This is a genomic window from Kroppenstedtia sanguinis (assembly GCF_050433445.1).
Taxonomy (GTDB): domain Bacteria; phylum Bacillota; class Bacilli; order Thermoactinomycetales; family DSM-45169; genus Kroppenstedtia; species Kroppenstedtia sanguinis.
In genome coordinates, this window is record NZ_JBNPXF010000017.1 from 1 (window position 1) to 55183 (window position 55183).

Genomic DNA, 55183 nt, shown 5'->3' on the forward strand with positions numbered 1-55183 from the left:
GAGTTGATTGCTCATAATATGACAGGGTCGTTCATTCGCTCTTCAGTTTTCAAGGAACGCTCGATCTCGCTGTTTATAGCCGTTTCCGAGGCGCTTGCCTCTTTCGCGGCGACAAGATCTATCTTATCATGCTCAGTTGTTCTTGTCAACAGCTTTTCTTGATTTGTTTTGTTGAGCGGTTTACACCGCTATTCGTTGTCTCAAGGACAAATAGTATATTAGCATGCCTTCCGGAGTAGAGTCAACACCTTTTTATTTATAGAAGAAAAAAGCGTTCCTCCGAAGAGGAGCGCTTGTATATCAACCTATTTTCCCTCTGGCGAAACAGAACAAACACCTTGTGGAGACCTGGTTTCCCCATTCCTTGAAGGTTATCCAGAAGAGGGGAACCACTCGGGCCCTGGCTTCACAAACACCATGATCCCGGAGAGCAACATATAAATACATTGGGATACCACCAAAAATTGTTTTGATCCAGGGCTGTTGATTAACCAGAAAATGAGCGGAAGGAAGTCGTGTTCTGCCAAAGCGACCTTTGTACCATGGGCACTACAATCCAAAGGAGCTGAAGCTCTAGATGAAGGTAGCCATCCTACCCAGCGGAGAATCTGGAGAGAGGGCGTTTAGGGGCAACCTCTTCCCTGTGTTGCTTCCATAAGGCTTTGCCCCTGTCCGATCGGAAGATTTGGAGCGGCCAGTTTTCACTTCCTTGCCGGATGGCAACGGTCGCGTGGGTGAACACGATCTCCCCATCCAAAATATGGCTAATCAACACGCCTGGTTTTGATCCAGTCTCTTTTACCGTCCATCAACCGGACAGCCTTTCCTCCCATTCTACGCTTCTGCCACTCTTCCAGTTCAGTAGAGATGAATAGTATGGTGGTAAGTTAATTAAACTTCCTCATTCACCTTAACCTTGGAAGGCCAAAAGCTGATTTTCCCAAGTAACGTAATCACAGATGGCAAAAGCAATCCTCTGACCAGAAAAGTATCCATTAAGATCCCCAAACCCACAGCAAAACCAAACATAAATAGCTCCAGGATGGGCTGGGTCATGAGAACACCGAAGGTGGCCGCGAGAATCACACCGGCGGAGGAAATTACGCCCCCGGTCATAGACACTCCCCTGCTGATCGCCTCTTTCAGTTCAAGATGGTTGTTTTCTTCCCGAATCCGGGATACCAACATGATGTTATAGTCCACTCCGAGGGCGACCAAGAACACAAAGGTGTACAATGGAATGCGATAACTCATCTCAGGCAGCTCGAATATCTTGTCAAAGATGAACGTACTGAGTCCCATCGCCGCTCCATAGGAGAGGAGAATCGTGGCGATCATATACAGTGGTGCCACTAGGGAACGGGTTTGAACCCCCAGCAACAGGGTGATCAAGAGAGTGATAAACAGAATCACCCATTTCGTGTCGCTCTCGTTCAACTCCCGTACGTCCACTTGCTTTGCCGTTTCCCCTGCAAATTGGAGGGTGTGGTTTTCCGGGGACAAACCGCTTTTCCTCAAAATATCATCTGAATGCGTTTGGATCGACTCCAAATAATTCAAAGAAGATCGGTCGTAAGGATTGTCTTTGAAGGTCAATTGGATACGGGTAGCCTTCCCGTCTTCTGTCACGATCTCTTCGTTTTTCATGACGGCAGCTGTTCCTCCGTGAGCCGGCTCCAGATCGGTGGAGACCCTCTTTACACCCTCCTGATTTTCCAGACAATCCCGCAAAGCCAACAGTTCTTTATGACGGAGATTCTCCGATCCCGTCAATAATAGGGTGGTGGGAGCCAAATCACCTTTGGAATAGTGATCTTCCAACAGTTCAAAACCAACCCGTGAGTTCATATCTTCAGGGAATGATTTAATCAGGTTGAAGGAGTATTGAGTCTGCGTCATATTGAGAGCAAACAAGGCCAACACAGCCACCATCACAATGGAGATGATTCCCGGTTTACGGATCACAAATCTGCCCACCCGGGACCAGAACGAATCCTTTTTGATTTTCGGATCTCCCACCTTGGGGATCGAAGGCCAGAAAGCCTTACGGCCAAACAGGGCAAACAGAGATGGCACCAGAGTCAGTCCGGCAACCAGAATAATCGCCATCGTGATGGAGAAGACCGGTGCGAAGCTGTGGTACGGTTTGTAATCAGCGATAAACAGAACTAGCATGGCGGCCAAAACGGTACCACCGCTGAAAAATATAGGTTCCCACACCTGCTTCATTGCTTCACTCATGGCGTCATACTTATTTTCCCGTTTCTTCAACTCCTCACGGAACCGAGAAAAAACCAACAGCGAATAGTCGGTCAGAGCGGCAAACAGAAGAATGCTCGCAATGGACACCGATTGAGAATCCAGCTCGAACCAACCGCTCTTGGCCGCAAATCCGAGGAATCGGTCCATCACCTGATATACGATTCCCGACACCAACAAGGGGATGACAGCAAGCAACGGAGACCGATAGATCACGATCAAAAGGATTAAGATCAGCCCGATGGTGGAAAAAAGAAGTACCAAATCCGCATTGGAGAAAATGGCGATCGTATCGGATGCAATCCCTGCCGGCCCCGTTATTTTCAGCTCAGTGGAACCGAAAAGAAACGAATCCCCCTTTTCCTGGAGCTGAGTGATGGTTTCATTAATGTCCGACATCTCCAGCCCATCTTTGAGTATCACTGGCAAAATCAGTGTCGTTTTATCCTTTGACAAAAAAGATTGTTGGACAGGTTTTGGCAACTGGTGATAAGGAGGTGCCTCCTTGATCGTATCCGGAGCATCATCTGAATGTAGATACTTACTCATTTCGCCAACCTGTTTCAGGTCGTCGGATGTTAGCCCATCCTGATGATGAAAGACAAGAAGTGCCGGTGTCCCCCCTTCATCAGGAAAATAACGTTTCAATTCCTTCCCAGCAATGACAGACTTCGCTTGCTCCGGCAAATCACTGCCATTGACATTTACAGCATATTCATTAGCCCTAGCCGAGAGTCCGCTGATCAATATGGCCGCAACCAACCAGACAATGAGACTGACCTTGGCTCCCTTCCGACTGGAAACCGCCGAAGTCAACAATTGAATCCAGCGCTTCATCCTTTACACTCCTCTACCGTTTATCACAAAATGTGGGGCGGTAAAAAAAGATAATCTGACACACGTGTCAGATTCACGCAAAAAATCAAATGGTCTAACACACATCCATCTGGGAACATTCGAACCAGCTATACCCGTCATTTTTAATATATGCCCCTTTAATCGCTTCAAGGACGATCCGATGCCCATTCTTAACATTCCTTCATGATCTGGTTCATCAACCGCTCCATATAAACGAGGATCAGCTGTTCCTTACTGGAATAATATTCGTAGATCGTACTTCTTCCCACGCCCAGTCGATCGGAAAGTATTCCAAAAATGTTCCCGTTCGATCATGGACAGGGATCCTCCTGCTCTTTCCCCTACACATTTAACACCCCGGCAACCTAAACTAAAAAACCGCAAGCCCTCAGAGGGCTTGCGGTTTTTCATCAATCAAACCTTTTTCCATTGATTTCAAAACTAGTGGTCACATCCGCCCCGAGAGATTGGGAAACGGAACAATACTTGTCCCTGGAGAGATCCACCGCTCGTCTCACTTTTTCCTCCGGCAGATCCCCCTCCAGACGATAATGGATGTGGACTTGGGTGAACCGGCGAGGATGCTCCTCTGCTCGTACTCCCGAGACTTCCATATCAAAGGATTTCACCTGAAGGCGCATCTTGTCCAGGATACTGACAATATCGATACCCGAACAGCCTCCCACTGCCGTGAGCAGCAGTTCCGTCGGCCGGGGCCCTCGGTCTTCTCCACCCACTTCAGGAGAAGCATCAAGGGTAACCCCATGGCCGGACGGTGTCCGGGCTTCAAACTGCATTTTCCCTTTCCAGTGAAGGTCTGTTTTCATGATGTTTCCTCCCTGTTTCACTCTATTTGGCATAGGCGACGATCAGCCCCGATTCGATGACGGCGGCTACTGCTAACATCACCATAATCCCGATGATCATCGGTGTAATCCGCCTCAGATAATCGGACCAGGCTCTCCGGTTTTCTTTTCTGAGGCGAGGAGAGCCCCATCCAATCATGCTACGGAATACCAGGATCCCCAGCCGGATTCCATAAGCTACAGCTAGGATCACCGCCGGCAATTCCAAGATTCCGTGAGGGAGAATTTGTGTAATGAACAGAGTTAATGGATGGATTCCCGACTGTTCAGATGCGGTTCCCAGGATCACCCCCACCAGCATCCCGTTAAAAACCAATCCCATCAGCGGATAAATCCCGAAAAAGAGACCGGTTCCGATCATCGTCATCGAAGCGAACATGTTGTTCGCAAATATAAGCCCAAAGGCTGCCCACCAGCTAGGATTTTTCTCAATCGTTTTCGCTTTTTCCATGAATTGATCCCACACCCCGGACTGCTTCAACCATTCACTCGCGGGACCGCTTGCCAGGTATCCTGCCACAATGGACAGGATAAACAGCAGAGAAGCGATGGTAATCAATTTTTTCTCTGCGCGGATCGCATCTAAAAAACGGCGCATACCAACCCTCCTTCGAATTCATTCATAACCCTCGTCCACCGGAATACATTTAGTATGGGACAGGTACCAAAGCCCATACGAAGGGGTTGGAGGTGAGGCGATGAGATTTTTTTGGGTTTTATCCGGGAAACGGATCAGAAGGGCCCTGATGGCCGTGGTGGCGATCTTTTTCGCATTGGGTATCTTCTATGCCGAACAACAGAACATCCAAGTATTTATGCCTCTGAATTCAGGTCCGGCCGCAATCTATAGTGTGGACACAGATAAAAAACAGTTGGCATTAACCTTTGACATCAGTTGGGGGGAAGAACGGACAGGCCCAATCCTAGATGCATTGGAACAAAAAGGAGTTAAAAAAGCAACCTTCTTCCTCTCTTCTCCCTGGGCGGAAACCCACCCAGACGTGGTGAAACGGATTGCAGACCTCGGCTTTGAAATTGGGAGTCATGGCCACCGTCACGTTAATTACAGTACCTTGAGCGAAGAACAGATCCGAACACAGATCCGCAAGTCTCACCAGATTTTGACGAAGTTAACCAAACAAGAGCCCAACTTGATCCGTTATCCCAACGGGGACTTTGACAAACGCGTATTGAAAATCTCCGACCAGTTGGGGTATACCTCCATTCAGTGGGACACCGACTCTCTGGATTGGATGAATCCCGGCAAGGAGAAAATCATCAACCGCGTGATCAGCCGGGCCCACGCCGGAGACATCATCCTGATGCATGCCAGCGATTCCAGCAAACAACTGCACGAAGCCTTGCCAGTAATCATCGATAAACTTAAGAAAAAAGGATATCAATTCGTCACCGTCTCTGAATTGATCGCCGGTTCCCAAGTGGAACTGAATCCTGTCGATTAACAGCCGGATTCAAGAGGTCCGGCTCTTTTGTTTGTTATCTGCCCCGTGATCCAGCAACCGATGGAGTTGCATCAATTGCCACATGTTACAGACCAGCAACACCAATACCATCATCAGAATCATCGGGAAAGAATTTTGCTCCAGGGAAGGGATAGCCTCGAGGACTGTAGCAGCCACCATAAAAAATATGGCCGGAATCCAGGAAGCTCGCGAAGTCGCTTTCACCTTAAACCAGGCGGCCACTAGCCCTACCCCCAAAATCACCAAGGGTAAAAGCCAAGGTCCGGGGGTCCCGGTTTTTGCAGCAGAGGTCTGATAGAGCCAAACCAACACCCCTACCAACGCAAGCAATTGCAACGTTTGGTAAACGTAAGGATTGCGGATAAACCCCTTGGCTACCATGTTAAACACCAGATAGGCAAAGAAGCCCATCTGGGCTACCACCCCGTACAGCACCCCGGCCCACAACATTGAGATGAAGCTCACTCCTGGGGAGCCGAAGAGCCAGTTGACGAGCAAGCTCGCCACAGGTGCGGTCACAATACCCAGTACTACAGTGGTCCAAAAAAGGAAAAACATCTTTCGGATTGTCATGTATTTGGCCTCTCCTTTGAAAATACCCATTGCCATTCTTTCATTTCATTATAACTGGGATCACTCAGAATGGAAAACGGAGCGTTTCGTGACAAAGTGTACGAGAACAGGGATCGCCGCCAAGAGGAACTACCTTGTATCCCAACGATCTCGTAGTAGACGCAATCTGTTACCCAAAATATGGCGAGCTCACCCCTTGTCTCCATGGTTATAAATCCGCCCAGGTTGCTCATATTAATGGTAAGATTCTCAAGGGAAGGGCGGACCTTTCATGGACAGAACCCTACGACGGGCACTCCTATTGATCTTATCCATATTCCTGGTCATCCTCACCTCCTGTAGCCCCAACCCCAAGCCCGAGGGCAAACAACAGGGGTATCAGGAATCCAAACAGTTGGTAATGGATGTCCTCCATACTCAAGAAGGAAAAAAAGCCTTAAAAGAAGTCATGCAGGAACCTGAATTTAAAAGAGAAATCATCATTTCGGATCAGGATCTTGAAAAAACGATCCATCAGTCGATAACCGACCCACAAATGCAAAAACAGCTGGAAAGGCTATTCAAAAAGCCACAGGTAGCCGCCAGTTTTGCCAAAGCGACCCAAAAAGAGCAGAAAAATCTTTTAAAACAGCTGATGAAGGATCCTGAATATCAGAAGATGATGCTGGATATACTTAAAGACCCAGAATTCTCCAAGCAATTGCATCAAGTGATGAAAAGCCAAGAAAACCGGAAGCAGATGCAAAAAGTGATGGAGGAAACCTTGGAAAGCCCCATTTTCAAAGAGAAGTTTCTCAAATTGCTCAGTGAATCCATGAAAGAGTCACCTTCGAAAAAAGGCGGCCAACAAGGAGGGAGCCAGGAAGAGGGAGGAAAAAAACAGAGTGAAACCGGGTTATAAAGCTCAGATCAGTGCTGTTGATTAACCAGAAAATAGGTGACGGAAGGGAGTCGTAATGTTGCCAAAGCAACCTTTGTGCCACGGGCACTACAATTTAAAAGAGCTGAAGCTCTAGAGTTTAAGGGCAACCTTTTCCCTGTGTTGCTTCCGTAAGGTTTTGCTCCTGCCCGATGGTCAGATTTGGAGCGGCCAGATTTCACTTCCTTGTGCCGGATGGCAACCCGAGCGTGGTAGACCAAAATAGGGGGCGAATCAATCAACAAACCTGAGCTCAGATCTTCCCCCCAAGGGCACCATCACTTGTCTCCCTCCGTCTGTTGCCAGCCAACAAACTGGTGGGCGGAATTAAACAGTGTCGGATACACCATCAATCCCAACAAAATGCTGACCAGCGCACTGGATGCGGTAAAGGAGAACATCACCAACAACTGATAGCGAACCGCTTCCACCGGGCTCGTCCCGGCGAGGATCAAACCCGTCATCATTCCAGGGAGTTGAACCAATCCCACTGTCTTCATCGAATCGATCATCGGGATCATCCCGGCCCGAATCGCCCGATGGGTAGCCCTGCGACTGGCTTGCGCTCCAGTTGCGCCCAGCGAGAGTGCCACCCAGATCTCTTCTTTCATCGTCTCCGCATTTTCTTTTATCCGGTTCAACAGGAGAGAGGAGACCACCATCGAATTGCCCACCAGCATGCCACTGAGGGGAATCAAAGTCTGGGGGCGAGGTTCAATCATATCCAACAAAAGCATCATCCCCAATGTAAAACCGCATACAGTTGCGATGGTGACAAAAACCCGGGTAAAAATCCAAGGTATACCGGCTCCCCGGGATGCTGAGTTCCGGGCTGCCACTGTGATAGACAAAAGGATCATCCCCAGAATGTAATACCACTGATCCGCAGCAAAGATCAATTGCAGTACGTAACCGATCGCCATCAATTGAATCCCCGCCCGAATGGTGGCGATCAAAATATCCCGCTCCAACTTCAATTTCAACCAGAGGGATAGAACCATGGCAATCAGTATAAACCCTAATGTGGAGAGGGTTGCGGTGGCGCTCATTTCTTCACCTCTTCCAAGATCAACTGTCCCTCCTCCAGTTTCCATAACAGATCAGCCATTCTTTCCGCTTGCTCCCGCTGGTGGCTGATCAACAGAACGGTGCGACCCAAATCCCGTACACGGATCATCATTTTTTCCACCGTTTCAGTACTTTGGGGATCGAGGGAGGATGTCGGTTCATCCAACATCAGGACAGGGGAATTCAGCATCAAAGAGCGGGCCAGATTGACTCGTTGTTTCTCTCCTCCCGACAAGCTATCCACAGGCCTCTTCAGAAAGGACTCTGACAATCCCACCTGTTTCAGCACCCCTCTCATCTGATCCGCTGATGCCTTTTCTCCTTGAAGAGACAAAGGGTAAGACAGGTTTTCCTCGACAGTGTCCAAAAACAAAATCGGAGTTTGATGAACATAATGTATCTCCCGCCGCAGATGAACCGGGTCCCATTGGGTCAGGGGAATCCCCAGGTAAGTGATCTCCCCTTCATCGGGATTTTCCAGGCGATTCAGGAGACGAAATAACGTGCTCTTCCCTGTTCCTGAGGAACCCATAAAGACGGACAATCTCCCCTTGGGAATCTCAGCAGATATCTTATTCAGAGGGGTTACAGTCCCATGGGCGCTCGGGTACCCTTTGCTCACCTCATCGATTCGGATCAACTCTCCCATATGCCCATCTCCTTTCTTTCCAAAATAAAGACACCGGCGAGGGCCGGTGTCGGTGGCTTCATCGCTCCTTCCGATTCGCCATCAGGATCCTTGGTATCTGCTGATTTCCTTCTCTGTGACCGACGGGATCGCGTTCAGACCCGGTTCGATACTTTTCGTGCCAGTTCGCGGTAAAGTTGACCTGTTGGACTCCCCTCTGCATATATAGATGGGGAAAACTCAGGGTCCTCAGGATCACCGTTGTCGGGAGCCCCGAGGGGAATCTGGATGAGCAGTTCCGTATTCAATTCTTCAGCCAGTTTTCTACCCCCGTCCCGGCCGAATATGTAGTCGCGGTTTCCACAGGAAGAGCACTGATAATAGGCCATATTTTCGACCACACCGAGAATCTCATGTTTTGTATGGATGGCCATCGCTCCTGCCCGGGCGGCCACAAAAGCGGCGGTGGCATGAGGGGTGGTAACTAATAGTTCTTTGCTTTGGGGTAACATCTGTTGGATATCGAGGGCGACATCTCCAGTTCCCGGCGGCAAATCCAGGATCATATAATCCAGCTCTTCCCAAGCCACCTCCTGGAAGAAGTTGCGCAACATTTTGCCCAACATGGGCCCCCGCCAGATGACAGGCGCATTTTCCTCCACGAAAAAGCCCATGGAGATCACTTTAACGCCAAAGCGTTCCACAGGATAGATGGTCTTATCCACTACCGCAGGGCGCTCTTCAATCCCCATCATATCCGGAACACTAAATCCGTAGATATCCGCATCAATCACTCCGACCCTTTTTCCTTCCCGGGCCAGTGCTACAGCCAGGTTGACGGCAACCGTGGACTTTCCAACGCCACCTTTCCCGCTGGCAACCGAGATAAATTGGGTGGGAGAGTCTTTAGACAAGATGGAAGGAATCTGATTTTCCTGCTGCAAGGCAGGGCGGCCAGCCGCCCGGCGTGTACGAACCTTTTCTTGATGTTCCCGACGAATCCTCTCTGCCAAAGCATCCTGTTCTTTAGCAGAGAGTGTGTCAAATTCAATCTCCACTTGGTCAACGCCAGCTTGGCGAAGAGTGGCAACCACCTTTTCCCGAAGGAGTTCCCGATGTGAAGAATCTTCGGAGAAAAGCATAACGGTCAAGGCCACCCGATCCCCAAAGATCCGAAGGTTGCGGACCAGGTTCAGTGCCACCAGATTGTGCTTCAGCTCTGGCTCTTCCACTTTCCGGAGTGCTTCCAATATCTCTTCAACGGTCAGCATGGGCTCACACCTCGATGACTGTGACATTTTCATTTTCAACCTGATTATAACACACTTATTTATCCCCCATCTTTTGTGAATCCTCCACCGAGTAATAACGAAGAAGACCATTGTAGATCGCGGAGGCTACTTTCTTCTGATAAGCTCCCTCCCCCAGCATCCTCGCCTCGGCAGGATTGGATAGGAATCCGACCTCCACCAAGGCTGCAGGTACAGGGGATGTCTTCAGTATGTAGACCTCGCCGCTATATCGGGCCTTCCGATCTGTGTTATCCAGGTTGCGAATCAGTTCGGACTGGATACTTTCCGCCAATTTTTTATTGGCCTCCATTGTGGGGTAGTAGAAAGTTTGGGCACCGGACCAACGGGGAGAAGGGATCGCATTGAGATGAATGCTGATAAAGACATCTGCACCGCTGGTCTTGACTATACGGGCCCGCTCCATCAAATCAGTCGCCTTCCGCCTTCGTTGACTGGCACCCGCCAAATCCTTGTCAACTTCGCGGGTCATAAACACCAGTGCACCTGATTCCTGTAGATAATCTCGAAGTAGAAGGGAAATCTTCAGGGTTACCTCTTTTTCCTGAAGCCCCTCCCGACTGACCGCCCCACCATCATAGCCCCCATGTCCCGGATCCAATACAATCACCTTGCCAGACAAGGGCATACTCCATACATTTAAATTGCCTGGAATGCCATAAGTGGCCGCCACCCACAGGAAGATAGCCGCCAATGCCGCCCCTATCCCTAAGCTTATCTTCCGCTTTCGCGACCACTCCCCCCGTTTCTCCATCAGAGCCGACTCCCCCCGCAGATTCATTTGATTCATATATATGGGACGAGTCGGGTCCTTATGTCAGAGGATCCCCCGCTTCCGCAGTCGGATTCCGTAATCGACGCCCTGGATAAACCAACGGGATGTGACTTCTTCAAAAAAATACATGACCGACTGGACGGTCCATTCGTCCAGCTGCCGAAAGACATCCATTTCCTCGGCGATTTGACCGATCAGTCGACCGCCCTCGTATCCAAAAACTCGGTTGCACCAACGCCTGCGCACAGAGGCAGGCAGACTGGGGGGACATTCTACTTCTCCTTTTCTGCTGGCTTCCATGCCGGAGACATAAGCTTCAAAAGCTAATCGGTATGCTGCCTCATCGATCGCTACCCGTTGCGGTGTGGCTAAAAAGTTGACAGCAGGCTCCAACACACTGTCGATCAACCGGGACAACTTCCCCCATGGAAATCCGTAGAGAGCCTCCTGTCTCATTTTTTCCACTCGATTGAGGCGCCACACCTCCAACCAAACTACTTTACTCACCATGAACCCCCCTGTTCGGAGTACCCATAGTGTTGCCGGAGAGTTCAGGGGTTACTTTTGTAAAATCAGGCATTAAAAAAACCCGCCAAAGGCGGGGACTTTCGATATACCATTTACCGTTTGGAGAATTGGGGAGCGCGGCGAGCCTTTTTGAGACCATACTTTTTCCGTTCTTTCATCCGCGGGTCCCGTGTCAGAAAGCCGGCTTTTTTAAGCGTCGAGCGCAATTCCGGGTCCACTTTCAGGAGGGCCCGGGCGATTCCGTGGCGAATCGCTCCAGCTTGACCGGTGAAACCTCCACCGTCCACATTGACGAGGACATCATAGCGATTCACCGTATCGGTCAGAACCAAGGGTTGTTTCACAATCGCTTTCAGGGTTTCTAGTCCGAAATAGGTGTCCATGTCCCGACCGTTGATCACCACGCGACCATCACCGGGCACCAAGCGGACACGGGCGACAGACTCCTTGCGACGGCCGGTGCCATTAAATTGGACTTGTGCCAAAATCAGTTCCCTCCTTTACTTATCCTCTGACTTCCCATTTTTCGGGTTTTTGCGCTTCATGGGGATGTTCCGATCCCGCATATACTTTCAATTTCTTTAATTGCTGCCGTCCAAGGGAATTCTTCGGCAACATGCCTTTAACAGCCTGTTCGATCATGCGATCCGGACGGTTTTCTCGGAGATCACCGGCGGAAACGGCTTTGATTCCACCTGGATAACCCGAGTGACGATAATACATTTTCTGCTCCGCTTTTTTGCCAGTCAAGCGAACTTTGGAAGCGTTGATGACAATTACGAAATCACCGGTATCCACGTGAGGCGTATATTCCGGCTTATGTTTCCCCCGCAACAGGGTGGCCACTTCCGTGGCGACGCGACCCAGGGGCTGATCCGCAACGTCAACCACTACCCATTTCCGTTCCACCTGGTTCGGTTTGGCCATGTATGTGGTTCGCATCATTTTCCCTCCTCGTATCAGAGACAGATAAATCTATAACATCCCAACATTTTTTTCAACCGTGCGCCGAACATGTTTCCACCGGGGCAAGTGGAAAAATACCAACGCTCATATTACACCAACAAGGGTGAGAAGTCAAGAGATGGGATTTTTCACGGTTTCCCGCTCCAGGGGGTGTAACCCACTTTCATCAGGGTCAAGCCCTCTGGAGGAAAGGTTTTCCCTGCAACGGATCGGTCTTTCGCCTGCAGGATCTCCCCCATTTCTTCAGGGGAGATTTTCCCGGCTCCGATCTCTACCAGGGTTCCCGTGAGGATTCGTACCATATGGTAAAGAAAACCGTTTCCCACCACTTCCATGGAGAAAATCCCGGGGTCCACTTCCTTCACTTCACAGCGATATAAAGTCCTTCTCCGATCCTTCACCTGAGCCCGAGCTGCGGAAAAAGAAGTAAAGTCATGAGTGCCCAACACGTATCCGGTCGCCCTCTGCATACGGACACAGGAGAGAGGGTAGGGATAATGAGTTTGATACCGGCGACGGAAAAGATCGGGTAGCGAGGATGTATCAATCGTATAGCGGTAATGTTTCCAACAGGCGTCATGTTGGGCGTGAAATTCCAGAGGAACCTCATTCGCCTCTGTCACCAGCAAATCCCGCGGGAGGGAAGCGTTGAGCAGACGTACCCAGCGCTCTGTCGGAATCGGAACCGAGGTTTTGAAATGAATGACTTGCCCCAGTGCATGAACTCCGGCATCTGTGCGCCCGGACCCGATGACAGAGATGCTCTCTCCAGTCACACGAGTGAGGAGCTTTTCCAAGGTTCCTTGTACGGTCCGTTTTCCCGGCTGACGCTGAAAGCCGGAAAAGTCGGTGCCGTCATAAGCTACCGTCAGTTTGATTTTACCCACAGTCGACTCCCTCCCGTCAGTCCCGCAACCATACTAATCCCACCGTGAGCAGAGCCAATAGCAACAGAGTGACCGTATCCGCTCTTCCCCAATGTAACTCCCGGATCCGCGTCCGCCCTCTGCCCCCTCTGTAGCCGCGGGCTTCCATCGCCAAGGCCAGATCTTCCGCCCTGCGAAAAGAGGAGATAAATAACGGGATCAGGACTGGAAGATAGCTTTTGGCTCGCTTAAACAGTCCCCCACTTTCAAAGTCCGCCCCCCGCGCCCGCTGCGCTTTGATAATTTTATCCGTCTCTTCCCATAAGGTAGGGATAAAGCGAAGGGCGATCGACATCATCAATGCCAATTCATGGGCGGGAACGCCAAATCGGGTTAACGGAGATAAGAGACGTTCTAGGCCATCTGTCAAGGCGATGGGGGAAGTGGTCAGAGTTAGCAAGGTCCCCATCAGAATCAAGATGAGAAAACGCAGGGAGATCCAGACCGCTTGCAGAGCTCCATTTTTATGGATCACGAGGGGCCCCCATTCCAGAATCACCCCTCCACCCTGGGTCAACCAAAGATGGAGAATCCCCGTCAGCAAGATCAGGTACAGAATCGGCTTCAACCCCCGCAGGATGTTTCTCAGGGGAACACCGGACCCTACCAGCGCCCCTACTGTCAGACCTGCCAGCAAGCCATAGCTAGCCCCATTATTGGCGAGGAAGACCACAACCATAAAGCTGAAGACGAACAGTAGCTTGGCTCGGGGATCCAACCTGTGCAGAGGGGAGTCACCCGGTACGTATTGTCCCAGAATGGGATTTTGCATCAACGGGTTCGCCCCCGTTTCCAACGGAAGAGGATCTCTCGTTCCAGTGCATCCAGGGTCAACAGTCCCGCCGGCAATGGCGGATCCAACTTTTGATTAAGGCGAAGCGTCAATTGCGCCACCTCCGGCACTTCCAAGCCCCACTCTTCCAACTGCTCCCCTTGGGAGAAGACTTCAGCCGGGGTTCCTGCAAAGGCCATTTTTCCCTGATGCATGACAAAGATCTTTTCTGCGTACTGAGCCGCCTCCTCCATGCTGTGGGAGACGAGAATCACCGTCATCCCCCGCTCCCGGTGCAAAGCGTAGATCCGGTTCAAAAGCTCACGTTGTCCGACAGGATCCAATCCTGCCGTCGGTTCATCCAATATCAGGATCTCGGGTTGCATCGCCAATACACCAGCTACAGCCACCCGACGCATTTGGCCACCACTTAACTGAAAGGGTGAGCGCTTGGATAAGTCCAGGCTCAGTCCCACCCAGTCCAGAGATTGCTCCACGCGCCGATCCACTTCCCTGTCACTCAGGCCCAGATTTCGCGGACCATAGGCAACATCCTTAGCTACGGTTTCCTCAAACAGCTGGTGTTCCGGATATTGAAACACCACCCCCACCCGGCCTCTAAGTGCGGACAAATCCCGACTGTCGGGGCTGATCTCCACCTCTCCCACTCGAATCCGTCCCCCGGTAGGGGGCAACAGACCGGCAATATGCTGAATCAAGGTGGATTTTCCCGAGCCGGTAGCGCCCACCACGGCTACGATCCCTCCCGAAGGGATCTCCAACTCTACCCCCGACAAAGCGATCTGTTCAAAGGGAGTGCCAACCATATAGATATGGGTCAAGTCTTGGATAACAATGTCCATAGATCATCCACCAGCTCTTCCATCCCGGTGATCTCTTCCTTGATGGGCATGCCCCGGCGCCGAAGCCGTTCCTTTAATTCTGCTGCAATCGGCATCTCAAGGGACCAATTAGCCAACTGTTCCCCTTTGCGGAACAACTGAGCGGGGGGCCCGTCCCATTGGGATTCTCCCCCCACCAGAACCAACACCCGCTCTGCACGATAAGCTTCTTGAGCGGAATGAGTGATATGGATGAGGGTGGTTCCTCTGCGATGAAGTTCCCCCATCACTTGCAGCACTTCCCGCCGCCCTAAGGGATCCAGCATGGAAGTGGATTCATCGAAGATGATCACCTCCGGCTGCATGGCGATCACCCCGGCGATGGCTAGTCGTTGCTTCTGCCCCCCAGAGAGATGATGAGGAGAAGCCTCCTCTAATCCCGTCAAACCCGTGCGTGCCAATACCTGACGGATCCGGAGCAACATCTGTTCCCGCGGGACCCCCAGATTTTCCATGCCAAAGGCCACATCATCCTTCACTGTCGTCCCCACGATCTGATTATCTGGATTTTGAAAAACCATCCCTACTTTGCGACGGATTTGCGACAAGTCCTGATCGTTTGTAGGGTCCAGTTCTCCTACGTGGACTTTCCCTACAACGGGAGTCAACAATCCGTTTAGCAGTTTAGCAAGGGTGGATTTCCCAGAGCCATTGGGTCCCATGACAGCCAGATATTCTCCAGGCTCCACCTGAAGATTCAATCCGGTGAGGATCCATTCCGGATCAATTCCTTCCCCCGGGGAATCATAATGAAAACCTACCCCGTCCAACTGCAGGATTGGCGCCATCTTATCCACCTCAGGAACCTATATTTCTCCATAAAGAAAAAAGGGCAGATTTCAGGACCGGAACGATCCTGCCCTCTCCCTTTGTTCCAGAAAAATGATTTTCTTACTCCACTAATTCGAGATAAACCATTTCCGTTCCGTCCCCGCGGCGCGGCCCGATTTTAATGATGCGGGTATATCCACCGTTGCGCTCTTCATAACGGGGACCCACTTCATCAAACAACTTTTTCACTGCATCCACCTTTTCGTGGTTGTCCTGCTCTCCCTCCCGTTCCGTCCGGGAACGATTGTTACGAACAAAGGAGGCTGCCTGACGGCGAGCGTGGAGGTCGCCCCGTTTTGCCAGGGTAATCATTTTATCGGCAATGGAACGAGCTTCCTTCGCTCTGGACTCAGTCGTTTCGATCCGCTCATGGATGATCAGGTCAGTCACGAGGTCACGAAGCAGAGCTTTCCGTGCACTTGAGTTGCGACCCAGCTTGGAGTATGCCATGGATTTCCCCTCCCTCTTTTAGAGATTGCGATCACTCATCGCTGCGCAGGGAGAGTCCCAATTCTGCGAGTTTCTCCTGCACTTCTTCCAGCGATTTACGCCCCAGATTGCGAACCTTCATCATGTCTTCTTCCGTCTTCTGTGTCAGCTCTTGGACGGTGTTGATGCCGGCCCGCTTGAGACAGTTGTAGGATCGGACGGAGAGATCCAGCTCTTCGATGGTCATTTCCATGACCTTCTCTTTTTTGTCTTCTTCTTTTTCCACCATGATTTCGGCGTCTTGGGCTTCTTCGGTCAGACCGACGAAGAGCATCAGATGTTCCGTCATGATTTTGGCGCCGAGGCTGACGGATTCGTCGGGATGAAGACTCCCGTCCGTCCATACCTCCAGCGTCAGTTTGTCGTAGTTGGTCACTTGGCCAACCCGAGTGTTTTCCACCTGATAGTTGACACGTTTGATGGGAGTATAGAGCGAGTCGATCGGGATCACCCCGATGGTCTGCTCCTCCCGTTTATTTCGATCCGCCGGCACATAACCCCGGCCGCGGTCAGCAGTCATACGGACGTGAAGGCGCCCATCACTGGCTAAAGTGGCGATATGAAGATCCGGGTTAAGAATTTCCACATCGGAATCAGCCCGGATATCTCCGGCCTTCACATCCCCGCCACCCTCCACATCAATCTCCAAGACTTTCTCTTCATCAGAGTGAATCTTGAGAGACAGATGCTTCAGATTGAGGATGATCTCCGTAACATCCTCCACCACCCCGGGAATTGTGGAAAACTCGTGCAGAACTCCGTCAATCTGGATCGAGGTGACTGCCGCACCAGGCAAAGATGACAGCAAGATGCGTCGGAGTGAATTGCCAAGGGTGGTGCCGTATCCGCGTTCCAAGGGTTCCACGACAAATTTTCCGTAGCGGCCGTCGTCGCCGATTTCCACGGTTTCAATTTTCGGCTTCTCGATTTCAATCATACGGTTTGAAACCCTCCTTCAGAACGTCGCATTCCGGGTGGTCTTCAGTCAATCGTGGTGAAAATCTATGCGTGTTCCCGGCCGATGGATCGTTGGGTAAACCAACCAATAAATTTGTCCAGTACCATTATACACATAGTTCTACCAGTATAAACCAACGCCAATCCCGGAATCAACCCGCGTCACGCATCAGACACGGCGACGCTTTGGTGGGCGGCAACCGTTGTGGGGGATCGGGGTGACGTCTTTAATCAGACTGACTTCCAGCCCGGCAGCCTGCAGAGAACGGATCGCCGCTTCTCGACCGGCCCCCGGTCCTTTTACCGTCACTTCGACGCTTTTTAAGCCGTGCTCCATCGCTTCTTTGGCAGCGGCTTCCGCAGCCATCTGTGCAGCAAAGGGTGTACTCTTGCGAGATCCTTTGAAACCGAGAGTGCCAGAGCTAGCCCAGGAGATGGTGTTCCCCCGCCGATCCGTGATGGTCACAATCGTGTTGTTGAAGGTGGAGCGGATATGCACCGCGCCCGATTCAATATTTTTACGTGCACGGCGTTTCACGCGCTGGTTCGTTGTCCGTTTCTTAGCAGCCATTCTTCTCCCTCCTTACCTCGGTTATTTTTTCTTGTTGGCGACTGTCCGACGGGGACCTTTACGGGTCCGCGCGTTGGTTTTGCTCTTCTGACCCCGGACTGGCAGTCCACGGCGGTGGCGGATTCCACGGTAGGAACCGATCTCTACCAGCCGCTTGATGTTGAGGGCGACTTCACGGCGCAAGTCCCCTTCCACCACCAGATTTTTGTCAATGGTGCTACGAAGCTTAGAAACTTCATCTTCCGTCAGATCACGGACCCGAGTGTCAGGGTTGATCTCGGTTTCCTTCAGGATTTCTTTGGCACGAGAACGACCGATCCCGAAGATGTAGGTCAACGCTACTTCCACTCGCTTGTCGCGGGGGAGGTCAATACCCGAAATACGAGCCAATGGTGAACACCTCCTATCTTATCCTTGTCTTTGTTTGTGTTTGGGGTTTTCACAGATTACCATAACGGTTCCTTTTCTGCGAATCACTTTGCATTTTTCGCAGATCGGCTTGACCGAAGGACGTACTTTCATCTCGTATCCCTCCTGTTTCCACTCGGTGTCAGTTCTCCGGTAACAAATCCGGATTTCAATTTGGATCGGTGCGACATCCGAGGGGACCCATCCGGGCCATCACTTATAGCGGTAGGTGATCCGGCCGCGGCTTAAGTCATACGGGGAGAGCTGGACCGTCACTCGGTCCCCCGGCAGAATCCGGATAAAGTGCATACGGATTTTCCCAGAAACGTGGGCGAGGACTTTATGACCGTTATCCAGTTCCACTCGGAACATCGCATTAGGCAAAGGTTCGATGATCTTGCCTTCCACTTCGATCACATCTTCTTTGGCCATTGACTCACTCTCCTTTTCTCCGCTCCTGCCGGAGCAGGTATTGGTTCAAGGCGTAGCGTATTTTGGCGTTGTCGGCCCGACCATCCTTTTCCAAGGAATTCGCTACTTCCCGGGCGATGTAGTGGGTGAGTTGGATATGCTTGATATTCTTCTTTTTCGCCTGGCCGACCTTCCGTTTATCCCCGTCCACCAACAGGACGAAGTGGGGTTCAACCACGCCGATCACCACTGCATATCTCCCCGCCTCACGACCCCTTAACACCTGGACCACCTGTCCTTTTTGAGGTCGGGTTTCGGCATCCATCGCATCCATCACCCTTCACCTTTCACGCTGTGGTCAATATTTCGTGGCCTTGATCCGTGATCGCGATGGTGTGTTCAAAGTGGGCACACAGGGAACCGTCCTGTGTGATGACGGTCCAGTTGTCAGCCAACGTTCGCACATAACGCTTGCCTGCGTTCACCATCGGTTCAACGGCCAGGGTCATTCCCGGTTTCAAGCGGGGACCCTTCCCCGGAGGCCCGAAATTGGGGACATTGGGTTCTTCATGTAGCTCTTGGCCGACACCATGACCCACATACTCCCGGACTATGGAGAACCCAGCAGTTTCGGCAACAGTTTGGACGGCATGGGCGATATCTCCGATCCGGTTCTCCGGCTTCGCCTGCTCCAGACCCGCATAGAGAGACTGCTCCGTCACTTCCAAAAGACGGGCCGCCTCTTCGGAAATATTCCCGACGGGATAGGTCCAGGCTGAATCCCCGTGATAACCATCCAAGCAAGCTCCGATATCCAGGCTGATCAGATCCCCGTCCTGCAAAACCCGATCCCCAGGAATTCCATGCACCAGCTCTTCGTTCACCGAAGCACAGATGCTCCCTTTAAACCCGTTATATCCCTTGAAGGAAGGCGTGGCCCCATGCTTGCGGATAAACTTCTCCGCCAGTCGGTCCAACTCCCGGGTGGTCACTCCTGGCCGGATGGCCTCCTTTAGCATCTGGTGCGTCTCGTAGACGATACGTCCTGCTTTACGCATGCGCTCCAATTCTTTTGCAGATTTTAGGATGATCATCGAATGGCTCCCCTGAGTACCTTTAGAATCGATTCAGTCACCTTGTCAATGGGCTGTGCTCCGTCAATCCTACGGAGATTCCCCTCGGATTGATAGTAATCCACCAGTTCCCGGGTTTTTCCCAAGTTGACTTCCAACCGTTTGGCCACCGTCTCTTCCCGATCATCATCCCGTTGATAGAGAGAACCACCACAACGGTCACAAATCCCATCCTGTTTTGGCGGATCGAACACTGCATGGTAAGTGGTACCACATTCGCTGCAGATCCGGCGCCCGGTCAACCGTTTCAACAGTTCAGCTTCCGCCACCTCAATGTACAGAACATGATCCAGGGAGCGGCCCAACTCTTTCAATGTTTCGTCCAGAGCTTCAGCTTGGGGGACCGTGCGGGGAAATCCGTCTAATAGAAAACCCTCGGCACAATCAGCTTTGCCTAACCGCTCCTTCACAATACCGATCGTGACCCGGTCAGGAACCAACTGGCCCTCATCCATGTATTTCTTGGCTTCCAGTCCCAGCGGCGTCCCCTCCTTCACCGCCTGTCGGAAGATGTCCCCTGTGGAAATGTGCGGGATATGAAGCTCTGCGGTGATTCGGTCCGCCTGAGTTCCTTTCCCAGCACCGGGCAATCCCATGAGCACGATATTCAAATCTCATCCCTCCCGGTGATTCGCAGGCTATGAACGGATCCAGCCTTCCGGCACAGATGAGGCTCGATGATCCACCCGCGAATCGGCTGCGTGATGAAGGGTCCGGTGAGGATGCCCCTTTGGATCAGCCGGGACCCCGATCACTTGATAAAGCCTTTGTAGTGCCGTTTAATCAGCTGGCTCTCAATGGTCTTCATCGTCTCCAGAGCAACCCCCACCACGATCAGCAGAGAGGTTCCACCGATCTGCACGGATTGCGGCAAGCCTGCCAGACTGGTGAAAAAGACGGGCAAAATGGAGACGGCAGCCAGGAAGAGCGCCCCAGCCAAGGTGATGCGGTTCATGATTCTGGTCAAATAGACCGAGGTGTTCTTACCCGGACGAATGCCGGGGATATACCCCCCGTTTTTCTTCATCTGATCCGCCAATTGCACCGGATTGATCTGCACAAAAGTGTAGAAGTAGGTGAATCCGATGATCAGGAAGACATAAATGACCATGCCCAGCGGTGCATTAAAACTCAAATTGGTAACGATCCAATCCGCCACCGCATTACCGCTCCAGAAGCTAGCAATCGTAGATGGGAAGATCAACAGCGACATGGCAAAGATCACAGGGATCACGCCAGCGGCATTCACTTTCATCGGAATGTGAGTGGATTGTCCGCCAAACATCTTACGACCCACCACACGCTTGGCATACTGCACAGGAATCTTGCGAACTCCTTGCTGGATGAAGATCACACCTGCCACGATCAGAATCAACACAGCCAGAATCAGAACCAATTTCACGATGCTGAGGAAGATTTCGTCCCCGGCATTGGCAAACATGGTTTCATAGATCTGAGTTGCAGCCGGCGGAATCCCGGCGATAATCCCGGCAAAGATCAGGATGGAGATCCCGTTTCCAATCCCTTTATCCGTGATCTGTTCACCCAACCACATCAAGAAGGCCGTTCCTGCAGTCAAGGTGAGGGAGATCAGAGCATAAGTGGCAAAGGTGGGGTTGTCGATAAAACTAATCCCAAAACCGGCACCCGCCCGGTCAAAACCGATGGTGAGACCGATCGACTGGATCAGCCCCAGAATCACAGTTCCATAGCGGGTGACCCGGGCCAGCTTGCGCCTTCCCGCTTCCCCTTCTTTAGCCCACTGTGCAAACTTGGGGATGACATCCATGCTTAACAGTTGCACGATAATCGATGCCGTAATATAAGGCATAATCCCCATGGCAAAGATAGAGAAGTTGAGAAAGGCCCCACCGGAAAAGGTGTTGATCAAACCGAAAACACCACTGCCTGCACTCTGTTCTGCCAGCATCTTCAGAGCGTCATTATTGGTATTTGGCACCGGGATGTAGCTACCGATCCGAAAAACCACCAGCATCGCCAGGGTAAACAGGATCCGGCGCCGAAGATCCTCCACTTTGAAGATGTTGCTCACGGTTTGAAACATCAGAGCACCTCCGTCGTGCCTCCGGCATTCGCAATTTTTTCTTGCGCGCTCTTAGAGAACTTGTGGGCCTTCACCGTCAATTTCACCTTGAGGTCTCCATTGGCCAACACTTTCAAACCGTCCTTCAGGTTCTTCACCACACCCATCTCCTGTAACAGTTCCGGGGTGACCACAGTCCCCTCTTCAAACCGGTTCAGAGTCTCCAGATTCACCAAGGCATACTCCTTGCGGTTGATGTTGGTGAATCCACGTTTGGGTAGACGGCGATAAATCGGATTTTGTCCCCCTTCAAAGCCAGGGCGAACTCCGCCACCGCTACGAGCCTTCTGACCTTTTTGCCCGCGACCGGAGGTTTTACCGTTTCCCGAAGACATGCCACGACCCACACGGTTTCTCTCTTTCCGAGAACCCGGGGCCGGTTTCAGTTCGTGAAGTTTCAACATAGACACCTCCTCTTGTCAGCTCTTTAAAAAAGAGGTTTCGTCACTCCTGTACTTCTTTCACCTCAACCAGGTGTTTCACCTTTTCGATCATCCCGCGAATAGCAGGATTGTCGTTTTGAATGACGGTCTGTTCCCGTTTCTTGAATCCCAGGGTCTGAAGGGTGACCCGTTGAGGTTCCGAACGACCGATCATACTACGTTTGAGGGTGATAGCCAGTTTTTTCGCCACGGTCATCCCTCCTTATCCCAGTAACTCTTCCAAGGTTTTACCGCGCAGTTTCGCGACATCCTCGGGCTTTTTCATATTTTGAATCCCATTGAGAGTGGCGCGAACCATGTTGATCGGGTTGTTAGAACCCGTCGATTTGGTCAGGATGTCACCCACACCGGCCACAGTCAACACGTCACGCACTGCACCACCGGCAATTACACCGGTACCTTCGGTGGCGGGGAGCATCAAAACGCGACCCGCTCCATAGCGACCAATCACTTCATGAGGGATCGTCGTCTCCTGAAGGGGCACATGGATCATGTCTTTCTTAGCCACTTCCACACCTTTGCGGATCGCTTCCGGCACTTCAGCAGCTTTGCCGATCCCTACGCCCACTTTGCCTTTGCCGTCCCCGACGACTACCAAGGCACTAAAGCTGAAGCGGCGTCCGCCTTTCACCACCTTGGCCACACGGTTGATGCTGACAACTTTCTCCAGCATGTCGTCTTTGGGATGATCGTTGCGCATGCTTCTACCTCCTTTGCTCAAAACTTGAGACCTCCTTCGCGGGCCCCTTCCGCCAGAGCCTTGATCCGTCCGTGGTAAAGATAACCCCCACGGTCGAAGATCACTTGATCGATTCCTTTTTCACTAGCCCGCTTGGCAACCAATTCGCCCACTTTACGAGCCGCTTCCACGTTGCCGCCGTGAATCCCCTTGGATTTCACTTCAGCATCCTGAGTGGAAGCTGAAACCAAGGTGTTCCCTTGGGCGTCGTCGATTACTTGAGCATAAATGTTGTTGGAGGAACGGAACACGTTCAGGCGGGGGCGATCCGGGGTACCCACAACTTTTCTCCGCACCCGGACGTGACGCCGCTTCCGGTTCTTGTTCCGGTCAGGCTTCTGGATCATGCCGCATTCACTCCTTTCCAGTCAACATTACTTACCGGTTTTCCCCTCTTTGCGACGGATGCGCTCATCGATGTACTTGATCCCTTTTCCTTTGTAAGGTTCGGGTTCACGATGGGCACGGATATTGGCGGCTTGAGCACCCACCTTTTCCTTGTCAATCCCCTTCACCACTATTTGGGTCTGGGAAGGCACATCCAGATCAACACCATCGATCGGGTCTACTTCCACCGGATGGGAGTAGCCCACGTTGAGAACCACTTTGTTCCCTTTCTTCTGGGCCCGATAGCCCACCCCGACCAGTTCCAGGGTCTTGCTAAAACCATTGGTGACCCCTTCTACCATGTTAGCGATCAAACTCCGGACTGTACCGTGCAGTGCCCGGTGTTTCCGATGGTCGCTTGGGCGTTCCACGATCACTTGGTTCTCTTCCACTTTAATGTTGATTTCTGGGTTCAATACACGGGTCAACGTCCCCTTGGGACCTTTGACCGTCACTTCGGTACCGTTCACTTTTACTTCCACCCCGTTGGGGATGGAGATCGGTTTCCGACCGATACGTGACATCTCGTTCACCTCCGTCCGTATGCAGTACTTACCAGATGTAAGCCAGCACTTCACCGCCCACACTGGATTGACGGGCTTCCTTGTCTGTCATAACTCCTTTGGAGGTCGACAGGACTGCGATACCCAGACCGCGGAGTACACGCGGGATTTCATTTTTATTGACATAGACGCGCAGACCAGGCTTGCTGATCCGTTTCAGTCCGGTAATCACACGCTCGTTGTTAGGACCGTACTTCAGAAAGATCCGGAGGACCCCCTGTTTCCCGTCTTCGATATACTCAGCGTCACGAATGAAACCTTCCCGCTTCAAGATATCCGCAATTTCCCGCTTCAGCTTGGACGCAGGCAACTCCAGGCTCTCGTGTCGAACCTGATTCGCATTACGGATCCGGGTCAGCATGTCGGCAATCGGGTCAGTCATCACCATGCGTTATCCCTCCTTCCACTCTCCATTACCAGCTCGCTTTTTTGACGCCGGGAATCTGCCCTTTATAAGCCAGTTCACGGAAACAAATCCGGCAAAGACGGAACTTCCGAATCACGGAGTGCGGCCGTCCGCAGCGTTCACAACGGGTGTAGCCCCGGACTTTGAACTTCGGATTCTTTTTCGCTTTGGTGATCATCGATTTCTTGGCCAACGGATTCCCTCCTTTGATTAAAATGTCGTGCCATAGGTTCCTCCGTTCACTGTTTACGGAAAGGCATTCCCATTTGGGTCAACAGTTCACGGGCTTCCTCATCTGTATCGGCAGTGGTGACAATCACCACATCCATCCCTCGAACCTTATCCACTTTATCGTATTCAATTTCCGGGAAGACCAACTGTTCCTTCAAGCCCAGGGTGTAATTCCCACGACCGTCGAAAGCTTTCGGGGAAATTCCGCGAAAATCCCGAACCCGGGGCAAAGCGACGTTGATGAGCTTATCGAGAAAGTCATACATCCGCTCGCCGCGAAGAGTCACTTTGGCTCCAATCGGCATCCCTTCCCGTAGCTTGAAACCGGCGATAGACTTTTTGGCTCGGGTCACCACAGGTTTCTGACCTGAAATCTGAGCCAGATCTTCCACGGCTCCGTCGAGCACTTTCGCATTTTGGACTGCTTCCCCGACGCCCATATTGATAACAACTTTTTCGACCTTAGGAACTTGCATCGGTGAGGTGTAATCAAACCTCTTCATCAGGGATGGGCTAATTTCCTGTTTGTACCGTTCTTTCAATGGAAGTATTGCCACGGTTTCCATCCTCCTTTCCGATCCGGACGTCAGTCGACCACTTCGCCGGACTTCTTGGCGTAGCGAACTTTTGTCTGTTTGCCACCCTTGTCTTCGATAAATTTGTAACCCACTCGGGTCGGCTGTTTTGTTTTCGGGTCCTCCAGCATCAAGTTGGAGATATGGATCGGAGCCTCCTGCTCGATAATGCCCCCTTGCGGATTGTCCTGGGTCGGGCGGGAGTGCTTTTTCACCATGTTAACCCCTTCCACCAACGCGCGGCGTTCTGCAGGGTAGACCTTCAGGACGCGCCCTTTGGTGTAGATCAATTTCCCGTTCTTGTCACGTGTGGGGGCATCTTTGCCCCGCAGTACAATCACGGTATCGCCTTTCTTGATGTGCAGTTTGTTCGGTCGCTTGGCCATGTCGGCACCTCCTTCAACCGGTCGTTACAGGCTCTGTGGCATGGAAAATCAGAGCACTTCCGGAGCCAGCGAAATGATTTTCATAAATTCATGTTCCCTGAGCTCTCGCGCGACGGGTCCGAAGATCCGGGTCCCCCGCGGGCTTTTGTCGTCCCGGATCACAACGGCGGCGTTTTCGTCAAATCGAATATAGGATCCGTCCGGACGGCGACTCGGGCGTTTGGAACGAACCACCACGCATTTCACAATCTCACCTTTTTTGACAACGCCCCCGGGTGTAGCCTGTTTCACCGATGCGACAATCACGTCGCCGATCCCAGCCGATTTTCGCTTGGAACCGCCTAAAACTTTGATGCACATCAGTTCTTTAGCCCCGGAGTTGTCTGCAACGCGCAAACGGGTTTGCGGCTGAATCATCGGTATCCCTCCTTCCGCCAGTCAGATCTGGTTAAACGATGACAGCTTTTTCCACAATCTCTACGAGGCGCCACCGTTTGTCCTTGGACAACGGACGGGTTTCCATGATTTTCACGACGTCTCCCGTTTTGGCGCTGTTCTCTTCATCATGGGCTTTAAATTTTTTGCTGTACTTCACGCGCTTCCCGTACAGAGAGTCTTTTTTATAGGTTTCCACCGCAACGACGATCGTTTTATCCATCTTGTCGCTGACGACCTTGCCCACGCGAACCTTGCGACGGTTGCGTTCTTCGGTCATGCCTGTTTCCTCCTTTCAATCCCGAGTTCGCGTTCATGCACCACCGTTTTGCAACGGGCGATATCTTTGCGAACCTGGCGGATCCGGGCGGTATTGTCCAACTGCCCGGTAGCCGATTGGAACCGGAGGTTGAACAACTCCTCTTTCAGCGAAGCCAGTTTCTGATCGATCTCGGCGGTGGTCATTTCTACCAGCTCTTTAGCTTTCATGTGTACCACCCGCTTCATCTCGAATTACGAACTTGGTTTTGATCGGCAACTTGTTAGCCGCCAGCCGCATGGCTTCCCGAGCCACTTCTTCCGGTACACCGGCCAGCTCAAACAGAATTTTGCCGGGTTTCACGACAGCCACCCATTTTTCAGGAGAGCCTTTCCCGCTACCCATCCGAACCTCGAGAGGCTTCTGCGTAATGGGTTTATCCGGGAAGATTTTGATCCATACTTTACCGCCACGTTTCATATACCGAGTCATCGCAATCCGGGCTGCTTCGATCTGCCGGTTGGTGATCCAGGAAGGCTCCAACGCTTGCAGACCGTATTCGCCGAAGGCCACTTCCGTTCCGCCTTTGGCCCGGCCTTTCATCCGACCGCGATGTTCCTTACGAAACTTCGTGCGTTTCGGCATTAACATGGTTACTTGCCTCCTTCCGCATCTCCCTTTTTCTTGGCGGGGAGCACCTCACCGCGGTAGATCCACACTTTCACTCCAATCCGTCCATAGGTCGTGTGGGCTTCCGCAGTGCCATAGTCGATGTCTGCACGAAGAGTGTGCAGAGGGACAGTTCCTTCATTGTAGCCTTCGGTCCGTGCGATATCAGCACCGCCCAACCGGCCGCTCACCTGGGTGCGAACCCCTTTGGCACCGGAGCGCAGAGTACGCTGGATCGTCTGTTTCATCGCACGACGGAAGGAGATCCGGCGTTCCAATTGTTGAGCGATGTTTTCCGCCACCAGACGGGCATCCAACTCAGGCGTCTTGATCTCTTCGATATTGATGTGAACCTTCTTGCCGGTCATCTTGGTCAACGCTTTGCGCAGAGCTTCCACCTCAGAGCCGCCTTTTCCGATCACCATCCCCGGCTTGGCGGTGTGGATGGTCAGGTTGACACGGTTGGCCGCCCGTTCAATTTCCACGGAAGAGATCCCTGCATCCTTCAAGCGTTTAAACAGGTATTCACGGATCTCGATGTCTTCATGGAGCATGTCGGCGTAGTCCTTGCCTCCGTACCATTTGGATTCCCAGTCACGGATGATGCCGACGCGAAGCCCCACCGGGTTTATTTTCTGACCCAATCTCTATCCCTCCTTATTTTTCAGATACGACCACCGTAATATGGCTGGTCCGCTTGTTGATGCGGCCGGCACGTCCTTGCGCACGGGGACGGAACCGTTTCATCGTCGGCCCTTCGTCCACCATCGCTTGGTCTACCACCAGCTCGCCGGGTTTCATGCTGTAGTTGTGCTCTGCATTGGCAATCGCCGACCGCAGCACCTTCTCGATGATCGGTGAGGCGGCACGGGGGGTAAACCGCAAAATCGCCAGCGCTTCATCCACAGATTTGCCGCGGATCAGATCGATCACCAAACGCACCTTGCGAGGTGACATCCGTACGTAACGCGCAACCGCCTTGGATTTCACTGCCTCCATCATCTGACCTCCTCTCTGGCTGACCTGTCAGATTCCGTCACTTTACCGTTTCCGGGTTTTCCGGTCGTCCCCGGCGTGACCCTTGAAAGTCCGCGTGGCGACAAATTCACCCAGCTTGTGGCCCACCATATCTTCAGTGATGTATACCGGGACATGTTTTCGACCATCGTGAACGGCAATAGTATGTCCGACGAATTCAGGGAAGATCGTGGAACGACGAGACCAAGTCTTGATGACCTTCTTGTTCTCCTTGTCACCCATTTCCCGTACTTTCTTCAACAGATGGTCGTCTGCGAAAGGTCCCTTCTTTAGGCTGCGACCCATGCATCCACCCCCCTTTCTAACTCCCGCTCCGGGATGTGATTACTTCTTTTTGCGGCGACGGACAATATACTTGTCAGACGGCTTGTTTTTCTTCCGGGTCTTGTAACCGATGGTCGGTTTGCCCCAGGGAGTAACCGGGGAGACACGTCCGATCGGAGCGCGACCTTCACCACCACCATGGGGGTGATCAGACGGGTTCATCACCGAACCGCGAACCGTCGGCCGCTTGCCCTGCCAGCGGGAGCGACCTGCTTTCCCCACATTGAGCAGTTCATGATCTTGGTTTCCGATCTGGCCGATCGTGGCCCGGCATTCAATCCGCACCATCCGGGTTTCACCGGATGAAAGACGAATTACAGCATATCCTCCGTCTTTACCGAGAAGCTGCGCTTGGCCGCCTGCGGCGCGAACCATTTTCCCACCGGCACCCGGTTTCAGTTCGATGTTGTGAATCACCGTACCCACCGGAATATTGGCCAGGGGCAGAGCGTTTCCGGTCTTGATGTCGGCATCGACACCAGACATGATCACATCGCCCACTTTGAGACCGTTGGGGTGCAGAATGTAGCGTTTTTCACCATCGGCATAATGGATCAGAGCGATGTTGGCAGAACGGTTGGGATCGTATTCCACAGTAGCAACCTTGCCGGGAATGCCATCTTTGTTCCGTTTGAAATCGATGATCCGGTATTTGCGTTTGTGACCGCCGCCTTGGTGCCGGTTGGTGATCCGTCCCTGATTGTTCCGCCCGGCATTTTTGACCAGGGGAGCCGTCAAGGACTTCTCCGGCTTGTCAGTGGTGATCTCCTCGAAGGTGGAGACCGTCATCTGCCGGCGTCCGGGCGACGTGGGTTTAAAGTGCTTGATACCCATGGGGTTCCCTCCTTTTCCTTCAGGTGATCAAACTTCAAAAAGCTCGATGCTCTTGCTGTCTTCGGTCAACTTGACAATCGCTTTTTTTCGGTCTGAAGTGCGACCGGCGTGACGGCCGAGGCGCTTCGGCTTCCCTTTCACCCGCATGGTGTTCACTTGGGCTACCTTGACATCGAAAATCTTTTCGATCGCGTTTTTAACCTCGGTCTTGTTGGCCTTGAGATCCACTTCGAAGACATATTTGTTGTCTTCCATCAGATCCGTGGTCTTCTCCGTCACCACCGGGCGCCGGATGATGTCGCGGGGATCCTTCATTTCCCGAGCACCTCCTCTATGCGTGTCACCGCATCCCGGGTGATGATCAGTTTATCGTGGTTCAACACGTCCAGCACGTTCAACCCTTGGGCATCGATAAACTTGACTCCGGGGATATTCCGTGCAGACAGAACCACATTTTCGTCATACCCACTGCCGACGACCAACGCTTTGCGGTCTGCCTGGAGGTTGGAGAGGACTTTCACCATCTCCTTGGTTTTCGGCTGTTCCAGCGTCAGTTGGTCCAGTACGACCAGTTCATCTGCTTTGATCTTGGACGATAGCGCAGAGCGAATCGCCAGTCGGCGCACCTTTTTCGGCAGTTTATAGCTGTAGCTACGGGGTGTCGGACCGAAGGCCACACCACCACCGACCCAGATCGGGGAACGGATACTGCCATGGCGGGCACGTCCCGTCCCTTTCTGTTTCCAGGGCTTCCGTCCGCCACCCTGGACAGCGGCACGGTTTTTCACAGCATGGGATCCGCGACGTTGAGATGCCTGTTGCATCACAACAGCATCATGCAGAACCGATGCGTTGGGCTCAATTCCGAAGACGGAATCGGATAATTCCAACTCGCCCACCTGGCTACCGTTCATATCCAGTACATTCACTTTCGGCATGTCGTCTCCTCCCTTCCCGTTGACGTTACTGTGCGGCTTTCACCGCAGATTGGATGACAACATAACTGTTTTTCGGACCCGGAATGGACCCTTTGATCAGGAGCAGGTTTTTCTCCGAATCTACCTGAACCACCTGCAGGTTTTGGATGGTCACTTTGTCGTGGCCCATGCGTCCGGGCAATTTTTGCCCCTTGAAGACACGGGCAGGATCGACAGCACCCAAAGAACCGGGGCCCCGATGGTAGTGGGAACCGTGGCTCATCGGTCCGCGGGCTTGGTTATGCCGTTTGATAGCACCGGCAAATCCTTTCCCCTTGGACGTGGCAGTGATATCCACCCATTCACCTGTGTTGAACAGGTCCGCTTTCACTTCCTGGCCCAACTCATAGTCGGCCGGATTCATCCCACGAATCTCACGGACGAAAGACTTTGGCGTCGACCCCGCTTTTTTGGCGTGGCCTGCCTCCGGACGGTTAGCCCGGTGTTCTTTTTTGTCACCGAAACCCAGTTGCACGGATTCGTAGCCGTCGGTATCCGCCTCTTTCTTTTGCAGAACGGAACACGGACCGGCATGGATCACCGTTACGGGGATGGCAGTGCCGTCTTCGCCGAACACCTGAGTCATCCCCAGTTTTTTACCGAGAATTCCTTTCACGTCGCACACCTCCTACCGGCTAGCCTATTTTGGATCAGAGTTTGATTTCGATATCAACGCCGGACGGCAAGTCGAGTCGCATCAGCGCGTCCACAGTTTGAGCCGTGGGATTGACAATGTCGATCAACCGCTTGTGCGTGCGCATCTCGAACTGCTCCCGCGAATCCTTGTATTTGTGAACTGCACGAAGGATCGTGTAGACAGCCCGTTCCGTCGGAAGCGGGATCGGTCCGGATACATCCGCCCCGGTCCGGTTGGCCGTGTCGACGATTTTCTCCGCCGATTGATCCAACACACGGTGATCATACGCCTTGAGGCGAATGCGAATCTTCTGCTTTGCCATTCATGCCCCTCCTTTTCGCTCATTTTTTTAAATGAACTTGCTCCACGGAAATTTCCCCACGCCTGTGGCAAAGGGGCCGGGCGTGTCGGCAACCTTCCGCATCATCGCCGTTCAAAACCAACATTCCCTATTATACGGAAAGTGTGGGCCCATTGCAAGAAAAAAACGGGATCTTCCCCGCTTTTTTCGCCCATCTCTCCCTAGATTAGCAAAAATAACCCGAAACCAAGTATAAAGATTACATTTCGATCCTGTCAAATCGGCATTTGAAAATAAAGACGGTAATGTTTTTTACACTCTTCATTCCATTGAAAACCACAATGTGAACAGCGATCTATTTGCAAATAGTGATGGATGGTGTATTCGGTTCTGCAAACTCCACACAAGATGGCGGTTTCATCAAACTCTTCACTTGGCCATACCGAGATGGGATGATTCTCACACTCTGCATGACATCGATAGCAAGGATAGTACTTGTTGCAACACTTGAATTTAATAGCGATAATATCTTTCTTTGAATGATAATGCTTGCATCGGGTTTGTGAATCGATCACAGGTCCGTAAACGGTGACCATTCTCTCCCCCTCCCCTCTATCTTCTTCCCTCCATAGGAATCAATGGAGCAAGGTTTGAAAGAGTATACGACAAGTCAGACGCGAGCCGATTTTGAAAGAATAGGCTCTGGCAAGATCGAGATCCGATCCGAAGGGCAAGGCACAAAATCAAGGTCCCTGCAGGAATTAAACCAAGACTGGATTACTTCTACCAAATCTTTCGTCACCATTAGCAACCACGAGAAAATCGACTTTAGTTTTTAATAGATTTCAAATTCCACGCCAACGTCTTTACGAGCCAAAAGCGATTCAAGTGATCCCCAGGCTTCCCTGTGTAGAAACCCCATCGTCCTCATGCACCTCATAAAAAAAGCTCCCGCAATGCGGGAGCTTTTTCGGCATCAAAAGATTATTCGTTGATCGCAGTCACGGAACCGGCACCCACGGTACGGCCGCCTTCACGGATGGTGAAGCGAGTACCGTCTTCGATGGCGATCGGGGCGATCAGTTCCACTTCCACTTCAATGTTGTCCCCGGGCATCACCATTTCGGTGCCTTCCGGCAGTCGGATCACAGCGGTGATGTCGGTGGTACGGAAGTAGAACTGGGGACGATAACCGTTGAAGAAGGGGGTGTGACGGCCACCTTCGTCTTTGCTCAGGACATAGACCTGAGCTTTAAATTTGGTGTGCGGGTTCACGCTACCAGGTTTAGCCAGCACTTGACCGCGCTGAATATCTTCCCGGTTGACCCCACGGAGCAGGGCGCCGATGTTGTCACCAGCTTCGGCTTGATCCATCATCTTGCGGAACATTTCCACCCCGGTGACCACGGTTTTCCGAGTTTCATCATCGATCCCGACGATTTCTACTTCATCGGAGACCTTGATCATCCCACGCTCCACACGACCGGTAGCTACGGTACCACGACCGGTGATGGTGAAGACATCTTCGACCGGCATCAAGAAGGGTTTGTCCTTATCCCGTTCCGGGGTCGGGACATACTCGTCCACTTGGGCCATCAGTTCGAGGATCTTTTCTCCCCATTCGCTGTTCGGATCTTCCAAAGCCTTGAGGGCAGAACCGGATACGACCGGAATGTCGTCGCCGGGGAAGTCGTACTCGGACAGCAGTTCACGAACTTCCATTTCCACCAGTTCCAGCAGTTCTTCGTCATCCACTTGGTCCACTTTGTTCAGGAAGACCACGATGTATTCCACACCGGATTGACGGGAAAGCAGGATGTGCTCACGAGTTTGCGGCATCGGGCCGTCAGCAGCGGACACCACCAGGATCGCTCCGTCCATCTGGGCGGCACCGGTGATCATGTTTTTCACATAGTCAGCGTGGCCTGGGCAGTCTACGTGGGCATAGTGACGGTTTTCGGTTTCGTATTCCACATGAGAGGTGGAGATGGTGATTCCCCGCTCTTTTTCTTCCGGAGCCTTGTCGATTTGGTCATAAGCGGTGGCAGTAGCTCCGCCCCGGGTCGACAGGATCGTGGTGATCGCAGCGGTCAGAGTGGTTTTACCATGGTCCACGTGACCGATGGTACCGATGTTCACGTGTGGTTTCGTACGTTCGTACTTGGCTTTGGCCATGACTCGAAATCCTCCTTTAGATCTCAATCATTATTTGATGTATAGGGGAGAAAGCCGGGAAGCGAGGCTTCCACAACCTTCTTCACCGAATGGGAGGCAACCAGCGAATTACTGACCGGAGGCCTTGGAGATAATCTCTTCAGCGATGTTCTTCGGCACTTCTTCGTAGTGATCGAAGTGCATGGTGTACACCCCGCGACCCTGCGTCCGAGAACGCAGGTTGGTTGCGTAACCGAACATCTCGGCCAGTGGCACGATCGCCCGAATCACTTGGGCGGGGCCACGGGCTTCCATTCCTTCTACCCGACCGCGACGGGAGTTGATATCCCCCATCACATCGCCCATGTAGTCTTCCGGAACGGTGACTTCCACCTTCATAACAGGTTCAAGCAAAACCGGTTGACACTTGGACTTAGCCGCTTTCAGGGCCATGGATCCAGCAATCTTGAAGGCCATTTCCGAGGAGTCTACATCGTGGTAGGAGCCATCGTACAAGGTGGCACGGATATCCACCATCGGATAACCCGCCAGCACCCCGTTTTGCAAAGCTTCCTCCACCCCGCTTTGAACGGCGGGGATATATTCCCTCGGCACCACACCGCCGACAATCTTGTTGACGAATTCGAAGCCGCCACCTTCTTCCATCGGCTCAAATTCGATCCAGACATGACCGTACTGACCGCGTCCACCGGACTGGCGGATGAATTTCCCTTCCACCTTGGCAGAAGAACGGAAGGTTTCGCGGTAGGCGACCTGCGGATTCCCCACATTGGCCTCCACCTTAAACTCCCGTTTCAAGCGATCGACGAGCACTTCCAAATGGAGTTCACCCATACCGGAGATGATCGTTTGACCCGTCTCTTCATTGGTTTCCGTCCGGAAGGTGGGATCCTCATCTGCCAGCTTGGCCAATGCCATCCCCATCTTATCCTGGTCGTTCTTCGTTTTCGGCTCGATAGCCACATCGATCACCGGTTCAGGGAAGACCATGGATTCCAAGATAATCGGATGCTTTTCGTCACACAGGGTGTCACCGGTGCTCGTACTTTTCAGACCGACAGCAGCGGCGATATCCCCAGCATAGACAGTTTTGATCTCTTGGCGGGAATTGGCGTGCATTTGCAGAATCCGTCCCACACGCTCTCGCTTGTCCTTGGTGCTGTTCAGCACGTAGGAACCAGAGTCCAACGTACCAGAATACACCCGGAAAAAGGTCAACTTACCCACATAGGGGTCCGTCATGATCTTGAAGGCCAGAGCCGAAAAGGGCTCGTTGTCGTCGGATTTGCGATGTGCCTCACTGCCGTCGGGCAGCTCCCCTTGGATCGGGGGAACATCCAGCGGAGAAGGCATATAGTCGACGACGGCATCCAGCATCGGCTGAACCCCTTTGTTTTTATAGGATGAGCCACAGAGGACAGGGATGATCTCCACGTTGACAACACCTTTGCGGAGAACTTTCTTCAGTTCCTCTTCTGTCGGCTCCTCCCCTTCCAGATACTTCATCATCAGGTCTTCATCCAACTCGGCGATCGCTTCGACCATTTTCGTGCGGTACTCTTGGGCCAGTTCCTGGTACTCTTCCGGAATTTCCCGGTCTTCCGATTTGGTACCGAGATCATCCAGGTAGAAGTGTGCCACATTTTTGATCAGGTCGATGATCCCTTCAAAGGTATCCTCTTTCCCGATCGGCAACTGGATCGGAACTGCGTTAGCCCCGAGACGATCACGAATCTGGTCGACGGCGCCAAAGAAGTCGGCCCCGATGATATCCATCTTATTGATATAGGCAATTCGGGGGACATGGTATTTATCCGCCTGACGCCAGACGGTTTCCGATTGAGGTTCCACACCGCTTTTGGCGCAGAAGACCCCGACCGACCCATCCAGCACGCGCAGGGACCGCTCCACTTCGACAGTGAAGTCCACGTGGCCGGGTGTGTCGATGATATTGATCCGATGACCTTTCCACTGGGCTGTAGTGGCGGCGGAGGTAATAGTGATCCCCCGTTCCTGTTCTTGCTCCATCCAGTCCATGGTGGCAGCGCCTTCGTGAGTTTCACCGATTTTGTGAACCCGGCCGGTATAGAACAAAATCCGTTCTGTTGTCGTGGTCTTACCGGCGTCGATATGAGCCATAATCCCGATGTTGCGCGTGTCTTGCAAGGAAAACTCACGTGCCATCGGAGATGTCTCCTTTCATGTTGACGAGAATGGGGAAGCCAAATTACCAGCGATAGTGAGCAAAAGCACGGTTGGCTTCCGCCATGCGGTGCATGTCTTCTTTCTTCTTGACAGCAGCACCGTTGTTATTGGCAGCATCCAGCAATTCGTTGGCCAAACGTTCCTGCATCGATTTTTCACCGCGCAGGCGAGCGTAGTTTACCAGCCAACGAAGTCCCAAGCTGGTGCGCCGCTCCGGCTTCACCTCTACCGGCACTTGGTAGTTAGCCCCACCTACACGGCGAGCCCTTACTTCCAGAACCGGCATTACGTTTTTCATCGCTTGTTCAAAGACATCCATCGGATCTTTACCGGAGCGTTCACGTACCAGATCGAAGGAGTCATAGAGAATGCGTTGAGCCTTCCCTTTCTTTCCGTCGTACATCAAGCGACTGATCAAACGGGTGACCAATTTGCTGTTGTAAATCGGGTCCGGCAACACTTCTCTGCGGGGTGCGGGTCCTTTTCGCGACAATCGTCTTCCCTCCTTTGGCTTAGTTGTATCGATCGATGATGTTATTTCTTGGGCCGTTTGCTACCGTATTTGGATCGGGCTTGCATCCGGTTTTGTACCCCGGAGGTGTCTAGTGCTCCCCGGACAATGTGATAGCGGACACCGGGGAGATCCTTTACACGACCGCCGCGAACCAGCACCACAGAGTGTTCTTGCAAGTTATGTCCGATTCCCGGAATATACGCAGAAACCTCAATGTTGTTACTCAAGCGCACACGAGCCACCTTACGGAGTGCCGAGTTCGGCTTCTTCGGTGTAGTGGTGTAGACACGGGTACACACACCACGCTTTTGTGGCGAGTTTTGTTCAGTCGCTTTCTTCCGGAAGCTATTGTACCCGAATTGAAGCGCCGGAGAATCCGATTGGGACACTTTGCTTTTGCGGCCTTTTCGGATCAACTGGTTAATTGTCGGCATCTCTTTCACCTCCTCGATTGGGATGCTTTGCATTCAAGTCCACAGAACCAGGCGGATCATTTTGCGACGCAAAATTGGAAACCAACCCAAATACCGACCGCACCCGTGTCAAACCAGCATGCGGTCAGTCTCTGGGATTTGGCTGTACCAATCTTTATTCCAATATCGTGGCAGTCGCCGCGCCCACATCGATCCCGCAAGCTTTTCCAAGTCCTTGCATCGAATCAACATAGCTGACGGCCACCCCATGGTTCCGGCAAATCTGGACTAGCGATTGCTTGAGCTGCTCGTCGGCATCTGTCGCAATCACCACTTCCCGGGCCTTCCCCTGTTGGATCGCTTTTTTGGATTGCTTGGCTCCGATCAAGAGTGATTTAGCGTTCTTCACTTTATCATAAGACATACCAAACGCCCTCCAAAGTGAATTAGCCCAAGCACACGTCGATATATTATCACCTGAAACTGACATTGTCAACAAGTGGTGAAAGCCTGCTTCCGAAAACCTTCAAGAGCGCAGAATCCGCTTATTCCACTAAAATTTTATCATCCGCGATATCCGGAAATTCGGCAGTTGAGGATTCATGCTCCCCCTCCACCTCCAGATTGCGATAGCGGGCCATTCCCGTTCCCGCCGGAACCAATTTCCCGATGATGACATTCTCCTTGAGACCGAGGAGACGGTCCACCTTACCTTTGATGGCTGCATCTGTCAGGACACGAGTGGTTTCTTGGAAGGAAGCCGCCGACAGGAAGGACTCCGTCTCCAGAGAAGCCTTGGTGATCCCGAGCAGGATCGGCCGTGCCACAGCTGGTTCTTGCTCCGCAAGAAGCACCTTTCGGTTGGCTTCTTCGTAATCGTGAAGGTCGACAACAGCGCCCGGCAAGAGATCGGTGTCTCCCGAATCGGTGATGCGGACTTTGCGCATCATCTGGCGGATCATCACTTCGACGTGTTTGTCGTTGATCTCCACCCCTTGCAAGCGGTACACCTTTTGCACTTCCTGGAGAATGTACTCCTGCACACCGCGAACCCCTTTCACTCGGAGCAATTCCTTGGGATCAACAGAGCCTTCAGTCAGCTCGTCACCAGCTTCCACCTGATCCCCTTCTCTCACCTTCAACCGGGAGCCATAGGGAATTTGGTAGGTCTTGGTCTCCACGGTTCCCTCCACTTCGATCTCCCGGCGTTCCTTCACCTCACGGATCTCTTTCACCGTTCCGAAGATCTCAGTGATAATGGACTGCCCTTTGGGATTTCGAGCTTCAAACAGCTCCTGAATCCGCGGCAGACCCTGGGTGATGTCATCGCCAGCCACACCGCCGGTATGGAAGGTCCGCATCGTCAACTGGGTTCCGGGTTCTCCGATGGACTGAGCTGCGATGATGCCCACCGCTTCCCCGATCTCCACGTGGGTTCCCAGGGCGAGGTTGCGACCGTAGCACATGCGGCAAACCCCGTGTTGAGTGCGGCAACTGAGGACGGAGCGAATCACTACTTCCTCTACGCCAGCCTCTACGATTCGGCTCGCCTTCTCCTCATCGATCAGCTCATTGCGATGAGCCAAAATCTCACCTGTTTCCGGATGACGAACCGTTTGAAAAGCCATGCGACCCACGATCCGGTCATACATCTCCTCGATCACTTCGCCGCCGTCGGCGATCTTGCTGACTAACAGCCCTTTGTCGGTGCCACAGTCGTCTTCCCGGACGATCACATCCTGAGCCACATCTACCAAACGGCGGGTCAGATAGCCAGAGTCTGCGGTCCGCAAAGCCGTGTCCGCCAGACCTTTCCGGGCCCCGTGGGTGGAGATAAAGTACTCCAGCACCGTCAACCCTTCGCGGAAATTGGACTTAATGGGCAACTCGATGATACGGCCTGCCGGGTCCGCCATCAGACCGCGCATTCCGGCCAGCTGGGTCACCTGGGAAACGTTCCCCCGGGCACCGGAGTTGGCCATCATATAGATCGGGTTAAATTTACCCAATTTATTCATCAACACATCGGTGATATCATCCTTAGCTTGGCTCCAGACGGAGATCACCCGCTCATAACGCTCATCTTCGGTGATCAGACCGCGACGGTACTGTTTGAGGACCATTGCTACCTTCTCTTCGGCCTCGTCCAGGATCTTTTGTTTCTCCTCAGGTACCACCACATCAGAGACGGACATGGTGATGCCAGCCTTGGTGGAGAAGGAGTAACCCAGGGATTTCATGTTGTCCATGAGCACCGAGGTTTCCTTGGTACCAAAACGGCGGAAGCTTTCAGCGATCACTGTACCCAGGAACCCTTTTTTGAGCGCCTCTTGCTCCGGCATACTCTTGATTTTCTCAGAGATGTTGACCCCTTTTTCATAAATGAAATACTTCTCCGGTGTCCCGTCCATCAGGTTGGTCTTGGAAGGCTCATTGATATAAGGGAAGCCGGGAGGGAAGATCTCGTTGAAAATCAACTTGCCGACGGTGGTCAACAAAAACGCTTCTTGTTGCTTTTCGGTAAAGCACTCTTTGTTCAGGCTCTTCACCGGCACCGCGATCCGCGTGTGGAGTCCGGCAATTCCTTGGGTGTAAGCGTTGATCGCTTCTCCGGGTCCGGTAAAGACTTTTCCTTCCCCAGGCGCTCCGGCCTTCTCCAAACTCAGGTAGTAACATCCCAACACCATGTCTTGAGAAGGGGTGACCACCGGTTTTCCGTCTTTCGGATTGAGGATGTTCTGCGCCGCCAGCATCAGCAGGCGCGCTTCCGCTTGAGCTTCCGCAGATAACGGCACATGAACCGCCATCTGATCTCCGTCAAAGTCGGCATTGTAGGCGGTACAGACCAGCGGATGCAACCGGATGGCCCGCCCTTCCACCAAGATCGGTTCAAAAGCCTGGATACCCAGCCGGTGCAACGTCGGCGCACGGTTCAAGAGCACTGGGTGTTCCTTGATTACCTCTTCCAACACGTCCCACACTTCGGGATGAATCCGTTCCACTTTCCGCTTGGCACTTTTGATATTGTGAGCCAGACCTTTTGCCACCAGCTCTTTCATCACAAAAGGCTTGAACAGTTCCAGTGCCATCTCCTTGGGCAGACCACACTGATACATCTTCAGATAGGGACCGACGACGATCACGGAACGACCCGAGTAGTCTACCCGTTTTCCCAGCAGGTTTTGACGGAAACGACCTTGTTTCCCCTTCAGCATATGAGAAAGAGACTTGAGCGGACGATTGCCCGGTCCGGTGACCGGACGACCGCGACGTCCGTTATCGATCAGAGAGTCGACGGCCTCCTGCAACATCCGTTTCTCATTTTGCACGATGATATCCGGAGCACCCAAATCCAGAAGGCGCTTCAAGCGGTTGTTCCGGTTGATCACCCGACGGTAGAGATCGTTCAGATCGGAGGTGGCGAAACGCCCCCCGTCCAGTTGTACCATCGGACGCAATTCCGGCGGGATGACGGGCAGGACATCCGACACCATCCAATCCGGTTGGTTACCGGAGGCGCGGAAAGACTCCAACACTTCCAGCCGCTTGATCGCCCGACTGCGGCGCTGCCCTTGTGCCGTGTTCATTTCCTCTTTCAGGGCTTGCACTTCCTTATTGAGGTCGATCTCGGCGAGCAGACGCTTAATCGCTTCTGCTCCCATCATCGCGGTAAAAGCATTTCCGTATTTTTCTCGGTAGTTGCGGTACTCCTTCTCCGACAGGAGCTGTTTCTTCTCCAGTGGGGTGGCACCAGGGTCCACCACCACGTAGGAGGCAAAATAGATCACTTCCTCCAGAGAACGGGGAGACATATCCAGAACCAAGCCCATCCGGCTGGGAATCCCCTTGAAGTACCAGATATGGGACACCGGCGCAGCCAGTTCGATATGTCCCATCCGCTCCCGGCGCACTTTGGACCGTGTCACCTCGACGCCGCAGCGGTCACAGACCACGCCTTTGTAACGCACACGTTTATACTTTCCGCAATGACATTCCCAGTCTTTCGTAGGTCCGAAGATCTTTTCGCAGAAAAGACCTTCCTTCTCCGGCTTCAGGGTCCGGTAGTTGATTGTCTCCGGTTTTTTCACTTCGCCCCGGGACCAGGAGCGGATTTTATTCGGCGAGGCGAGACCGATTTTCATATACTCAAAGTTGTTGACGTCCAACACTGGGCATTCCTCCCTCGGGATCATCCCGTATCAACCTGTCGGCCGGCGGAGATCCTTTGATGGCAAAACGCCTCTTTGATTGAGGCCCGGCAAACCGGTTACGAAGTCGACCGCTTTGCTTGCTCCTGTTCCACAACCAAGCCGTTTCGTTCGTTGGCCGGTTCATCGTCCTCTGCGTAAAATTCTCTGATCTCGATCTCTTCCTGGTTTCTCCCCATCAGTTTGACATCCATGCCAAGGCTCTGCAGTTCCTTGATCAGAACTTTGAAGGAAGCGGGGACCCCAGGTTCAGGGACATTCTCACCCTTGACGATCGATTCATAAGTTTTTACACGTCCGATCTCATCGTCAGATTTGACCGTGAGGATTTCCTGGAGGGTGTAGGCCGCACCATAGGCTTCCAGCGCCCACACCTCCATCTCTCCAAAGCGTTGTCCGCCGAACTGAGCCTTTCCGCCCAGAGGTTGCTGTGTGACCAAAGAGTAAGGTCCGGTGGAACGAGCATGAATCTTGTCGTCCACCATGTGAGCCAGTTTGATCATATACATGACGCCCACAGTCACCCGATTTTCAAAAGCATCACCGGTGCGGCCGTCATGGAGCGTAGTCTTTCCGTCAGGGTCCAGGCCTGCTTCTTCCAGGGCTGAAAAGACCTCCATTTCCGAGGCTCCGTCGAAGACAGGGGTGGCCATATGCAATCCCATCTGCCGTGCTGCCATTCCCAAGTGCACTTCCAGCACTTGCCCGATATTCATCCGGGAAGGAACCCCCAAGGGATTCAGCACCACTTCCACCGGGGTTCCGTCAGGCAGGAAGGGCATATCCTCCTCAGGCAACACCCGAGCGATTACCCCCTTGTTTCCGTGACGGCCAGCCATCTTGTCCCCTTCGGAAATCTTCCGTTTCTGAGCGATATAGACGCGGACCATTTGGTTGACACCTGGAGGAAGTTCGTCCCCGTTTTCCCGTTCAAACACTTTGACGTCGACGACAATGCCGTCTGTTCCGTGAGGGACCCGCAGAGAGGTGTCACGCACCTCCCGCGCCTTCTCCCCAAAGATAGCATGGAGGAGGCGCTCCTCCGCCGTCAGTTCGGTGACCCCTTTGGGCGTCACTTTCCCCACCAGGATATCACCGGCCTTGATTTCGGCACCAATGCGAATAATCCCGCGTTCATCCAGATTTTTCAGGGCATCTTCCCCCACGTTGGGAATATCCCGGGTGATCTCCTCCGGTCCCAGCTTGGTGTCCCTGGCCTCGGATTCGTATTCCTCGATGTGAACCGAGGTATAGACATCTTCTTTGACCAGACGCTCGGACAGAAGGATGGCATCCTCGTAGTTGTACCCTTCCCAGGTCATAAATGCCACCAGGACGTTCCGTCCCAGAGCCATTTCCCCATTGTCGGTGGAAGGACCGTCAGCCAAGGTATCCCCTTTTGCCACTCGTTCACCGGCACGGACGAGCGCCCGTTGGTTAATGCTGGTCCCTTGGTTGGAACGGATAAACTTGCGCAGTTTATATTTATCCAGATCCCCGCGCACCACCTGACCGTCCACTTCTTCCTCATGGCGCACCCAGATCTCATCAGCGGAGACCCGTTCTACCACACCAGGACGTTTAGCCAGGATCATGACACCGGAATCCCGGGCCGCCTTGTATTCCATCCCCGTGCCAATGTACGGAGCTTCTGGTTTGAGAAGAGGAACCGCTTGCCGCTGCATGTTGGATCCCATGAGCGCCCGGTTGGAGTCATCGTTCTCCAAAAAGGGGATACAGGCCGTGGCTACGGATACCACCTGTTTCGGGGAGACATCCATATAGTCGATCCGCTCCGGAGGAAGGGGGAGAACCTCTTCCTTGTACCGTGCCACTACCTGTTCGCTGGCGAAGCGCCCTTCCTCATCCAATTCGGCATTGGCCTGAGCCACATAGTAGTTGTCCTCTTCATCCGCGGTTAAATAAGAGATCTCTTCTGTTACCTTGTGAGTCTCAGGGTCCACTTTCCGATAGGGCGTCTCAATAAAACCGTACTCATTGATCCGGGCAAAGGAGGACAGGGAGTTGATCAATCCGATATTGGGACCTTCCGGCGTCTCGATGGGACACATGCGGCCATAGTGAGAGTGGTGAACGTCCCGGACTTCCATACCGGCCCGCTCCCGGGTCAGTCCCCCAGGTCCGAGGGCGGACAGACGCCGCTTGTGGGTCAATTCCGCCAAAGGATTAACCTGATCCATAAATTGAGACAACTGACTGCTCCCGAAAAACTCCTTGATCGAGGCAATTACCGGTCGGATGTTGATCAACGCTTGAGGGGTAATCGCATTGGCATCCTGAATCGACATCCGCTCCCGAACCACCCGCTCCATCCGGGAGAGGCCGATACGAAACTGGTTTTGCAACAGTTCGCCTACAGAACGGAGGCGTCGATTCCCCAGATGGTCGATGTCATCGGTGCTCCCCACCCCGTGGAGAAGATTGATGAAATAGTTAATGGAGGCGATGATATCCTCTGGCGTGATATTCTTTACACCCTTGTCAATCTGACCGTTGGAGATCACCTCAACCACTTTTCCATCCTCAATGGGAGAGAAAACCTTTAGAGATTGCAGACGGATCAAACCGTCCTCCGGCACCCCGCCACGAACGGAAGTTTCCGTCCATCCGAGTCCCCCCTCTTTTTCCATATGGGGGAGCATGCGCTCCAGCAACCGACGGTCCACCACCTCACCCGCTTCAGCGATAATCTCTCCCGTCTCGGGATCGACCACGGCTTCAGCTAGGCGTTGGTTTAACAGCCGATTCTTGATGTGGAGTTTCTTATTAATCTTGTATCGACCTACATTAGCCAGGTCGTACCGCTTCGGATCAAAGAAACGAGAAAACAACAAGCTTCGGGCATTATCCGCCGTGGGCGGCTCACCCGGGCGCAGTCGCTCGTAGATTTCTATCAAAGCTTTCTCAGTGTTACCTGTGTTGTCCTTGTCCAGCGTGTTTCGGACGTATTCGTCATCACCCAGAAGATCCAGGATTTCGGCATCGCTAGAATAACCGAGCGCACGCAAAAGGACCGTCACCGGAATTTTCCGCGTACGATCGATTCGTACATAGATAATGTCCTTGGCGTCGGTTTCAAACTCTAGCCACGCCCCGCGGTTGGGAATGACGGTGGCGGTAAATGTGGGTTTCCCGTTTTTGTCGACTTTGCTATTATAGTAGACACTGGGCGACCGGACCAACTGGCTGACGATGACTCGTTCTGCACCGTTGATAATAAAGGTGCCCGTGTCCGTCATCAACGGGAAATCCCCCATAAAGACTTCCTGCTCTTTCACTTCGCCAGTCTCTTTGTTAATCAGGCGAACCTTCACCCGCAAAGGGGCGGCATAGGTGGCATCCCGCTCTCTGGATTCATCGACGGAGTACTTCGGTTCTTCCAAAGTGTAATCGATAAACTCCAAAACCAGATTGCCTGTGAAGTCTTCGATGGGTGAAATATCCTCAAACATCTCTTTCAAACCTTCATCCAGAAACCACCGGTAAGACTGTTGCTGGATTTCGATCAGGTTGGGCAGTTCAAGCACTTCGTTGATCCTTGCGTAACTGCGCCGCTTTCGCCGACCGTATTGGACTAATTTACCCGCCAAACAAGCTCCCCCCTCGAATCCAGTCGATTGGTTCACGACCTCATAAAGGTCGCTTCCACACATGGCCATCCACTGTCAACATCCACTCTGACACCTCAGAATGCTCCCAGAGGACTTTTCTGAATCCACTCCAATGACCCCTATATAAACCACCCAATAGTGTCTCTTATTTCCAACCATATGGTCTATTTTCATAGCGTAACCAAAAACTTCCTTGTATATTCACGACAAAAACTCCCTGATGCTGTCGAATGGCTGCATTCCACAAGCAGTGGGATAGCATTACAAAATGATATCACAGGCCAATACCCGCGTCAATGATTTTTATGCATTTGATTTCCAGGCACGAAGGATCCAGTAGCCCTTTTTCTTCTCTACCAGATCCACTTCGGCAAATCGGGTTTCCAGCTCCTTCTTGGCCGAAGCGCCTCCTTGCTGTTTACGGATGACGACCCAGAGACATCCCCCTGGAACCAATTGTTCATAGGCCTCTGCAAACAACCGGTAAACTGTCTTTTTGCCGGTACGAATGGGAGGGTTGGTCAGGATGGAATCGAACCGCCGATCCCTGAGGGCTGACAAACCATCACTCTCCCGGATCTCCACTTGCCGGGAAGTTCCGTTGAGTTCTGCATTTTGCCGTGCCAGCTCCAATGCTCTGCGGTTGAGATCCACCATCGTGACCCGACAGTGCGGTGCAAAGACGGAACAAGCAATCCCCACCGGTCCATAGCCACACCCCAGATCCAAGATCTCCCCCTCTTCAGGTAGCTCGGCAGTATCGATCAAGAGCCGGGATCCATAATCGACCCCTTTCTTTGAAAAAACACCGGCATCCACCAGAAAACGAAAAGTCTTCCCGCGCAAAAGCGCTGTGATTTCCCGTTCATCCCTGGCTACACCGGGTTCCTTGGAAAAATAGTGGTCCGTCATCCTCATTCACCTCGATAATGAAAAACCGCCGGCTAATCGCCGGCGGGTCCGGCATGTCAGGCGGATTACTTCAGCTCCACCGTAGCACCGGCTTCTTCCAGTTTGGACTTAATTTCTTCGGCTTCCTCTTTGGAGGCGCCTTCCTTGACCGGAGCCGGGGCACCGTCCACCATCGCCTTGGCTTCTTTCAGACCCAGACCGGTGATTCCCCGAACCGCTTTGATGACGTTGATCTTGGAGGAGCCGGCGGCAGTCAAGATGACGTCAAATTCAGTTTGCTCTTCAGCAGCTTCCTCAGCTCCGGCAGCGCCAGCCACTGCAACAGGAGCCGCGGCGGTAACACCGAACTCTTCTTCGATCGCTTTTACCAATTCGTTCAATTCGAGCACGCTCATGCCTTTGATGGCTTCAAGAATTTGCTCATTACTCATGATGGTACCTCCCGATAAATGTATTTTTCACGAGATCTCTAAGAAGCAGAGAATCTCCCAAACCCAGCTTAAGCTTCGGCGCTTTTGCTTTCGCCCTCGCCATCTTTGTCGGCCACTGCTTGAACAGCCAGGGCGAAGTTGCGCATCGGCGCCTGCAACACGGACAGAAGCATAGACAGGAGACCTTCCCGGGAGGGCAGTTCAGCCAGCTCGGTGATCTGCTCCAAGCTAACCACTTGTCCTTCCACCACTCCGCCTTTGATCTCCAGCTCTTTATTTTCCTTGGCGAACTTGTGCAGAATCTTGGCAGGTGCCACTACATCCTCATTGGAGAAGGCAATAGCTGTCGGCCCCACCAGTTTGTCATCCAGTTCGGTCAGGTTCGTTTGGGCTGTCGCGCGGCGAGTCATGGTATTTTTCAGTACCTGGTATTCTACACCGGCTTCCCGAAGTTGCTTGCGCAGTTCGGTCATCTGAGAGACACCGAGCCCGCGATAATCCGTCAGGATCGTCGACTTGCTCTGGGTCAACTTATCGGCGATTTCAGCCACAATCTGCTTCTTGTTCTCAATTGCCGTGGACATGGGATCCACCTCCTCAACTAAAGTATCGGCAAAGGAAAAGGCCTTCGCAGACAGACGAAGGCCGGGAACAAACCCATCCTCATAGGACGGATGTATGTTCATACCTCGGCAGGAATTTAAGCACCTGTTCCGGTGCACCGGCTGTCTACGGCAGAATCTGATTCAATTGTGATGGCACAGATTGATGAAGCACATCAGCGGCCGGTGAAACTGGAAGTGTTGACACCGACCCCCGGTCCCATGGTGGAAGAGACAGTAGCGCTCTTCATGTATTGGCCCTTGGCGGCTGACGGCTTGACCTTGATCAAAGTATCGATCAAAACCCGGAAGTTTTCGGCCAATTTGTCGGTACCAAAGGAAACCTTGCCGATCGGAGCATGAACGTTGCCAGCCTTGTCGGCGCGATACTCGATTTTACCTGCTTTCACTTCTTCGACGGCCTTGGCCACCTCAAAAGTGACGGTCCCGGTTTTCGGATTGGGCATCAATCCCCGAGGCCCCAAGATCCGGCCTAGCTTACCCACTTGACCCATCATGTCTGGGGTAGCAATCACCACATCAAAGTCCAGCCAGCCTTGGCTCACTTTTTGGACCAGATCTTCTTCGCCTATAAAATCAGCACCGGCTTGCTCGGCTTCCTTGGCTTTCTCGCCTTTGGCGAAGACCAGCACCCGCTTGGTCTTACCCGTCCCGTGAGGCAACACCACAGCACCGCGCACTTGCTGGTCGGCACGCTTGGTGTCTACACCCAAACGGAAAGCAGCTTCGACAGTTTCGTCAAACTTGGCCGGAGCCACCTCTTTCACCAGCTGGAGGGCCTCCTCCAACTCGTAAGCTTGTTCCCGGTCGATTTTCTTCAATGCATCTTGATACTTCTTGCCATGTTTAGCCACGGTATTTCCTCCCTTCGTGGTCATAACGGATGATCCTCCCACTCGCACCGACAACCCGTGGCGGTCATCGGTGCAGTCACACTCAGTCTTCGACGCGGATTCCCATGCTGCGAGCGGTTCCTTCCACTATCCGCATCGCGGCTTCTACATCGGCAGCATTCAAATCAGGCATTTTCAACTCCGCAATTTCGCGGACCTTATCCCGCTTGATCGTCGCTACACTGCTCTTGTTGGGCTCTCCGGAAGCTTTGTCAATGCCGGCTGCTTTTTTCAACAGAACCGCTGCCGGAGGGGTTTTCGTCACAAAGGTGAACGAACGATCTTCAAACACGGTGATTTCCACCGGAATGATCATCCCCGCCTGATCAGAGGTGCGAGCATTGAACTCCTTACAGAATCCCATGATGTTGACGCCCGCCTGCCCCAGCGCCGGACCTACCGGCGGTGCCGGATTCGCTTTGCCAGCCGGGATCTGCAGCTTGACGATTTTGATGACTTTTTTGGCCACACCATCCAACTCCCTTCCAGAATGTGGTTCCCTCGGGTTAAACCCTCCCACGGTCAGACAAAACCGGGTGCTGTCCGGGATGTGGCACAAGTCCCGAATCAGCCGGAAGCAAACACAATCAACTTATCACAAATTCAGCCAAAAAGAAAGACCGTACACAGGTTCAAATTTTTCCCACCTGGTTGAAATCAAGCTCCACTGGAGTTTCCCGACCGAACATGTTCACCAGTACTTTTAACTTCTGGCGATGGGGATCCACCTCTTCGATCTTGCCGACAAAATCTGCGAAGGGACCCTCCAACACCTTGACGCTTTCCGAAACGGAAAAGGCCACTTTGGGCCGGGCCTCTTCCATCCCCATCTGATTGAGAATGGCGTGAACTTCCTCGGGCATAAGGGGGGTCGGTTTCGCCCCGCCCCCAGGCGAACCGACGAAGCCCGTCACACCGGGGGTGTTGCGCACCACATACCACGAGTCGTCGGTCATCACCATCTCGACCAACACATATCCCGGGAAAACCTTGCGCTGGACTATTTTCTTTTTCCCGTCTTTGTGTTCCACTTCCTCTTCCGTCGGGACGAGAACGCGAAAAATTTTATCTTGCATGTCCATAGAGTGGACACGTTTTTCCAGATTGGTTTTCACCTTGTTCTCGTACCCCGAATAGGTGTGGACCACATACCAGTTCTTCTCCATGAAATCAGGGCATAATGGCCCTGTCCCCCCTTATGACACAAGATTAGCTGATTTGCTCGATCAGTGTAGCAATCCCTAAATCGATCAACAAGATAAACAGCGTAACCAGAACTACCGTCACGATCACGACCAGCGTAAACTTGATCATTTCTTGACGCGTGGGCCAACGAACTTTTTTCAGTTCGGCAACGCCAGTCTTGAAAAAATCGATAATTCCGGTCACGCTCCGTTTGATGCCAGTGCCAAGTCGGCCGAGAAAACCCATGAGCGTCCCCCCCTAAATCTCACATCATTTGGTTTCGCGATGCAGGGTGTGCCCGTTGCAACGGGGGCAATGTTTCCGGAATTCCATGCGATCGGGATGATTCCGTTTATTTTTAGTGGACGAATAGTTACGCTCCTTGCACTCTGTGCATTCCAACGTGATCAAAACACGCATGATCAACCACCTCCTCGAATACAGCGCCCACAAATTTTTACAGACACCATACAAATACCCAAACAACATTATCATACGAAGAATGGCATGTCAATGAATCAGAAGACATGCCCTCCATGACTGACGAGGTTTCCCCGCTTCAAACCATCGGGAATTCTTTTCACTTTTTTTCGCGAGAGAGAAGGAAATTGACACATCATGTCGAAATTAGAGAGCAAGGACCATCATAGTCGGTGATGACAAACGCATTTCGGGTTTCCCCATAGAAATCTTTCCCCTAGGTTATGTCTAATCAATCCTCACCGGGGGCCCTGCATAATCGTCGCCAAACCCTTACCAAAGCATAGCGAGACCAGGGAGTAAAAGCAACTTCAGGGCAGACGAGTGCCTGATGGATGCAGAGGATCTCCCGGTCACAAAAGCTTCTCCTTCTCTTTTACATCGAAACGGAAATGATGCATCGCCCTAGAAACGTTGAGATAACCTACGTTGGAAGACGGTCGGGATGGGGTTGCACATTTCGTCACCCCAGTTGGGATGATCCAAAAATTCCAACCCAACCCTCCTGTGACGACTTTTTCACAACGTTTCTAGGAAGAGACCCCACGTACTTCGATATAACGCTCCAGCTTCCGTTTCACACGTTGGAGGGCATTGTCGATGGATTTGACGTGCCGTTTGAGGTCGACGGCGATCTCCTGATAGGATCGTCCGTCCAAGTACAACATCAACACTTGACGCTCCAAATCGCTCAAAATTTGTGACATTTTGTCCTCGATGTCGTCAAACTCTTCCTGATTGATATAGAGTTCTTCCGGATCCGAAGCCCTTCCCCCTGTCAAAATATCCATCAGGGTGCGGTCGGAATCCTCATCGTAGATGGGCTTGTCCAAGGAAATATAGGAGTTGAGCGGAATGTGTTTTTGACGGGTCGCCGTCTTGATCGCGGTGATGATCTGGCGTGTGATGCACAGCTCGGCAAAAGCTTTGAAGGAGGCCAGCTTGTCCCCGCGGAAATCCCGAATCGCCTTGAACAGTCCAATCATACCTTCTTGCACAATGTCTTCATGGTCTGCTCCAATGAGGAAATAGGAGCGAGCTTTGGCGCGCACGAAATTTTTGTATTTGTTGATTAATTGTTCCAGTGCAGCCCCATCATCCGCTCGGACGTATTCCACCAGCTCTTCGTCGGCCATCAATTCATAGTCCGTCAACGTACATTGGAGATTGACGCTCACTTTCATCCCTCCGACCCGTTGGCTGGAAAACCATGATAGCTATATTATAGCTGAGTTGCAACAAAAACGTCAATTTTTCACCTATTTTTTCCGTCTCCAATTTTCCAGCGTTTTCAATATCTCCTCCCCCAGCCCCTGTCCCAGGGTGTTCTTGGACTCATAGGCCCCCTTGAGTTCGCTGGAAATATTCCCTTTCATCCGCCTGAATTCCTCCAGCAACTCCCGGGAGGAAAGGCGGTAGGCCCCCTGTCCGAACACGATCCGCTGTTCCAGATAATCGGAGGTAGCTACATAAATTCGGCGCCCGCTCTTTCGATGCTGCTTGACCAGGCGTTCGATCATCTGATCCGCCGTCTCGTGTTCTTTGGTGTAATAGATCGTGATTTGTTGTTCCGAATGTCGAGACCCTGCTCCCGGAATCCGATGTGCATCAAAGACGAGGAACACCCGGCGCTCAGAGGTAGCCTGGTATTCCGACAGCAAGGTCGCCAATTGGTGACGGGCTTCTTCCAGAGGGAGCCGGGACCACTCCTCATGGGCCCCGATCACATTGTATCCATCCACGATGAGCCACTCTTCCAAGTCCTTCACAGCTCATTTCTCCCGTCCGCGAAGCACTTCATACATGAGGAGTGCCGCCGCCACGGAAGCGTTGAGGGAAGAGACAGCCCCCTTCATGGGCAGACCCACGGTATAATCGCACTTCTCCTTGAGAAGGCGACTAACTCCCTTTCCTTCATTACCAATGACGAGAGCGACGGGAAGGGAATAATCCACCTCATCATAGCGGGCGGGAGCATCTGCATCACCAGCGATCAGCCAGATTCCCCGTTCCTTCAACTCGTCGGCAGTCCGGTTGAGGTTGGTCACCCGGACCACCGGAATATGCTCAATGGCGCCAGCGGAGGTCTTGGCCACCGTCGGTGTGAGACCTGCAGACCGTCGCTTGGGGATCACCACACCATGAACACCCGAAGCATCCGCGGTGCGAAGGATCGATCCGAGATTATGAGGATCTTCAATCCCATCGAGCAACAGAAAAAAAGGGGATTCCTCCCGCTCCTCCGCCCGCTGGAACAGCTCTTCCAGCTCCGCATAACGCCAGGGTTCCGCCTGAGCCGCCACTCCTTGATGATTGGCACCCGCGGCCACCCGATCCAAAGTCTGGCGAGGCACCTGCTGTACATTGACTCCCTTTCGCCGAGCGTCACCCAGGAGAGGACCGAGCCCGCCCTTTCCCTTGCCAGCCCCTTCCGCCACCAGAAGTTTGCTCATGGGGCGTCCTGCTCTCAGAGCCTCCTTCACTGCCCGGCGGCCGATCACCCATTCATTCTCCATCCTCCAACGCTCCCTCCAGTGATTGGATCACCTGCTCCATCCCTTGTGTCAACCGATCGATATTTCCGGTGAGATACCAATATCCGATCAAAGTTTCCAAACCCGTGCTGTAACGATAATCAAGTGTGTTGGCGTTTTTGGGAATACTCCTGGACTTGGCGTTCCTTCCCCGCTTGACCACCGCTTTTTCTTCTTCAGTCAAGTCGTGCTCCAGTAACCTGACAGCCTCCGCCTGTGCAGCAGCAGACACGAAATGGACTGCCTGCCCGTGGATCTGATTGGGTCGTGTCTCTCCCTGGGCCAACAGGTGATGGCGAATAAATAGTTCATAGACCGCATCCCCCAGGTACGCTAACAGCAAGGGGTGGATCTCTTCCGGTCTTTTTTTCAGTGTTTCAGTCTGTCCTAAAATCGACTCCATCTCATTTCCTCCGCCAGCGGACACCTTGTGGTGTGTCCTCCAAAATAATCCCCTGCTCGGCCAACTGGTCCCGAATGGCATCCGCTCGTTTGAAATCCCGGGCGGCCCGGGCCTGTTGCCGTTCCTGGATCAGGGCTTCAATCTCTCCTGCGAGGGCCACCTCGTCTCCCCCTGTCACCAATCCCAAAATTTCGTCTCCAAATCGATGGATCCAATCTAACACCATCGTAAGGGAACCTGTGGGAACAACAGAGCGGACCACTGTCTCGTTGGCAAATTTAACCGCCTCATGTAATACGCTGATCCCATTGGCTGTATTCAGGTCATCATCCATCGCCACTTCAAACTCTTGGGTCAGAGCTGCAAGACGCTCTTTCACTTCCGGCTCAGCCTCTCCTTCCTGAGCCGCCCCCAATCGATGATGCAGGTTGGTCACCGCTGTGTCGAAGCGTTCCAGATTGCCTTCGATTTGCTGGATCGCCTCATGACTGAAGGAGATAGGATTCCGATAATGGGCCGACAGCAGAAAGTAGCGGAGCGCCCGGGGGGAATATTGTTCCTTCAATTCATGGACACGAACCACGTTGCCCAGGGATTTAGACATCTTTTCGCTGCCCAGGTTGATATATCCATTGTGAAGCCAGTACCGGACAAAAGGCTTCCCCGTCCAGGCTTCGCTCTGAGCGATTTCGTTTTCATGATGGGGAAAGCAGAGATCCATCCCCCCAGCGTGCACATCCAATGTATCCCCGAGATATTTCCTGGACATGGCGGAGCACTCGATATGCCAGCCGGGACGTCCATGACCCCAGGGGCTTTCCCAACTGATTTCACCGGGCTTCGCTTTTTTCCAGAGGGCAAAATCTAGCGGGTTCTCCTTCTTCTCATTCACTTCGATCCGAGCTCCCACATTCAGTTGCTCCATCGACTGCCCGGACAATTTACCATAGTCCGGTTTCCGCTGCGCCCGGTAGTAAACATCCCCCTCCCGCTCATAAGCGTATCCCTTATCGACCAGGACGCGAATCGCCTCCAGCATTTCCGGGATGTGTTCTGTCGCCTTCGGATGGATATCCGCCCGTTGCACCCCTAGAGCATCCATATCCTCGAAATACGCCTGGATATAGTGTTCCGCCAACGCTTGGACCGTCGTGTCCTCCTGCTTGGCCGATTCGATCAACCGATCGTCGACATCGGTGAAGTTTTGCACATAAGTAACATCGTAGCCTTTGTATTGCAAATACCGCCGGACCACATCAAAAAAGACAAACACTCGAGCGTTTCCGATATGAATATAGTTGTAGACGGTCGGCCCACACACATACATGGCGACTTTCCGGTCATTCTGCGGTCGAAAAGGTTCAAGCTTTCTGGTTTGTGTGTTGAACACGCGTAATGTCATCCTGCTGCTGCTCCTCTCGAATGGTTTCCTGTTCCTTTATCAGACGTTTCAATTGATATTTCAGGCAGTCGATGTCGTACTCCATCTCCTGACATGCTTCCGCCACCGGGTCCGGCAGATTGGCATGATCCAGATCACTGGAGGATCCGACACGAACTCCGTCCTGAATCACTACATGGCCGGGAACCCCGACGACGGTGGAGTTGGGGGGCACTTCCTTGAGCACCACAGAGCCTGCACCGATCTTGGAGCTGTGGCCGATCCGCATCGATCCCAAAACTTTGGCACCTGTAGCGATCATGACACCATCTTCAATGGTGGGATGACGCTTGCCCTTTTCCTTACCGGTCCCACCCAAAGTGACCCCTTGATAGATGGTTACGTGATTGCCGATCTCACAGGTTTCGCCGATCACCACACCCATCCCGTGATCAATGAACAATCCCCGGCCGATACGGGCACCCGGATGAATTTCGATGCCCGTCAGGAAGCGGGCAAACTGTGAGAGAATCCGGGCGACCAGAAACCTTTTTCGCTGATAAAACCAGTGCGCAATCCGGTACATCCAGATCGCATGCAAACCGGAGTAAGTCAAAACCACTTCTGCCAAGCTCCGGGCTGCCGGATCTCTCTCAAAAACTGCATCAATATCGGATTTCATGATCGAGCGAACCTCTTTCCACCACCGAAATGGATTCACAGTTCTCCCCTCCTTCAAATTGTGGCTGGTAAAAATTTAGGGTCAACCGTAGTTGATTCGCTATATTTTAGATGGTTCGATCGTACTCATCAGCAGATCGGAGTCCATTCCCAGTCCAAAAAAAATCTCTGCAGCGCAAAGGCTGCAGAGACGGATAGAATCCGCGGTTCCACTCTGCTTAGCCGGACCTTCCATCCGACCCGCTCTTCCCGTTAACGGCGGGCACCGGCCCAACCCTACCACCTTAAAAACAAAGGTTTGAGGCTTCAGGGGGCGGCTCACGGGTGCATTTCCGTCAGTCGGGAAACGGAGTTGTTTCAGCCGAGCAACTCCTCTCTGTCGGATCCCTTCCGCCGTACTCTCCCGATCATCACCTGGTTAGATTACCGATGAAGCAGGCTCTCCTGCCGCTTCCGTATCACTTAAACCCTATTATATACTCCGTCTTCACTGACCACAATAACGACCGTCAGCAGGAAAAAGGTTCAAGCCTGCCGCTGCAAGAAACCCTTCAATCGGGACAGCACCGTCTCTTTTCCTAACAGGGAGATCGTCTCTCTCAGATCCGGTCCATGCACCTCGCCAGTCACGGCAGCCCGCACTGGCATAAACAGCTGTTTCCCCTTGTAGCCGGTCTCCTTTTGAACTGCCTTCATTAGCTGTTTAATGGTATCCGGAGTCAGCTCTTCCTCCGTGGATTCCAGTTGGCCAATCAGTGCTTCTACCACAGTGGGGACTTGTTCTTGGGCCAGGACCTCTTCGGCTTCATCGGAGTAGGCTACTTCCTGCCGGAAAAACATTTCCGTCAGCTCGACCACCTGAGCTACATAGTCTAGCTGTTCCTGGTAAAGTCCCACCAGGCGAGTCACCCATTCCTTCTCTTCACCGACGGGTTGTTCTCCGATCCGTCCGGCCTGGGCCAAGTGGGGAATGGCCAAGTCGGTAATCCGCTCCAGAGAGGATTCTTTGATATAGTGGTTGTTCATCCATTTCAATTTCGCCGTGTCAAACACCGCTGGCGCTTTGGAGACACGCTCCAGTGAGAACAGGTGAATCAGCTCATCCAGGGAGAAAATTTCCTCTTCCGCTTTCTCTCCTTCCGGCGCCCACCCCAGCAGCACCAAGAAATTGATGATCGCTTCGGGAAGGTAGCCCAACTCCCGATACTGATCGATAAACTGAATGATCGATTCATCCCGTTTACTCATCTTCTTCCCTTCGGGATTCAGGATGAGAGAAGCATGAGCAAAGACCGGAGCCTCAAATCCCAAGGCCTCATACAGGAGAATCTGCCGGGGAGTGTTGGAGATGTGCTCTTCCCCCCGAACCACATGAGTAATCTCCATCAAAGCGTCGTCTACTACCACCGCAAAATTGTAGGTAGGACGTCCATCGGGACGTTGAATGATGAAATCGCCGATGCCCTCTGTTTCAAACTGGACCTCTCCCCGCACCTCATCCTGGACGGTAATCACTCGATCTTCCGGCACACGGAAACGGATGGAGGACTTCCGCCCTTCTCGCTCAAAAG

General features: G+C 52.6%; 72 protein-coding genes and 2 other annotated features (1 of these 74 cut by a window edge). Of the genes, 2 read left to right on the forward strand and 70 right to left on the reverse strand.

The genetic code is table 11. The features are described from left to right. Positions 1-891: 891 nt before the first annotated feature. From JOD24_RS10815 to JOD24_RS10830, 4 genes are all read right to left on the reverse strand, one after another. The gene (locus JOD24_RS10815; protein ID WP_380166836.1) at positions 892-3096 is read right to left on the reverse strand and encodes an MMPL family transporter; all 2205 of its coding nucleotides are present in this window, start codon (positions 3094-3096) and stop codon (positions 892-894) included. A gap of 191 nt (positions 3097-3287) precedes the next feature. Then, positions 3288-3416, reverse strand: coding sequence for a TetR/AcrR family transcriptional regulator (locus JOD24_RS10820; protein ID WP_380166980.1), 129 nt, complete (start codon positions 3414-3416; stop codon positions 3288-3290). Between the two features lie 111 nt (positions 3417-3527). Continuing rightward, the gene (locus tag JOD24_RS10825) at positions 3528-3944 is read right to left on the reverse strand and encodes an OsmC family protein (RefSeq protein ID WP_380166838.1); all 417 of its coding nucleotides are present in this window, start codon (positions 3942-3944) and stop codon (positions 3528-3530) included. 22 nt (positions 3945-3966) lie between these two features. Further along, positions 3967-4581: a stage II sporulation protein M gene (locus JOD24_RS10830; protein WP_429246901.1), complete on the reverse strand. Its 615-nt coding sequence runs from the start codon at positions 4579-4581 to the stop codon at positions 3967-3969. A gap of 100 nt (positions 4582-4681) precedes the next feature. Between JOD24_RS10830 and pdaB the strand changes: the two genes are divergently transcribed. Beyond that, entirely contained in the window at positions 4682-5446 is a 765-nt protein-coding gene (gene pdaB, locus JOD24_RS10835) for a polysaccharide deacetylase family sporulation protein PdaB (RefSeq protein WP_380166842.1), read from the forward strand. A 9-nt stretch (positions 5447-5455) separates the two neighbouring features. On the opposite strand, the gene JOD24_RS10840 is transcribed toward pdaB, so the two are convergent. After that, positions 5456-6040 (reverse strand): KinB-signaling pathway activation protein, encoded by a 585-nt coding sequence (locus tag JOD24_RS10840; protein ID WP_429246902.1) that lies wholly within the window; start codon positions 6038-6040, stop codon positions 5456-5458. A gap of 271 nt (positions 6041-6311) precedes the next feature. Here JOD24_RS10840 and gerD point away from each other — a divergent pair, with 271 nt between their 5' ends. Then, positions 6312-6941, forward strand: coding sequence for a spore germination lipoprotein GerD (gerD, locus tag JOD24_RS10845; RefSeq protein ID WP_380166846.1), 630 nt, complete (start codon positions 6312-6314; stop codon positions 6939-6941). A gap of 296 nt (positions 6942-7237) precedes the next feature. Here the strand turns inward: gerD and JOD24_RS10850 are convergent, their stop codons facing one another. From JOD24_RS10850 to gltX, 65 genes are all read right to left on the reverse strand, one after another. Continuing rightward, positions 7238-8008, reverse strand: coding sequence for an ABC transporter permease (locus JOD24_RS10850; RefSeq protein ID WP_429246903.1), 771 nt, complete (start codon positions 8006-8008; stop codon positions 7238-7240). Next, the gene (locus tag JOD24_RS10855) at positions 8005-8676 is read right to left on the reverse strand and encodes an ABC transporter ATP-binding protein (RefSeq protein ID WP_429246904.1); all 672 of its coding nucleotides are present in this window, start codon (positions 8674-8676) and stop codon (positions 8005-8007) included. Before JOD24_RS10855 ends, JOD24_RS10850 begins: the two co-directional genes overlap by 4 nt. Positions 8677-8810: 134 nt before the next feature. Continuing rightward, positions 8811-9926 (reverse strand): P-loop NTPase, encoded by a 1116-nt coding sequence (locus tag JOD24_RS10860; protein WP_380166852.1) that lies wholly within the window; start codon positions 9924-9926, stop codon positions 8811-8813. Between the two features lie 55 nt (positions 9927-9981). Continuing rightward, positions 9982-10719: an N-acetylmuramoyl-L-alanine amidase CwlD gene (cwlD, locus tag JOD24_RS10865; protein ID WP_380166854.1), complete on the reverse strand. Its 738-nt coding sequence runs from the start codon at positions 10717-10719 to the stop codon at positions 9982-9984. Between the two features lie 63 nt (positions 10720-10782). After that, the gene (locus tag JOD24_RS10870) at positions 10783-11247 is read right to left on the reverse strand and encodes a hypothetical protein (RefSeq protein WP_429246905.1); all 465 of its coding nucleotides are present in this window, start codon (positions 11245-11247) and stop codon (positions 10783-10785) included. Positions 11248-11360: 113 nt separating this feature from the next. Then, positions 11361-11753, reverse strand: a complete 393-nt coding sequence (rpsI, locus tag JOD24_RS10875; RefSeq protein ID WP_380166858.1) for a 30S ribosomal protein S9 — start codon at positions 11751-11753, stop codon at positions 11361-11363. 19 nt (positions 11754-11772) lie between these two features. Next, positions 11773-12210, reverse strand: a complete 438-nt coding sequence (rplM, locus tag JOD24_RS10880) for a 50S ribosomal protein L13 (protein ID WP_380166860.1) — start codon at positions 12208-12210, stop codon at positions 11773-11775. 152 nt (positions 12211-12362) lie between these two features. Continuing rightward, positions 12363-13121, reverse strand: a complete 759-nt coding sequence (truA, locus tag JOD24_RS10885) for a tRNA pseudouridine(38-40) synthase TruA (protein ID WP_380166862.1) — start codon at positions 13119-13121, stop codon at positions 12363-12365. A 16-nt stretch (positions 13122-13137) separates the two neighbouring features. Beyond that, complete coding sequence (locus JOD24_RS10890; protein WP_380166864.1) at positions 13138-13935, reverse strand: energy-coupling factor transporter transmembrane component T family protein; 798 nt, start codon at positions 13933-13935, stop codon at positions 13138-13140. Beyond that, the gene (locus tag JOD24_RS10895) at positions 13932-14795 is read right to left on the reverse strand and encodes an energy-coupling factor transporter ATPase (protein WP_380166866.1); all 864 of its coding nucleotides are present in this window, start codon (positions 14793-14795) and stop codon (positions 13932-13934) included. Before JOD24_RS10895 ends, JOD24_RS10890 begins: the two co-directional genes overlap by 4 nt. Continuing rightward, a complete protein-coding gene (locus JOD24_RS10900) occupies positions 14771-15622 on the reverse strand; it encodes an energy-coupling factor transporter ATPase (RefSeq protein WP_380166868.1) in 852 nt (283 codons plus the stop codon). The genes JOD24_RS10895 and JOD24_RS10900 overlap by 25 nt, the downstream gene beginning before the upstream one ends. Positions 15623-15725: 103 nt before the next feature. Next, positions 15726-16115, reverse strand: a complete 390-nt coding sequence (rplQ, locus tag JOD24_RS10905) for a 50S ribosomal protein L17 (RefSeq protein WP_380166870.1) — start codon at positions 16113-16115, stop codon at positions 15726-15728. Between the two features lie 31 nt (positions 16116-16146). After that, positions 16147-17091 (reverse strand): DNA-directed RNA polymerase subunit alpha, encoded by a 945-nt coding sequence (locus tag JOD24_RS10910; protein ID WP_380166872.1) that lies wholly within the window; start codon positions 17089-17091, stop codon positions 16147-16149. A 189-nt stretch (positions 17092-17280) separates the two neighbouring features. Next, a complete protein-coding gene (rpsK, locus tag JOD24_RS10915; protein ID WP_380166874.1) occupies positions 17281-17682 on the reverse strand; it encodes a 30S ribosomal protein S11 in 402 nt (133 codons plus the stop codon). A gap of 21 nt (positions 17683-17703) precedes the next feature. Further along, positions 17704-18072, reverse strand: a complete 369-nt coding sequence (rpsM, locus tag JOD24_RS10920; RefSeq protein WP_380166876.1) for a 30S ribosomal protein S13 — start codon at positions 18070-18072, stop codon at positions 17704-17706. An 18-nt stretch (positions 18073-18090) separates the two neighbouring features. Then, entirely contained in the window at positions 18091-18204 is a 114-nt protein-coding gene (gene rpmJ, locus JOD24_RS10925; protein WP_007505902.1) for a 50S ribosomal protein L36, read from the reverse strand. 99 nt (positions 18205-18303) lie between these two features. Beyond that, complete coding sequence (gene infA, locus JOD24_RS10930; RefSeq protein ID WP_380166878.1) at positions 18304-18522, reverse strand: translation initiation factor IF-1; 219 nt, start codon at positions 18520-18522, stop codon at positions 18304-18306. Between the two features lie 4 nt (positions 18523-18526). Beyond that, positions 18527-18835 (reverse strand): RNA-binding protein, encoded by a 309-nt coding sequence (locus JOD24_RS10935; RefSeq protein ID WP_380166880.1) that lies wholly within the window; start codon positions 18833-18835, stop codon positions 18527-18529. Positions 18836-18848: 13 nt separating this feature from the next. After that, the gene (map, locus tag JOD24_RS10940) at positions 18849-19595 is read right to left on the reverse strand and encodes a type I methionyl aminopeptidase (RefSeq protein ID WP_380166882.1); all 747 of its coding nucleotides are present in this window, start codon (positions 19593-19595) and stop codon (positions 18849-18851) included. After that, positions 19592-20245: an adenylate kinase gene (locus JOD24_RS10945; RefSeq protein WP_380166884.1), complete on the reverse strand. Its 654-nt coding sequence runs from the start codon at positions 20243-20245 to the stop codon at positions 19592-19594. Before JOD24_RS10945 ends, map begins: the two co-directional genes overlap by 4 nt. A 140-nt stretch (positions 20246-20385) precedes the next feature. Beyond that, complete coding sequence (secY, locus tag JOD24_RS10950; protein ID WP_380166886.1) at positions 20386-21699, reverse strand: preprotein translocase subunit SecY; 1314 nt, start codon at positions 21697-21699, stop codon at positions 20386-20388. Next, entirely contained in the window at positions 21699-22139 is a 441-nt protein-coding gene (rplO, locus tag JOD24_RS10955) for a 50S ribosomal protein L15 (protein ID WP_380166888.1), read from the reverse strand. Before rplO ends, secY begins: the two co-directional genes overlap by 1 nt. Before the next feature lie 43 nt (positions 22140-22182). Beyond that, positions 22183-22371 (reverse strand): 50S ribosomal protein L30, encoded by a 189-nt coding sequence (rpmD, locus tag JOD24_RS10960; protein ID WP_380166890.1) that lies wholly within the window; start codon positions 22369-22371, stop codon positions 22183-22185. Between the two features lie 12 nt (positions 22372-22383). Next, complete coding sequence (gene rpsE, locus JOD24_RS10965; protein WP_380166892.1) at positions 22384-22881, reverse strand: 30S ribosomal protein S5; 498 nt, start codon at positions 22879-22881, stop codon at positions 22384-22386. Positions 22882-22898: 17 nt separating this feature from the next. Continuing rightward, positions 22899-23267 (reverse strand): 50S ribosomal protein L18, encoded by a 369-nt coding sequence (gene rplR, locus JOD24_RS10970; protein WP_380166894.1) that lies wholly within the window; start codon positions 23265-23267, stop codon positions 22899-22901. A 27-nt stretch (positions 23268-23294) separates the two neighbouring features. Then, positions 23295-23831 carry a 50S ribosomal protein L6 gene (gene rplF, locus JOD24_RS10975; RefSeq protein WP_380166896.1) on the reverse strand — a complete coding sequence of 179 codons (537 nt, stop codon included), beginning with the start codon at positions 23829-23831 and terminating at the stop codon, positions 23295-23297. A 28-nt stretch (positions 23832-23859) separates the two neighbouring features. Continuing rightward, positions 23860-24258 carry a 30S ribosomal protein S8 gene (gene rpsH, locus JOD24_RS10980; RefSeq protein ID WP_380166898.1) on the reverse strand — a complete coding sequence of 133 codons (399 nt, stop codon included), beginning with the start codon at positions 24256-24258 and terminating at the stop codon, positions 23860-23862. 25 nt (positions 24259-24283) lie between these two features. After that, positions 24284-24469: a type Z 30S ribosomal protein S14 gene (locus JOD24_RS10985; protein ID WP_380166900.1), complete on the reverse strand. Its 186-nt coding sequence runs from the start codon at positions 24467-24469 to the stop codon at positions 24284-24286. 46 nt (positions 24470-24515) lie between these two features. Next, positions 24516-25073: a 50S ribosomal protein L5 gene (rplE, locus tag JOD24_RS10990; protein ID WP_380166902.1), complete on the reverse strand. Its 558-nt coding sequence runs from the start codon at positions 25071-25073 to the stop codon at positions 24516-24518. A gap of 20 nt (positions 25074-25093) precedes the next feature. Next, positions 25094-25468: a 50S ribosomal protein L24 gene (gene rplX, locus JOD24_RS10995; protein ID WP_380166904.1), complete on the reverse strand. Its 375-nt coding sequence runs from the start codon at positions 25466-25468 to the stop codon at positions 25094-25096. A gap of 48 nt (positions 25469-25516) precedes the next feature. Then, positions 25517-25885, reverse strand: coding sequence for a 50S ribosomal protein L14 (rplN, locus tag JOD24_RS11000; protein WP_380166906.1), 369 nt, complete (start codon positions 25883-25885; stop codon positions 25517-25519). A gap of 31 nt (positions 25886-25916) precedes the next feature. Continuing rightward, positions 25917-26183, reverse strand: coding sequence for a 30S ribosomal protein S17 (gene rpsQ / locus JOD24_RS11005; RefSeq protein ID WP_380166908.1), 267 nt, complete (start codon positions 26181-26183; stop codon positions 25917-25919). Then, positions 26180-26392: a 50S ribosomal protein L29 gene (gene rpmC / locus JOD24_RS11010; protein ID WP_380166910.1), complete on the reverse strand. Its 213-nt coding sequence runs from the start codon at positions 26390-26392 to the stop codon at positions 26180-26182. Before rpmC ends, rpsQ begins: the two co-directional genes overlap by 4 nt. Beyond that, positions 26382-26813: a 50S ribosomal protein L16 gene (rplP, locus tag JOD24_RS11015; RefSeq protein ID WP_380166912.1), complete on the reverse strand. Its 432-nt coding sequence runs from the start codon at positions 26811-26813 to the stop codon at positions 26382-26384. Before rplP ends, rpmC begins: the two co-directional genes overlap by 11 nt. A gap of 2 nt (positions 26814-26815) precedes the next feature. Beyond that, entirely contained in the window at positions 26816-27475 is a 660-nt protein-coding gene (gene rpsC / locus JOD24_RS11020) for a 30S ribosomal protein S3 (RefSeq protein WP_380166914.1), read from the reverse strand. 13 nt (positions 27476-27488) lie between these two features. After that, complete coding sequence (gene rplV / locus JOD24_RS11025; protein WP_380166982.1) at positions 27489-27821, reverse strand: 50S ribosomal protein L22; 333 nt, start codon at positions 27819-27821, stop codon at positions 27489-27491. Between the two features lie 51 nt (positions 27822-27872). Next, positions 27873-28154 carry a 30S ribosomal protein S19 gene (gene rpsS / locus JOD24_RS11030; protein ID WP_009710915.1) on the reverse strand — a complete coding sequence of 94 codons (282 nt, stop codon included), beginning with the start codon at positions 28152-28154 and terminating at the stop codon, positions 27873-27875. Between the two features lie 39 nt (positions 28155-28193). After that, positions 28194-29027: a 50S ribosomal protein L2 gene (gene rplB / locus JOD24_RS11035; RefSeq protein ID WP_380166916.1), complete on the reverse strand. Its 834-nt coding sequence runs from the start codon at positions 29025-29027 to the stop codon at positions 28194-28196. A 27-nt stretch (positions 29028-29054) separates the two neighbouring features. Next, positions 29055-29342 carry a 50S ribosomal protein L23 gene (rplW, locus tag JOD24_RS11040; RefSeq protein ID WP_380166918.1) on the reverse strand — a complete coding sequence of 96 codons (288 nt, stop codon included), beginning with the start codon at positions 29340-29342 and terminating at the stop codon, positions 29055-29057. After that, positions 29339-29965 (reverse strand): 50S ribosomal protein L4, encoded by a 627-nt coding sequence (gene rplD, locus JOD24_RS11045; protein WP_429246906.1) that lies wholly within the window; start codon positions 29963-29965, stop codon positions 29339-29341. The genes rplW and rplD overlap by 4 nt, the downstream gene beginning before the upstream one ends. Before the next feature lie 25 nt (positions 29966-29990). Next, on the reverse strand, positions 29991-30620 hold the full coding sequence (gene rplC / locus JOD24_RS11050; protein ID WP_380166922.1) for a 50S ribosomal protein L3: 630 nt from the start codon (positions 30618-30620) through the stop codon (positions 29991-29993). Between the two features lie 34 nt (positions 30621-30654). Next, entirely contained in the window at positions 30655-30963 is a 309-nt protein-coding gene (gene rpsJ, locus JOD24_RS11055; protein ID WP_009710910.1) for a 30S ribosomal protein S10, read from the reverse strand. A gap of 254 nt (positions 30964-31217) precedes the next feature. Further along, positions 31218-31538 (reverse strand): CHY zinc finger protein, encoded by a 321-nt coding sequence (locus tag JOD24_RS11060; RefSeq protein ID WP_380166924.1) that lies wholly within the window; start codon positions 31536-31538, stop codon positions 31218-31220. A 388-nt stretch (positions 31539-31926) separates the two neighbouring features. Beyond that, entirely contained in the window at positions 31927-33117 is a 1191-nt protein-coding gene (tuf, locus tag JOD24_RS11065; protein ID WP_380166926.1) for an elongation factor Tu, read from the reverse strand. Between the two features lie 108 nt (positions 33118-33225). Beyond that, positions 33226-35301 (reverse strand): elongation factor G, encoded by a 2076-nt coding sequence (gene fusA, locus JOD24_RS11070; RefSeq protein WP_429246907.1) that lies wholly within the window; start codon positions 35299-35301, stop codon positions 33226-33228. 43 nt (positions 35302-35344) lie between these two features. Continuing rightward, on the reverse strand, positions 35345-35815 hold the full coding sequence (gene rpsG / locus JOD24_RS11075) for a 30S ribosomal protein S7 (RefSeq protein WP_380166930.1): 471 nt from the start codon (positions 35813-35815) through the stop codon (positions 35345-35347). A gap of 41 nt (positions 35816-35856) precedes the next feature. Continuing rightward, a complete protein-coding gene (gene rpsL, locus JOD24_RS11080; protein WP_380166932.1) occupies positions 35857-36270 on the reverse strand; it encodes a 30S ribosomal protein S12 in 414 nt (137 codons plus the stop codon). Positions 36271-36424: 154 nt separating this feature from the next. Beyond that, positions 36425-36673: a ribosomal L7Ae/L30e/S12e/Gadd45 family protein gene (locus JOD24_RS11085; protein ID WP_380166934.1), complete on the reverse strand. Its 249-nt coding sequence runs from the start codon at positions 36671-36673 to the stop codon at positions 36425-36427. A gap of 121 nt (positions 36674-36794) precedes the next feature. Beyond that, positions 36795-40418, reverse strand: a complete 3624-nt coding sequence (gene rpoC, locus JOD24_RS11090; protein WP_429246908.1) for a DNA-directed RNA polymerase subunit beta' — start codon at positions 40416-40418, stop codon at positions 36795-36797. Between the two features lie 98 nt (positions 40419-40516). After that, a complete protein-coding gene (rpoB, locus tag JOD24_RS11095) occupies positions 40517-44068 on the reverse strand; it encodes a DNA-directed RNA polymerase subunit beta (protein WP_429246909.1) in 3552 nt (1183 codons plus the stop codon). 324 nt (positions 44069-44392) lie between these two features. After that, positions 44393-45001 carry a class I SAM-dependent methyltransferase gene (locus JOD24_RS11100; RefSeq protein ID WP_380166940.1) on the reverse strand — a complete coding sequence of 203 codons (609 nt, stop codon included), beginning with the start codon at positions 44999-45001 and terminating at the stop codon, positions 44393-44395. 65 nt (positions 45002-45066) lie between these two features. Beyond that, the gene (rplL, locus tag JOD24_RS11105) at positions 45067-45432 is read right to left on the reverse strand and encodes a 50S ribosomal protein L7/L12 (RefSeq protein ID WP_380166942.1); all 366 of its coding nucleotides are present in this window, start codon (positions 45430-45432) and stop codon (positions 45067-45069) included. Positions 45433-45500: 68 nt separating this feature from the next. Continuing rightward, positions 45501-46016: a 50S ribosomal protein L10 gene (gene rplJ / locus JOD24_RS11110; RefSeq protein ID WP_380166944.1), complete on the reverse strand. Its 516-nt coding sequence runs from the start codon at positions 46014-46016 to the stop codon at positions 45501-45503. 24 nt (positions 46017-46040) lie between these two features. Further along, positions 46041-46185, reverse strand: a sequence feature (ribosomal protein L10 leader region). Positions 46186-46210: 25 nt separating this feature from the next. Next, positions 46211-46909 (reverse strand): 50S ribosomal protein L1, encoded by a 699-nt coding sequence (gene rplA, locus JOD24_RS11115; RefSeq protein WP_429246910.1) that lies wholly within the window; start codon positions 46907-46909, stop codon positions 46211-46213. An 82-nt stretch (positions 46910-46991) separates the two neighbouring features. Then, entirely contained in the window at positions 46992-47417 is a 426-nt protein-coding gene (rplK, locus tag JOD24_RS11120) for a 50S ribosomal protein L11 (RefSeq protein ID WP_380166948.1), read from the reverse strand. A 163-nt stretch (positions 47418-47580) separates the two neighbouring features. Beyond that, positions 47581-48114, reverse strand: coding sequence for a transcription termination/antitermination protein NusG (nusG, locus tag JOD24_RS11125; RefSeq protein ID WP_380166950.1), 534 nt, complete (start codon positions 48112-48114; stop codon positions 47581-47583). 43 nt (positions 48115-48157) lie between these two features. Next, the gene (gene secE / locus JOD24_RS11130) at positions 48158-48379 is read right to left on the reverse strand and encodes a preprotein translocase subunit SecE (protein ID WP_380166952.1); all 222 of its coding nucleotides are present in this window, start codon (positions 48377-48379) and stop codon (positions 48158-48160) included. 24 nt (positions 48380-48403) lie between these two features. Further along, entirely contained in the window at positions 48404-48553 is a 150-nt protein-coding gene (rpmG, locus tag JOD24_RS11135; RefSeq protein ID WP_380166954.1) for a 50S ribosomal protein L33, read from the reverse strand. Between the two features lie 590 nt (positions 48554-49143). Further along, positions 49144-49797, reverse strand: a complete 654-nt coding sequence (sigH, locus tag JOD24_RS11140) for an RNA polymerase sporulation sigma factor SigH (RefSeq protein WP_380166956.1) — start codon at positions 49795-49797, stop codon at positions 49144-49146. A gap of 75 nt (positions 49798-49872) precedes the next feature. After that, on the reverse strand, positions 49873-50382 hold the full coding sequence (locus JOD24_RS11145; protein WP_380166958.1) for an NYN domain-containing protein: 510 nt from the start codon (positions 50380-50382) through the stop codon (positions 49873-49875). 3 nt (positions 50383-50385) lie between these two features. Then, a complete protein-coding gene (rlmB, locus tag JOD24_RS11150; protein WP_380166960.1) occupies positions 50386-51129 on the reverse strand; it encodes a 23S rRNA (guanosine(2251)-2'-O)-methyltransferase RlmB in 744 nt (247 codons plus the stop codon). Next, positions 51119-51550, reverse strand: coding sequence for a Mini-ribonuclease 3 (locus JOD24_RS11155; protein ID WP_380166962.1), 432 nt, complete (start codon positions 51548-51550; stop codon positions 51119-51121). Before JOD24_RS11155 ends, rlmB begins: the two co-directional genes overlap by 11 nt. A gap of 1 nt (position 51551) precedes the next feature. Then, positions 51552-52952 carry a cysteine--tRNA ligase gene (gene cysS / locus JOD24_RS11160; protein ID WP_429246911.1) on the reverse strand — a complete coding sequence of 467 codons (1401 nt, stop codon included), beginning with the start codon at positions 52950-52952 and terminating at the stop codon, positions 51552-51554. Next, on the reverse strand, positions 52912-53613 hold the full coding sequence (cysE, locus tag JOD24_RS11165; protein WP_380166984.1) for a serine O-acetyltransferase: 702 nt from the start codon (positions 53611-53613) through the stop codon (positions 52912-52914). The genes cysS and cysE overlap by 41 nt, the downstream gene beginning before the upstream one ends. 182 nt (positions 53614-53795) lie before the next feature. Beyond that, positions 53796-54032 (reverse strand) — a binding site (T-box leader). A 105-nt stretch (positions 54033-54137) separates the two neighbouring features. Continuing rightward, on the reverse strand, positions 54138-55183 hold the 3' portion of the coding sequence (gene gltX / locus JOD24_RS11170; protein WP_380166966.1) for a glutamate--tRNA ligase. It continues 430 nt past the right edge of the window; 1046 of the gene's 1476 nt are visible here — the last part of the coding sequence; its start codon lies beyond the right edge, outside the window; the stop codon is at positions 54138-54140.

Bases quoted from the DNA above. Each gene is read 5' to 3' on its own strand.
- JOD24_RS10850 (WP_429246903.1), bottom strand. From the start codon at position 8,008: ATGAGCGCCACCGCAACCCTCTCCACATTAGGGTTTATACTGATTGCC.
- pdaB (WP_380166842.1), top strand. From the start codon at position 4,682: ATGAGATTTTTTTGGGTTTTATCCGGGAAACGGATCAGAAGGGCCCTG.
- JOD24_RS10895 (WP_380166866.1), bottom strand. From the start codon at position 14,795: ATGGACATTGTTATCCAAGACTTGACCCATATCTATATGGTTGGCACT.
- rplD (WP_429246906.1), bottom strand. From the start codon at position 29,965: ATGCCGAAAGTGAATGTACTGGATATGAACGGTAGCCAGGTGGGCGAG.
- rpmC (WP_380166910.1), bottom strand. From the start codon at position 26,392: ATGAAAGCTAAAGAGCTGGTAGAAATGACCACCGCCGAGATCGATCAG.
- gerD (WP_380166846.1), top strand. From the start codon at position 6,312: ATGGACAGAACCCTACGACGGGCACTCCTATTGATCTTATCCATATTC.
- rplX (WP_380166904.1), bottom strand. From the start codon at position 25,468: ATGGCCAAGCGACCGAACAAACTGCACATCAAGAAAGGCGATACCGTG.
- JOD24_RS10840 (WP_429246902.1), bottom strand. From the start codon at position 6,040: ATGACAATCCGAAAGATGTTTTTCCTTTTTTGGACCACTGTAGTACTG.
- rplL (WP_380166942.1), bottom strand. From the start codon at position 45,432: ATGAGTAATGAGCAAATTCTTGAAGCCATCAAAGGCATGAGCGTGCTC.
- rplP (WP_380166912.1), bottom strand. From the start codon at position 26,813: ATGTTAATGCCGAAACGCACGAAGTTTCGTAAGGAACATCGCGGTCGG.
- rpsH (WP_380166898.1), bottom strand. From the start codon at position 24,258: ATGGTGATGACTGACCCGATTGCCGACATGCTGACCCGGATCCGTAAT.
- cwlD (WP_380166854.1), bottom strand. From the start codon at position 10,719: ATGGAGAAACGGGGGGAGTGGTCGCGAAAGCGGAAGATAAGCTTAGGG.
- sigH (WP_380166956.1), bottom strand. From the start codon at position 49,797: ATGAAAGTGAGCGTCAATCTCCAATGTACGTTGACGGACTATGAATTG.
- rplM (WP_380166860.1), bottom strand. From the start codon at position 12,210: ATGCGAACCACATACATGGCCAAACCGAACCAGGTGGAACGGAAATGG.
- JOD24_RS11155 (WP_380166962.1), bottom strand. From the start codon at position 51,550: ATGGAGTCGATTTTAGGACAGACTGAAACACTGAAAAAAAGACCGGAA.
- rpsS (WP_009710915.1), bottom strand. From the start codon at position 28,154: ATGGGTCGCAGCCTAAAGAAGGGACCTTTCGCAGACGACCATCTGTTG.
- rplB (WP_380166916.1), bottom strand. From the start codon at position 29,027: ATGGGTATCAAGCACTTTAAACCCACGTCGCCCGGACGCCGGCAGATG.
- rpmG (WP_380166954.1), bottom strand. From the start codon at position 48,553: ATGCGTGTTTTGATCACGTTGGAATGCACAGAGTGCAAGGAGCGTAAC.
- rplF (WP_380166896.1), bottom strand. From the start codon at position 23,831: ATGTCACGTATCGGTCGGAAACCGATCTCCATCCCCAACGGGGTGGAA.
- fusA (WP_429246907.1), bottom strand. From the start codon at position 35,301: ATGGCACGTGAGTTTTCCTTGCAAGACACGCGCAACATCGGGATTATG.
- JOD24_RS10830 (WP_429246901.1), bottom strand. From the start codon at position 4,581: ATGCGCCGTTTTTTAGATGCGATCCGCGCAGAGAAAAAATTGATTACC.
- rlmB (WP_380166960.1), bottom strand. From the start codon at position 51,129: ATGGAGAATGAATGGGTGATCGGCCGCCGGGCAGTGAAGGAGGCTCTG.
- rplQ (WP_380166870.1), bottom strand. From the start codon at position 16,115: ATGGCATACTCCAAGCTGGGTCGCAACTCAAGTGCACGGAAAGCTCTG.
- rplE (WP_380166902.1), bottom strand. From the start codon at position 25,073: ATGGAAACCGTGGCAATACTTCCATTGAAAGAACGGTACAAACAGGAA.
- JOD24_RS10935 (WP_380166880.1), bottom strand. From the start codon at position 18,835: ATGGATGCGATGGATGCCGAAACCCGACCTCAAAAAGGACAGGTGGTC.
- nusG (WP_380166950.1), bottom strand. From the start codon at position 48,114: ATGGAGAAGAACTGGTATGTGGTCCACACCTATTCGGGGTACGAGAAC.
- JOD24_RS10910 (WP_380166872.1), bottom strand. From the start codon at position 17,091: ATGATTGAAATCGAGAAGCCGAAAATTGAAACCGTGGAAATCGGCGAC.
- rpsL (WP_380166932.1), bottom strand. From the start codon at position 36,270: ATGCCGACAATTAACCAGTTGATCCGAAAAGGCCGCAAAAGCAAAGTG.
- JOD24_RS11100 (WP_380166940.1), bottom strand. From the start codon at position 45,001: ATGACGGACCACTATTTTTCCAAGGAACCCGGTGTAGCCAGGGATGAA.
- rpmJ (WP_007505902.1), bottom strand. From the start codon at position 18,204: ATGAAAGTACGTCCTTCGGTCAAGCCGATCTGCGAAAAATGCAAAGTG.
- cysE (WP_380166984.1), bottom strand. From the start codon at position 53,613: ATGAAATCCGATATTGATGCAGTTTTTGAGAGAGATCCGGCAGCCCGG.
- JOD24_RS10900 (WP_380166868.1), bottom strand. From the start codon at position 15,622: ATGGCGCCAATCCTGCAGTTGGACGGGGTAGGTTTTCATTATGATTCC.
- tuf (WP_380166926.1), bottom strand. From the start codon at position 33,117: ATGGCCAAAGCCAAGTACGAACGTACGAAACCACACGTGAACATCGGT.
- JOD24_RS10855 (WP_429246904.1), bottom strand. From the start codon at position 8,676: ATGGGAGAGTTGATCCGAATCGATGAGGTGAGCAAAGGGTACCCGAGC.
- rpsE (WP_380166892.1), bottom strand. From the start codon at position 22,881: ATGCGCAACGATCATCCCAAAGACGACATGCTGGAGAAAGTTGTCAGC.
- JOD24_RS10825 (WP_380166838.1), bottom strand. From the start codon at position 3,944: ATGAAAACAGACCTTCACTGGAAAGGGAAAATGCAGTTTGAAGCCCGG.
- rpsK (WP_380166874.1), bottom strand. From the start codon at position 17,682: ATGGCTGCTAAGAAACGGACAACGAACCAGCGCGTGAAACGCCGTGCA.
- rplJ (WP_380166944.1), bottom strand. From the start codon at position 46,016: ATGTCCACGGCAATTGAGAACAAGAAGCAGATTGTGGCTGAAATCGCC.
- JOD24_RS10860 (WP_380166852.1), bottom strand. From the start codon at position 9,926: ATGCTGACCGTTGAAGAGATATTGGAAGCACTCCGGAAAGTGGAAGAG.
- JOD24_RS11060 (WP_380166924.1), bottom strand. From the start codon at position 31,538: ATGGTCACCGTTTACGGACCTGTGATCGATTCACAAACCCGATGCAAG.
- rpsJ (WP_009710910.1), bottom strand. From the start codon at position 30,963: ATGGCAAAGCAGAAGATTCGCATTCGCCTCAAGGCGTATGATCACCGT.
- rplR (WP_380166894.1), bottom strand. From the start codon at position 23,267: ATGATCCAGAAGCCTGACCGGAACAAGAACCGGAAGCGGCGTCACGTC.
- rplW (WP_380166918.1), bottom strand. From the start codon at position 29,342: ATGAAGGATCCCCGCGACATCATCCGGCGCCCGGTGGTGACGGAGAAG.
- infA (WP_380166878.1), bottom strand. From the start codon at position 18,522: ATGGCCAAAGAAGATGTGATCGAAGTGGAAGGCAAGATCATCGAACCT.
- map (WP_380166882.1), bottom strand. From the start codon at position 19,595: ATGATCATCCTAAAATCTGCAAAAGAATTGGAGCGCATGCGTAAAGCA.
- rpsQ (WP_380166908.1), bottom strand. From the start codon at position 26,183: ATGACCGAAGAACGCAACCGTCGCAAGGTTCGCGTGGGCAAGGTCGTC.
- JOD24_RS10815 (WP_380166836.1), bottom strand. From the start codon at position 3,096: ATGAAGCGCTGGATTCAATTGTTGACTTCGGCGGTTTCCAGTCGGAAG.
- secE (WP_380166952.1), bottom strand. From the start codon at position 48,379: ATGGGTTTTCTCGGCCGACTTGGCACTGGCATCAAACGGAGCGTGACC.
- secY (WP_380166886.1), bottom strand. From the start codon at position 21,699: ATGTTTCAAACCGTGAGCAACATCTTCAAAGTGGAGGATCTTCGGCGC.
- rplN (WP_380166906.1), bottom strand. From the start codon at position 25,885: ATGATTCAGCCGCAAACCCGTTTGCGCGTTGCAGACAACTCCGGGGCT.
- JOD24_RS11085 (WP_380166934.1), bottom strand. From the start codon at position 36,673: ATGTCTTATGATAAAGTGAAGAACGCTAAATCACTCTTGATCGGAGCC.
- cysS (WP_429246911.1), bottom strand. From the start codon at position 52,952: ATGACATTACGCGTGTTCAACACACAAACCAGAAAGCTTGAACCTTTT.